This is a genomic window from Phycicoccus sp. Soil803, assembly GCF_001429685.1.
Classification (GTDB): domain Bacteria; phylum Actinomycetota; class Actinomycetes; order Actinomycetales; family Dermatophilaceae; genus Pedococcus.
The window spans coordinates 3704950-3762620 of the sequence record NZ_LMST01000001.1 but is presented as its reverse complement, the minus strand read 5'-3'; the positions used below and the strand labels follow the sequence as shown (position 1 = coordinate 3762620).

Annotated in this window: 46 protein-coding genes and 1 pseudogene (2 of these 47 only partly in view); 30 read left to right on the top strand and 17 right to left on the bottom strand. The window is 67.8% G+C overall.

The annotated features are described in order from the left end of the window. Together ASG95_RS17485 and ASG95_RS17480 are read left to right on the top strand one after the other, a co-directional pair. Positions 1–862: the 3' portion of a carboxylesterase family protein gene (locus tag ASG95_RS17485; protein ID WP_082592791.1), read on the top strand. Its footprint begins 419 nt before the window's first position; the window shows 862 of its 1281 coding nt (coding positions 420–1281); the start codon falls outside the window, past its left edge; the stop codon is at positions 860–862. 86 nt (positions 863–948) lie between these two features. Then, entirely contained in the window at positions 949–2424 is a 1476-nt protein-coding gene (locus tag ASG95_RS17480; RefSeq protein WP_157582208.1) for an NAD-dependent succinate-semialdehyde dehydrogenase, read from the top strand. Positions 2425–3035: 611 nt separating this feature from the next. On the opposite strand, the gene ASG95_RS17475 is transcribed toward ASG95_RS17480, so the two are convergent. Then, positions 3036–4313, bottom strand: a complete 1278-nt coding sequence (locus ASG95_RS17475) for an FAD-binding oxidoreductase (protein ID WP_057378265.1) — start codon at positions 4311–4313, stop codon at positions 3036–3038. A 185-nt stretch (positions 4314–4498) separates the two neighbouring features. On the opposite strand from ASG95_RS17475, the gene ASG95_RS17470 reads away from it, so the two are divergent. The 5 genes from ASG95_RS17470 (at position 4499) to ASG95_RS17450 (ending at position 8262) form a co-directional block, all read left to right on the top strand. Next, a complete protein-coding gene (locus tag ASG95_RS17470) occupies positions 4499–5179 on the top strand; it encodes a haloacid dehalogenase type II (RefSeq protein ID WP_057378264.1) in 681 nt (226 codons plus the stop codon). 3 nt (positions 5180–5182) lie between these two features. Continuing rightward, the gene (locus tag ASG95_RS17465) at positions 5183–5848 is read left to right on the top strand and encodes a GntR family transcriptional regulator (RefSeq protein ID WP_057378263.1); all 666 of its coding nucleotides are present in this window, start codon (positions 5183–5185) and stop codon (positions 5846–5848) included. Next, entirely contained in the window at positions 5845–6330 is a 486-nt protein-coding gene (locus ASG95_RS17460; protein ID WP_057378262.1) for a RidA family protein, read from the top strand. Before ASG95_RS17465 ends, ASG95_RS17460 begins: the two co-directional genes overlap by 4 nt. Then, complete coding sequence (locus tag ASG95_RS17455; protein ID WP_057378261.1) at positions 6327–7433, top strand: alanine racemase; 1107 nt, start codon at positions 6327–6329, stop codon at positions 7431–7433. The genes ASG95_RS17460 and ASG95_RS17455 overlap by 4 nt, the downstream gene beginning before the upstream one ends. Before the next feature lie 94 nt (positions 7434–7527). Further along, complete coding sequence (locus ASG95_RS17450) at positions 7528–8262, top strand: SDR family NAD(P)-dependent oxidoreductase (protein WP_057378260.1); 735 nt, start codon at positions 7528–7530, stop codon at positions 8260–8262. 327 nt (positions 8263–8589) lie between these two features. Here ASG95_RS17450 and ASG95_RS17445 read toward each other — a convergent pair whose 3' ends face one another. Then, positions 8590–9264: a haloacid dehalogenase type II gene (locus ASG95_RS17445; protein ID WP_057378259.1), complete on the bottom strand. Its 675-nt coding sequence runs from the start codon at positions 9262–9264 to the stop codon at positions 8590–8592. A 302-nt stretch (positions 9265–9566) separates the two neighbouring features. Between ASG95_RS17445 and ASG95_RS17440 the strand changes: the two genes are divergently transcribed. From ASG95_RS17440 to ASG95_RS22455, 3 genes and pseudogenes are all read left to right on the top strand, one after another. Beyond that, on the top strand, positions 9567–10649 hold the full coding sequence (locus ASG95_RS17440) for a tartrate dehydrogenase (protein ID WP_255358338.1): 1083 nt from the start codon (positions 9567–9569) through the stop codon (positions 10647–10649). Between the two features lie 20 nt (positions 10650–10669). Further along, the gene (locus ASG95_RS21475; protein ID WP_200961932.1) at positions 10670–10840 is read left to right on the top strand and encodes a hypothetical protein; all 171 of its coding nucleotides are present in this window, start codon (positions 10670–10672) and stop codon (positions 10838–10840) included. Then, a pseudogene (locus ASG95_RS22455) lies at positions 10837–10911 on the top strand (hypothetical protein); the annotation flags it as partial. The gene ASG95_RS21475 and the pseudogene ASG95_RS22455, both read left to right, overlap by 4 nt. A 71-nt stretch (positions 10912–10982) precedes the next feature. On the opposite strand, the gene ASG95_RS17435 reads toward ASG95_RS22455, so the two are convergent. From ASG95_RS17435 to ASG95_RS17425, 3 genes are read right to left on the bottom strand one after another with little or no spacing between them, the layout of a single operon-like run. Continuing rightward, positions 10983–12485 carry an aldehyde dehydrogenase family protein gene (locus ASG95_RS17435; RefSeq protein ID WP_082592787.1) on the bottom strand — a complete coding sequence of 501 codons (1503 nt, stop codon included), beginning with the start codon at positions 12483–12485 and terminating at the stop codon, positions 10983–10985. Between the two features lie 13 nt (positions 12486–12498). Beyond that, positions 12499–13776: an FAD-binding oxidoreductase gene (locus tag ASG95_RS17430; protein ID WP_057378257.1), complete on the bottom strand. Its 1278-nt coding sequence runs from the start codon at positions 13774–13776 to the stop codon at positions 12499–12501. Then, on the bottom strand, positions 13773–14057 hold the full coding sequence (locus ASG95_RS17425) for a hypothetical protein (protein ID WP_057378256.1): 285 nt from the start codon (positions 14055–14057) through the stop codon (positions 13773–13775). The genes ASG95_RS17430 and ASG95_RS17425 overlap by 4 nt, the downstream gene beginning before the upstream one ends. A 195-nt stretch (positions 14058–14252) precedes the next feature. On the opposite strand from ASG95_RS17425, the gene ASG95_RS17420 reads away from it, so the two are divergent. The 6 genes from ASG95_RS17420 to ASG95_RS17395 all read left to right on the top strand — a co-directional run bounded on the left by ASG95_RS17420 (position 14253) and on the right by ASG95_RS17395 (position 20917). After that, complete coding sequence (locus ASG95_RS17420; protein WP_157582205.1) at positions 14253–14963, top strand: GntR family transcriptional regulator; 711 nt, start codon at positions 14253–14255, stop codon at positions 14961–14963. A 201-nt stretch (positions 14964–15164) separates the two neighbouring features. Then, complete coding sequence (locus ASG95_RS17415) at positions 15165–16148, top strand: ABC transporter substrate-binding protein (RefSeq protein WP_235543991.1); 984 nt, start codon at positions 15165–15167, stop codon at positions 16146–16148. Between the two features lie 4 nt (positions 16149–16152). Next, positions 16153–17094: an amino acid ABC transporter permease gene (locus ASG95_RS17410; RefSeq protein WP_057378253.1), complete on the top strand. Its 942-nt coding sequence runs from the start codon at positions 16153–16155 to the stop codon at positions 17092–17094. A gap of 5 nt (positions 17095–17099) precedes the next feature. Continuing rightward, positions 17100–17909: an amino acid ABC transporter ATP-binding protein gene (locus ASG95_RS17405; protein WP_057378974.1), complete on the top strand. Its 810-nt coding sequence runs from the start codon at positions 17100–17102 to the stop codon at positions 17907–17909. A gap of 85 nt (positions 17910–17994) precedes the next feature. After that, a complete protein-coding gene (locus ASG95_RS17400; RefSeq protein WP_057378252.1) occupies positions 17995–19254 on the top strand; it encodes an aspartate aminotransferase family protein in 1260 nt (419 codons plus the stop codon). A gap of 163 nt (positions 19255–19417) precedes the next feature. Next, on the top strand, positions 19418–20917 hold the full coding sequence (locus ASG95_RS17395; protein WP_162259416.1) for an NAD-dependent succinate-semialdehyde dehydrogenase: 1500 nt from the start codon (positions 19418–19420) through the stop codon (positions 20915–20917). A 442-nt stretch (positions 20918–21359) separates the two neighbouring features. On the opposite strand, the gene ASG95_RS17390 is transcribed toward ASG95_RS17395, so the two are convergent. Both ASG95_RS17390 and ASG95_RS17385 read right to left on the bottom strand, forming a co-directional pair. Beyond that, positions 21360–23891 (bottom strand): glycoside hydrolase family 32 protein, encoded by a 2532-nt coding sequence (locus ASG95_RS17390; protein ID WP_082592785.1) that lies wholly within the window; start codon positions 23889–23891, stop codon positions 21360–21362. Positions 23892–24189: 298 nt separating this feature from the next. After that, positions 24190–24819, bottom strand: a complete 630-nt coding sequence (locus ASG95_RS17385; protein ID WP_162259415.1) for a TetR/AcrR family transcriptional regulator — start codon at positions 24817–24819, stop codon at positions 24190–24192. A gap of 104 nt (positions 24820–24923) precedes the next feature. Here ASG95_RS17385 and ASG95_RS17380 point away from each other — a divergent pair, with 104 nt between their 5' ends. Genes ASG95_RS17380 through ASG95_RS17370 form a run of 3 tightly spaced genes read left to right on the top strand, consistent with a single transcriptional unit; the run spans position 24924 to position 30982 of the window. Next, positions 24924–26411, top strand: coding sequence for an APC family permease (locus ASG95_RS17380; protein WP_057378249.1), 1488 nt, complete (start codon positions 24924–24926; stop codon positions 26409–26411). Then, complete coding sequence (locus ASG95_RS17375; RefSeq protein WP_057378248.1) at positions 26408–28021, top strand: amidohydrolase; 1614 nt, start codon at positions 26408–26410, stop codon at positions 28019–28021. The genes ASG95_RS17380 and ASG95_RS17375 overlap by 4 nt, the downstream gene beginning before the upstream one ends. A gap of 48 nt (positions 28022–28069) precedes the next feature. Further along, positions 28070–30982 (top strand): aminotransferase, encoded by a 2913-nt coding sequence (locus tag ASG95_RS17370; protein ID WP_057378247.1) that lies wholly within the window; start codon positions 28070–28072, stop codon positions 30980–30982. A gap of 421 nt (positions 30983–31403) precedes the next feature. Here ASG95_RS17370 and ASG95_RS17365 read toward each other — a convergent pair whose 3' ends face one another. Further along, complete coding sequence (locus ASG95_RS17365; RefSeq protein WP_057378246.1) at positions 31404–32483, bottom strand: LacI family DNA-binding transcriptional regulator; 1080 nt, start codon at positions 32481–32483, stop codon at positions 31404–31406. A gap of 220 nt (positions 32484–32703) precedes the next feature. Here ASG95_RS17365 and ASG95_RS17360 point away from each other — a divergent pair, with 220 nt between their 5' ends. From ASG95_RS17360 to ASG95_RS17335, 6 genes are all read left to right on the top strand, one after another. Beyond that, positions 32704–33798, top strand: coding sequence for a glycoside hydrolase family 68 protein (locus ASG95_RS17360; RefSeq protein ID WP_082592781.1), 1095 nt, complete (start codon positions 32704–32706; stop codon positions 33796–33798). A 151-nt stretch (positions 33799–33949) separates the two neighbouring features. Continuing rightward, entirely contained in the window at positions 33950–35281 is a 1332-nt protein-coding gene (locus ASG95_RS17355) for an ABC transporter substrate-binding protein (protein WP_057378245.1), read from the top strand. Between the two features lie 81 nt (positions 35282–35362). Then, positions 35363–36346 carry a carbohydrate ABC transporter permease gene (locus ASG95_RS17350; protein WP_057378244.1) on the top strand — a complete coding sequence of 328 codons (984 nt, stop codon included), beginning with the start codon at positions 35363–35365 and terminating at the stop codon, positions 36344–36346. Next, entirely contained in the window at positions 36343–37272 is a 930-nt protein-coding gene (locus tag ASG95_RS17345; protein ID WP_082592777.1) for a carbohydrate ABC transporter permease, read from the top strand. The genes ASG95_RS17350 and ASG95_RS17345 overlap by 4 nt, the downstream gene beginning before the upstream one ends. Before the next feature lie 113 nt (positions 37273–37385). Continuing rightward, a complete protein-coding gene (locus ASG95_RS17340) occupies positions 37386–38543 on the top strand; it encodes a LacI family DNA-binding transcriptional regulator (RefSeq protein ID WP_082592775.1) in 1158 nt (385 codons plus the stop codon). Positions 38544–38776: 233 nt separating this feature from the next. Further along, the gene (locus tag ASG95_RS17335) at positions 38777–39220 is read left to right on the top strand and encodes a hemerythrin domain-containing protein (protein WP_200961931.1); all 444 of its coding nucleotides are present in this window, start codon (positions 38777–38779) and stop codon (positions 39218–39220) included. Positions 39221–39282: 62 nt separating this feature from the next. On the opposite strand, the gene ASG95_RS17330 is transcribed toward ASG95_RS17335, so the two are convergent. From ASG95_RS17330 to ASG95_RS17295, 8 genes are all read right to left on the bottom strand, one after another. After that, positions 39283–39627, bottom strand: a complete 345-nt coding sequence (locus tag ASG95_RS17330; RefSeq protein WP_369820394.1) for a cupin domain-containing protein — start codon at positions 39625–39627, stop codon at positions 39283–39285. Between the two features lie 41 nt (positions 39628–39668). After that, on the bottom strand, positions 39669–40397 hold the full coding sequence (gene narI, locus ASG95_RS17325) for a respiratory nitrate reductase subunit gamma (protein WP_057378242.1): 729 nt from the start codon (positions 40395–40397) through the stop codon (positions 39669–39671). After that, a complete protein-coding gene (narJ, locus tag ASG95_RS17320; RefSeq protein ID WP_056924097.1) occupies positions 40394–41104 on the bottom strand; it encodes a nitrate reductase molybdenum cofactor assembly chaperone in 711 nt (236 codons plus the stop codon). Before narJ ends, narI begins: the two co-directional genes overlap by 4 nt. Then, complete coding sequence (gene narH, locus ASG95_RS17315; RefSeq protein WP_056924096.1) at positions 41101–42750, bottom strand: nitrate reductase subunit beta; 1650 nt, start codon at positions 42748–42750, stop codon at positions 41101–41103. Before narH ends, narJ begins: the two co-directional genes overlap by 4 nt. Then, positions 42750–46466 carry a nitrate reductase subunit alpha gene (locus ASG95_RS17310; RefSeq protein WP_057378971.1) on the bottom strand — a complete coding sequence of 1239 codons (3717 nt, stop codon included), beginning with the start codon at positions 46464–46466 and terminating at the stop codon, positions 42750–42752. Before ASG95_RS17310 ends, narH begins: the two co-directional genes overlap by 1 nt. A 35-nt stretch (positions 46467–46501) precedes the next feature. Beyond that, positions 46502–47668 carry an MFS transporter gene (locus ASG95_RS17305; protein WP_235543989.1) on the bottom strand — a complete coding sequence of 389 codons (1167 nt, stop codon included), beginning with the start codon at positions 47666–47668 and terminating at the stop codon, positions 46502–46504. Between the two features lie 595 nt (positions 47669–48263). Next, complete coding sequence (locus ASG95_RS17300; protein ID WP_057378240.1) at positions 48264–49496, bottom strand: FAD-binding protein; 1233 nt, start codon at positions 49494–49496, stop codon at positions 48264–48266. Positions 49497–49739: 243 nt separating this feature from the next. Continuing rightward, positions 49740–50972, bottom strand: a complete 1233-nt coding sequence (locus ASG95_RS17295) for an ROK family protein (protein ID WP_235543987.1) — start codon at positions 50970–50972, stop codon at positions 49740–49742. A 64-nt stretch (positions 50973–51036) separates the two neighbouring features. Between ASG95_RS17295 and xylA the strand changes: the two genes are divergently transcribed. Then, positions 51037–52215, top strand: coding sequence for a xylose isomerase (gene xylA, locus ASG95_RS17290; RefSeq protein WP_057378238.1), 1179 nt, complete (start codon positions 51037–51039; stop codon positions 52213–52215). A gap of 12 nt (positions 52216–52227) precedes the next feature. Beyond that, entirely contained in the window at positions 52228–53682 is a 1455-nt protein-coding gene (gene xylB / locus ASG95_RS17285) for a xylulokinase (protein ID WP_057378237.1), read from the top strand. A gap of 19 nt (positions 53683–53701) precedes the next feature. On the opposite strand, the gene ASG95_RS17280 is transcribed toward xylB, so the two are convergent. Next, positions 53702–54703 carry an aldo/keto reductase gene (locus tag ASG95_RS17280; protein WP_057378236.1) on the bottom strand — a complete coding sequence of 334 codons (1002 nt, stop codon included), beginning with the start codon at positions 54701–54703 and terminating at the stop codon, positions 53702–53704. 256 nt (positions 54704–54959) lie between these two features. On the opposite strand from ASG95_RS17280, the gene bioB reads away from it, so the two are divergent. The 3 genes from bioB to ASG95_RS17265 all read left to right on the top strand — a co-directional run. Further along, positions 54960–55976: a biotin synthase BioB gene (bioB, locus tag ASG95_RS17275; RefSeq protein ID WP_057378235.1), complete on the top strand. Its 1017-nt coding sequence runs from the start codon at positions 54960–54962 to the stop codon at positions 55974–55976. 215 nt (positions 55977–56191) lie between these two features. Next, positions 56192–57517 carry an adenosylmethionine--8-amino-7-oxononanoate transaminase gene (locus tag ASG95_RS17270; RefSeq protein ID WP_369820393.1) on the top strand — a complete coding sequence of 442 codons (1326 nt, stop codon included), beginning with the start codon at positions 56192–56194 and terminating at the stop codon, positions 57515–57517. A 12-nt stretch (positions 57518–57529) separates the two neighbouring features. After that, positions 57530–57671: the start of an 8-amino-7-oxononanoate synthase gene (locus ASG95_RS17265; protein ID WP_057378233.1), read on the top strand. 983 nt of this gene lie beyond the right edge of the window; the window shows 142 of its 1125 coding nt (coding positions 1–142); the start codon lies at positions 57530–57532; its stop codon lies beyond the right edge, outside the window.

Genomic DNA, 57671 nt, shown 5'->3' with positions numbered 1-57671 from the left:
TTACGAGGATGGGATGGAAGGGCCAAGTCCGGCCATGACCGATCAGATGGCTGCCATTGAATGGGTTCATCGGAACATTCGGGAGTTTGGGGGTGATCCGGAGAGCATCGTGCTGGCCGGGCAGTCGGCAGGCGCGATGTCGATTGAGGTGATGCTGCGCTGGGGCCTTGGTCCGCACGTGGTTGGTGCCATTCTCCAAAGTGGAAACCTTCGTGATCCCTCCGTCACATACAGCCCGACGACGGCTCGGGCTCACGCCAGAGCCTTCGATTCGGTGCTATCAGGGCGCAACGCTCACGACCTCACGGTCGACGAGCTGCTCCACGCGCAGGGCGTTTTCGCCGCAAGAATGAACGGTCCGACCTGGGGTCCCGTTCGACCTGAGATCGATCGTCCCGTGAACATGCCGATACTCGGCGGCTGGACCGCCGACGATGACCTCCCGTTCACCGCACTCAGTCATGGTTTCGATCGTCTGACGTGGGACGTCCGAATGCTGCTCGACGCGCAGGTACAGGCAGACACCTCCGTCATGTATCGCGACCCGACGATCGGCATTCTCCGGGAGGCACGCGCGCAAGGTTTCAAGGCATGGGCCTATTGCTTCACGTGGGCTGTTCCGGACTCCCCCTGGGGCTCTCCGCATTGCATGGAGTTGCCGTTTCTGCTGGGTGGCCGCGAAGCGTGGGCGTCGGCTCCCATGCTTGCTGGCGCGAACTGGGATGACATCGAGCAGTTGGGGCGGGGAGTCAGGCGGGCATGGGCGAACTTCATGCGCACTTCAAATCCTGGTTCGGGGTGGGCTGAGTGGTCACCGGATTCGATGAGGGTCAACCACATTCCACGGCCGACCGCCCGCTGACCGGCGATCGTCTTTCAAGCAGTTACCGCGTTCCAACGATCTCTCAAGGGAAGTGACCGATGAGCACGACCTCAGGATGTAGGGCGATGGTCCAGGCCGATCCGCAGATGCTGGCTGCTGCCGAGACGGTCGTCTCCAGTTTGAATCTGCCCAGGGGATCAAGCGAATTTGGCATCTACAACCCTGCCGATGGTCGATTGCTTGCAACGCTGCCCGATCTCACCCCGCAGGAGGCTCTCGACGCCGTAGGCCAGGCCGACGAGGCCGGACGACGATGGGCCTGCCGTACCGCCCGGGAACGTGCAGACGCGTTGCACGCTTGGTACGAGCTCATCACACACAGTGCAGAGCAGATTGCGCTGCTGATCACTCTCGAGATGGGCAAGCCCTTGAAGGAGTCGCGGGCCGAAGTGTCTTACGCGTCGGACTTCGTCCGGTGGTATGCCGAAGAAGCGCTGCGCCCCGCAGGCAGCTTCCGCGACGCGCCCGATGGTGCTCCAACGCTCATGGTGCGGCGTGCTCCCATCGGGCTTGCCGTGCTCATCACCCCGTGGAACTTTCCATTGGCGATGGCCACCAGAAAGATTGCACCGGCCCTGGCCGCTGGCTGCCCCGTGGTGATCAAACCCTCCGAGCTCACGCCCTTGACAACGTTTATGGCGGTGGGCCTCGCCCGGCAAGCTGGCGTGCCGGCTGAACTGATTCAGGTGATCAGCACGACAGACGCGGCCGGGTTCAGCGAAGCGCTTCTCACCGACAGCCGGGTGCGGAAAATCTCGTTCACGGGTTCAACTCGGGTGGGCAAGATTCTGCTGCGCCTCGCATCCGAGCAGGTGCTGCGCCCATCGATGGAACTCGGTGGCAATGCGCCCCTGATCGTCTTTGACGACGCCGACCTCGATCGCGCCATCGAAGGAACCTACGCGGCGAAGATGCGAAACGGGGGCCAGTCGTGCATTGCCGCCAACCGCATCTACGTCCAGGACGGCATTGCCGAGGCGTTCGTTGAGGGTCTGACCGAGAAGATGCGTGACGTGGTCATGGGTGATGGCCTGGGTCCCGGAGTTGGTCTGGCTCCGCTGATCAGCCATCAGGCTGTCAGCAGCGTGGGTCGTCTAGTTGAGGACGCGGTGCAACGGGGAGCATCGCTGCTTACGCGAGGCGAAGTCATCGACGGTGGGGAGGGAAGCTACTTTCCGGCGACGGTGCTCGATCACGTGCCGGCCGAGGCAGAACTGGCCTCGACGGAGATCTTCGGACCCGTGGCGGCAATTCAACGATTCACAGATGAGGCAGAAGTCGTCCAACGGGCGAACGCGACAGAGTTCGGTCTGGCGGGCTATGTGTTCACTGAGAACCTGGATCGGGCACTCAATGTGGCTGATTCACTGCAGACCGGCCTCGTCGGCATCAATCAGGGCGTGCCGTCCAACGCAGCAGCGCCGTTCGGGGGGCTCAAGCAGTCCGGCTTGGGGCGGGAGGGGGGCGGCGAAGGTTTGGAGGAGTACCAAGAGACGCGCTTCTACAACGTTGCGCGCCGAGAGACTGAGCGAGGGAACTGAGCCATATGTTGACCCCTTGGGGGTTAGGTGATGTGGTCGTGGGATGTCCGGCCGTGCGCTCAGTTCCGGCTTCGTGGTGCCGCTCGAACTCCAGATGTTGTTGTCCGGATGGCGTCCACTCGCTGCGGCTGACGTCCGGCATCTGCGGGGAAATCGCGGTGTAATTGGCCGGCGAGCCGAGATGCCACTGGTGCGCTGGCGGCATACCGCGGTCTGTAAATCCATCGCGAAAGCTTCGAAGGTTCGAATCCTTCACCTGCCACCATGTGCTCCAAGGGGCCCCTGACCTGCGGAAACGCTGGCAAGGGGCCCCTTGCCCATGCCCTGGTGGGGTAAGCGGGGCCGTAGGACTTACGGCAACTCTGGCAGGCCTGTGACCTGCGCGAACGCGAAGCCGTGTCACGGCGGCGGCGAAAACGCGGCGAAGTTGTTGTTTCCCCGGAGCGGATCGGGCATGGTTCCTGGGCTCGCACCCGGTGTGACCCGCCGCGGGGACTTGGTGCCGCTGGGAGCTGGGCCTCCGGATATGAGCCGGCTCGCCGAGGAGAGGAGAACTCCCATCAACTAGTGCTCGCCCGCGCGGCAACCTGAGACAACGGGCAGCTCATTGATCAGCTCACGTGATCCTTGAACTTGTAGTAGGTCCCGGCAATGGGCAGGAACCACGGAGGACCGAAGTGGCCGGGGATGCGTCGGAACTCGAAGTCGCGCCAGATGTTCGCCTCGGGAACACCGGACATGTACTCAGCCATCGCGCGCCCCATGTACGTGGCCATCTGTACTCCGTGTCCCGCATACCCCATGGAGTAGTAGACGCCGTCGTGCTGGCCGGCCTTGACCATCCGGTCGAGCGTCATGTCCACCACGCCGCCCCAGCAGTAGTCGATCCTGGTATCGGACAGCTGGGGGAACGTGTGCACCATGGCGTCGCGCAGCAGCTTGCCGCTCTTCTCGTCGGACTGGGGGTTGGACATTGCGAACCGTGCCCGGCCGCCGAAGAGCAGTCGGTTGTCAGGGGTGATCCGGAAGTAGTTCAGGAGGTTCTTGGAGTCCGAGGCGACCCGTCGCGTGGGCAGGAGGTCGTCGCACACGCTCTCGTCGAGTGGCTCGGTGGCGATGATGAAGCTGCCGACCGGTGCGATGCGGACCTGGTGCCAGCGAAACGGCCGACGGGTGTAGGCGCCTGTGGCGAGAAGCACCTGGTCTGCCTGCATGCGTCCTCGGGAGGTCTCGAGCTCATGGCCCGAGCCGAGCCTGGTCAGCTTCAGCACCGGCGCGTCCTCGTGGATCGTCACGCCCGCACGCTCAGCTGCTTCGCCGAGCCCGCGGATGTACTTGCCCACGTGGAGACTGGCGCTCTTCGACTCGGTCATCCCACCGTGGAAGACGTCCGATCCGATCTCGCGACGCAACTCGGTTCTCGGGACCACCTGCGTCTCCACGCCCAACCGAGTGTTCAGCAGGTCGGCGGTCTTTTCGAACCCGTGCAGGTGCGCCGCCTTGGAGGCAAGGATCAGCTTGCCCGGGCGCGCGAAGTCGCAGTCGATGCCTTCGTCCGTGACGAGCTTCTCGATCAAGTCGACCGCTTGGCCGTACGTGCGGTACAACGACGCCGCCCTCTCGAAGCCCAGCTTCTCCACCGCGTCCCGGATGCCGATTGACATGCCAGTGGTGGCCATACCCCCGTTGCGTCCTGAGGCGCCGAACCCGACGGTGTGCTGCTCGAACAGGTGCACCTTCGCCCCCTGTCGGGCGAGGTGTAACGCCGCGACGACGCCGGTCAGGCCGCCGCCGACGACGGCCACATCGGTGCGTCCTTCGACGGTGGTCTGCGACCGCTCTATGGAGCCCTTCGGGGCCGTGTCGAGCCAGTAGGACGTGAACTTCATGGGCACTCCTCGGATTGGGGCATTGTCGCAAGTCGGTGACTGGTCACTCGGACAGAGGCGGTTGGGCCGCATGGTCGGAGCGGCATCGTAACTGATGATTGTTGACAGTCGACTACTCTACACGTATTGTCGACAATCGACCAGACGTCCAGCCGGCAATTCTGAATCAGCTCCAGGAGGAAACCGTGGGATTCGAGATCAAGCCCAAGTTCGTGACGTTCGACATGAACGGAACGCTGATCCAGTTCGCCATCAACGACGCCATGCGCGAGGTCCTGGGCGGACGGCTGCCGGCCGAGGTCACCGATGAGTACCTGCGAATCTGCAAGGCGTACCGGATCGACGAGTGCATGGGCGCGTACAAGACCTTCCACCAGATCGTCGCCGACTCCATGGAGCGGGCCTCGCGCCAGGTCGGCATCGAGTTCCGCGAGGAGGACGCGCGGGCGGTCTACGAGATCGTCCCCACGTGGGGTCCGTACCCCGGTGTCACCGACGCACTGAACCGCCTGGCCGAGGTAGTGCCGCTGGTCATCATCACGAACAGCGACACCGCGCATGCCGAGCGTCTCGCGGAGAACCTCCAGGCCCCGTTCGAGGTCGTCATCAGCGCCGAGCAGATGGGCGTCTACAAGCCGCGGCTCGCTGCGTTCGAGTACATGTTCGACAAGCTCGGCGTGACGCCCGACGAGATCGTGCACGTCTCCGCGAGCCCGATGTACGACCACCGCCCCGCGGCGGTCATGGGCATCAAGAACAAGGTGTACGTCGACCGCGGCTTCGAGCACGACGAGCACTGGCTCGGCTACGAGCGAATCACCGACATCGCGGACCTGCCAGTCCTCTTCGGCCTGCCGCGTCCCTGACGGATGGACGTGAAGTTCGACGGGCTGGAGCGTACGACCACTCCCGAAGGCGTGTACCGCGTGCTCCGGGCAGCCATTCTCGACGGCACTGTGCCTCCCGGTGGACAGCTGCGCGAGAGAGACATCGCGACGGATCTCGGGATCAGTCGTTCCCCCCTCCGCGAAGCACTGACCAGGCTCGAGGAGGAGCGCCTGGTCGTGAGGGTCCCCTTTCGCGGGGCGTTCGTGGTGGAGGTGAGTGCCCAGGAGATCGCAGAGATCGCCTCGATCCGGTTGCTCGTCGAGCCGTATGCCGGGCAGCTGGCGCTCGCATCGCTGCGTGGGCCGGAGCGGGCCAGGCTGGACCGGACGATCGCTGACCTTCATCAAGCAACGGAGACCAACGACATCCCGGCCAGCATCGACGCGCATCTGCAGTTCCACAGGCTCTTCTACGACCTCTCGGGACACAGCGTCCTGCGCGGCCTCTGGAACGGTTGGGAGACCACGCTGCGCCTGTATCTCTCGGTCGACCATCGCTCTTACAGCGACCTGCACGACATCGCCGAGGAGCACGAGAGGTTGGCTGCGGCCGCGCTGCAGGGCGACACGGACGCGTTCCAGCGGCAGCTGGCACAGCATTTCGCGTCAGCGCTGGGACCGCACACGCGGGAGAGCCGAGAGAGATGACCGATATCGATGTCTCGAGCAGTTCTCCCACGGAGCGGCTTCACGCCCTCGGGCTGGAGCTACCGGCCGTCCGTGAGAGCACGAAGTACGAGAACCACCGAACGCTCGACTCCAGTGTGTATGTGGCGGGTCAGCTGCCGTACAGCGACGGCCGGCTCCTGGGCAAGGGCGTCCTGGGTCGCAACGTCGGCCTCGAGACCGGCCGCGGCCTCGCGCGTCACGCCGCGCTCAACGCCCTCGCCGTCGCCGCTGATGCGGTGGGCGGCCTGGACCGGGTCCGGATCGTTCAGATGCTGGTCTTCGTCGCGAGCACACCCGAGTTCGGTGACCAGTCGAAGGTCGCCGACGCTGCCAGTGCGCTGCTCGTCGACCTGCTCGGCGAGAACGGGCGGCACGCTCGCACGGCCATCGGTGTCTCCAGCTTGCCGCTGAACAGCCCGGTCGAGATCCAGATGGTCTGTACGTCGAGGACTGAAGCGTGAACCACCTCCAACGGGTACTCGACGCGCTGGTCGAGCGCATCGACACCCCCGCGCCGATCGTGGTGGCCGACGTGATGCAACAAAACATTGACCGTATGCAGGCCTTCGCCACCGAGCACGACATCCACGTCAGGCCTCACGTCAAGACACACAAGTGTGTGGAGATCGGCCGACGCCAGGTGAAGGCCGGGGCCGTGGGAATCACTGCCGGCAACGTGGGTGAGGCAGAGGTGTTCGCCAAAGCCGGCTTCGACGACATCTTCCTCGCCTACCCGATCTGGCCCGCGGGAACAAAGGGGAAGCGGATCCGCGAGCTCGCCGAGACGACCCGGCTGCGGGTCGGCGTCGACAACGTCGCGGCTATCGAAGCTCTCGCAGACTCGATGGGTGACGAACCGGACCGGCTCCAGGTCGTGGTCGAAGTCGACTGCGGCGCCCGCCGATCTGGAGCGCCACCCGCTCTCGCGGGCGACTTGGCGCGGGCCGCCCGCAAGCGTGGCCTGGTGCCGGTGGGCGTTTTCACCTACCCGGGCCATGGCGGCTCCAGTGGGGATGCAGGCGAGCGCGCCGCCCAGGACCAGCACGCCGCACTCGCGACCGCTGTGCGCAGCCTCGCCGAGGTCGGGATCGCCCCAGAGGTCGTCAGCGCCGGCTCCACACCCACTATCGAGTTCTCCACCAGCAGCCCGATCACTGAGATCCGTCCCGGCGAGTACGTCTTCTGCGACTTGAACAACACCAGGCTCGGCGCCTGCAACGAGGACCAGATCGCGCTGTTCGTCGCTGCCACGGTGGTGAGCGACTGGGTCCCCGACCAGGTCATCCTCGATGTTGGCACCAAGGCCCTGGGCCGTGAAGGGAGCCTCGAGCGCGGTTACGGCGGCGTCGCCGGGAGGAAGGCGGTCCTGTCCAAGCTCAACGAGTACCACGGGTTCCTGGCAGTACCCGCCGGCGAGTCGCGGCCCAGCGTCGGGAGTGTGGTCCCGGTGGTTCCCAACCATGTATGCCCGGTGGTGCTCAACTTCGAAGAGCTCATCGTCACCGACAGCGCGGGGACCTCGCTGGAACGGTGGCCGGTCGACGCCCGAGGCTTCATGTCCTGACTCGCCTCCCGGCAGCCCACACCTGACCCCACAGCCAGACGAGCCCGACCACCCCGACCCAACCCGACCCAGACCCGCGAAGGAAAGGACTGACATGCGACTCGAGAAGGTAACCGCGCTGGTGACCGGCGCCAGCAGCGGAATCGGGGAGGCGGTGGGCGCCCACTTCCGCCGTGAGGGGGCGCGGCTGATGTTGACTGGCCGCCGGGAGCGACTCAACACCGCCCGGCCCGACGACCTGTACGTTCCGGGAGACCTCAATGACGAGGCGTTCGTTGCGGCGCTGGCCAACCGGGCTGCCGAGTCCTTCGGCACCGTCGACGTGGTCGTCCTCAACCACGGCCTGCAGGTCAGCAGCCCGCTGATGGAGATGGCGTACGAGGACGCGAGGGACGTGCTGCACAGCAACCTGCTCAGTGCGTTCCTGGTGATGAAACACTTCGCGCCGTTGATGCCGACCGCGGGGGGTTCGTTCGTCTGCGTCGGCTCAAGGCTGGGCATGGTCGGCAAGCCCGGGGAGGTGCTGTACTCGGCCGCCAAGGGTGGTTTGATCATGCTCGCCAAAGGTGCGGCGATCGAGTGGGCCCCGCGCAACATCCGTGTCAACGTCGTCGCCCCCGGTCTGACCGCCACCCCGATCATCGAGGCGTCGTTCCAGCGCAGCACCGACCCCGAGGCCTACCGCCGCGAGCGCGAGGCGCAGATCCCGCTCCAGCGCCTCGCCACCCCCGAAGAGATCGCCGACGCGGTCCTGTTCCTCGCGTCTTCAGAGTCGTCGTACATCACCGGAGCGGTCCTTCCCGTCGACGGCGGGTACACGGCCTTCTGAGTGCTGCCGCATTCCTGTTCCGAATCCGTCCGCCTGCTGCGGCGAGGATCCCCTCCATGGAGCCAACGGTGACGACGTTGCTCATGCAGGTTCCAGAACGGTTGCCAAGGGTGATCCGCAACGGCACTCGGCGTCCCGACGGGACATGGGGCGTGCGGCGTTGCGCTGATTCGTGTGCGCCAGTGGTGCCCCGAGGCTGCTGTTCCGTGCACCGCGTGCACCGCCACACGGTGAGTTCTCAGCTGTCAAGGATGGTGAACGCGGGCAGGCGGCGGCGAGGTCTGACTCATGACGGCTCGCCTATGCATCGCCATCGAAAGGCGTCGGTCAGATGCCGAGCATGACGTTGAGCTCGTCCAGGGACTGCACGACCGTGAGACCGTAGCCCGGCGGCACCGGGTCGTAGCCACGGTCCAGCAGCACCAGGTTGCGAAAACCCATGTCGTGCATCGGCAGGGGGTCGTAGCGAGTGTGCGACGAGACGTGCACGAAGTCCTCCGGCTTGGCGTCGAGCTGGTCGAGCATGTACTCGAACGCGGCGTACCGGGGCTTGTAGTACCCGGCCTGCTCGGCGGTGAAGACGGCGTGGAAGTCCGCACCCAGCCGCGGGACGCTCTCCGCAAGGAAGGAGTCGTCGGCGTTGGACAGGATCACCAGCTTGTAGTGCTCGCCCATCCTCTTCAGGGGCGCCGGCACATCCGGGTGCGGTCCCCAGCTCTTGACGCCGTCGGCGAACAGCTTCCCCGCGCCGGGAACCGGCTCGATCCCCCACTTCCGGCAGACCCGGTCAAAGGCGTCCTGCAGGACCTGCTCGTACGGGTAGTAGTCCCCGCAAACCTGGTCATAGCGGTAGCCGCGGAACTCCGCGACGAACTGGTCCCACTGCTCCGGCGGAACCTGGTCGCCGACCAGCTCCTTGGTGATGGGTGTCATTGGCCAGCTGATCAAGGTGCCGTAGGCGTCGAACGAGACGTACTTCGGCCTGAAGGTCGGATTGCTCATCAAGGGTCCTCTCCGTCACCGGGTTTCCTGAGAAGAACGCTACGATCGGTAGCGACGATTGTCAACAGTCGATTGCATGTTGTTGACAATGTGCGAACCTGGTCGTAAATTTCCGGGCAGAACTCGGCACCAATGGCGCCGTGAAGCTGAACCCGCAGGCACAGCTCTGGCCGCGCGGTGGGTGAATGCGACGAACTCGCCGCGGCATGAAAGGACAGATGATGAGCTCACAGGCTGGGCGGACTCCGGTGCCCTCGGGAGCAACTGCCGTTCACGCACCTCTCGCTGCCCCGCTCCCACCCGTGACAGGTGGAACTGCACCCGCGATCCGTCTTGCGCTCATCCCCGGCGACGGGATCGGCGTCGAGGTGATGGAGTCCGCAAAGGAGGTTCTCCGGGCCGTGGAGAAGGCGTACGGCGCCGAGTTCGCGACGACCGAGCTTGACTGGTCGTGCGAGCGGTACCACCGCGAGGGCGACATGATGCCCTCCGACGGTCTGGAGGTGCTGAGCCGGCACGACGCCATCCTCCTCGGTGCCGTGGGATGGCCCGGCGTTCCGGACCATGTCTCGCTCTGGGGCCTGCTCATCCCGATCCGCAGAGCGTTCGGACAGTACGTCAACCTGCGACCCATGCGGGTCTTCGAAGGCGTGCCTACGCCGGTGCGCCCCGAGTTGACGGCCGGCGTCGACTTTCTCGTCGTCCGGGAGAACTCCGAAGGCGAGTACAGCCAGGTCGGCGGTCGCAGCGGTCGCGGCCTCACCGAGATCGCGCTGCAGGAGAGCATCTTCTCTCGGACCGGGGTGGAGCGGATCACCGAGTACGCGATGAAGCAGGCCGAGCGACGTCGGGGCAGCGTGCACTCTGCTACCAAGTCCAACGGCATCATCCACACGATGACGCTGTGGGACGAGGTGGTCGACGAGGTGGCTGCGCGCCATCCGGGTGTGACGCTGCAGCGTGAGCACATCGACGCCATGGCGGCTCGGATGGTGATGCGTCCATCGGACTTCGACGTCGTTGTGGCCTCGAACCTCTTCGGAGACATCCTGTCGGACCTCGCGGCCGCAGTCTGTGGCAGCATCGGGATCGCCCCCTCGGCCAACCTGGCTCCTGACGGCGGACCCTCGATGTTCGAGCCCGTGCACGGCTCCGCGCCGGACATCGCGGGCAGGGGACTCGCCAACCCCGTCGGCATGATTTGGTCCGTCGCGATGATGCTGGAGCACTTGGGGCTCACTGAGCCTGCGGCGGCGCTCATGGCCGCGATCGAGGCCTCGCTGCTCGAGCCTGGCACACGCACCGCAGACCTGGGCGGCACTGCATCGACCCGCGAGGTGACCGACTTCGTCAGCGCGCGGCTTTCCCGGGAGCAGACGAACTGACGAGCACGAGTGGAGCCGACGTGGCCGTGATCGGGCTGGGGGCGATCGGATCCATGACCCTGTGGCGCCCTGCGGAGCGCGGCGTGACCGTCCACGGCTACGAGCGCTTCGGCATGGGCTTCCCCACGAGGGGCTTCGCCATGAGTGGCGAAGTGCGCCCGGGCGGGTCGCCGATGGTCTCGGCTGCATGATCGTGGACGGGTCGATGCGCCCAGGCGAACGCATCAGGAGGCAGGCATCGTCTGCCACCTCGAGCCTCTCGCGGAACACGGTACGAGAGGCGCTGCCCCTACTCCAGAGCTCCGGACTGGTTCGGTACGGCACGGGTCCTGGTCATGAGACCAGGTTGAAGATCGTGTTCTTCGGCTCGGTCATGGCTTCGACGGCGAACTGCACGCCCTCGCGGCCGATCCCCGAGCCCTTGAACCCGCCGAACGGCATCGAGTCCACTCGCAGATCGCTCGTGCCGTTGACGACGACTGCTCCCGCGACCAGCTGGGAGGAGACGCTGAATGCCGTCTCCACCGACTGGGTGAACAATCCTGCCTGGAGGGCGTAGTCGCTCGCGTTCGCCGCAGCGATCGCGCTGGAGATGTCTTCGAAGGGGATGATCGTCACCACGGGGCCGAAGATCTCGTCCGTGAGGACTTGGCAGCCTTCGGGGACGTCGGTGAGGATTGTCGGTTCGTAGAAGGCGCCTCGCCGGGACCCGCCGGCGTGGACCGTCGCGCCCTCCGCCACGGCCTTCCCGACCCACTCCTCAACCCGCTGTGCGTCGGCCTCGCTGACGAGGGGGCCGATGTCCGTGATGGTGTCGCGCTTGCTGCCGACCCGAAGTCGGCTGGTGCGGTTGATGGTCTCGCTGAGGAACTCGTCATAGATCGAGGCGGCGACGTAGACCCGCTGAACCGACAGGCAGTTCTGACCGGCCACGCCGAACGCGCCGTCCACCACCGCGTCGACGGCGTGGGCCCGCACCGCGTCCGCGCACACGATCGTCGGGTTGTTGCCTCCGAGCTCCATCAGCATCTTCCGCGGGCCGGCGGCCGCGGTGATCTTGGCTGCCGTGGCTGGCCCGCCCGTGAACGACACCAGAGCGATGCGTGCGTCAGTCACCAGCGCCTGACCGGCTTGCGTGCGGCCGCACACGACGGCGATCCTGCGCTCGGGCACGCCGGCTGAGAGAAGGAGCTCGACGAAGGCCAGCGCCGTGAGGGGAGTGTGGTCCGAGGGTTTCAGGACGACGCCGTTGCCCCCGATCAGGGCAGGTCCGAGCTTGTGCGCGACGAGGTTGAGGGGGTCGTTGAAGGAGGTGAGTGCTGCGATGACGCCGACGGGCTCGCGGGTGAACCAGCCGACGCGATTCCCCCCTCGTTTGCTCGCAGCGAACGGGATGGTCTCTCCCTTGAGGAGGCCCCCGGCCTCGGCGGACAGGCGTAGCGTCTCCACGCAGCGGCCCACCTCGCGCTCTGCCTCGGCGAGGGTCTTGACGCCCTCGGACGAGATCAGGTGCGCGAAACGGACCGCCTCCTCCTGCAGCAGCCGTGCTGCCTTGTGGAGGGACTCGCTGCGGGCCCACAAGGGCCAGGACTCGGTCGAGACGGAGTTCAGGACGCCCGTCACCGCGTCTGCGACGTCGGCGGGGGTCGAGTCAGCGACGTAGCCGATGACGCGGCCGTCCTCTGGGTCGGTGACCGGCAACGTGAGGTCGTGGCACTGCCAGGTGCCGCCTACGAGCGCTCCTCCGGGCACCGACAGGTCGGGCACAGGGTCGGTGACGAGCACTTGGCTGCTGGCGCCGTCGTGGGTCGACACTCGCTGGTCTGATGCATACATGGCTGGCTCCTCGTCAGCTGAACCGGTCGACGACCTTGGCGTATCCGCCGATGATCGGGAGGAACCACGGGGGTCCGAAGTGACCTGGCACGGCTCGGTACGGCAGCTGTTCCCAGAGGTTCCGGGAGGGCCGGCCCACCATGGACAGGGCCATCTGCTTGCCCATGTACGTTGCCATCTGGACGCCGTGGCCGCTGTAGCCCAGCGAGTAGTGAATCCCCTTGCGCTGACCTGCATGCACCATCTGGTCCATGGTCAGGTCGACGAGACCGCCCCATGTGTAGTCGACGCGGGTCGAGGAGAGGTAGGGGAAGACGGTGCTCATGGCGTGCTTGAGGATCTCGGCGCTCTTGATGTCCGCCTCGGGGCTTGAGAGCGCGAACCTGGCCCGACCGCCGAAGAGGAGCCGGTTGTCCGGGGTGATGCGGAAGTAGTAGGTGAGCATCTTGTTGTCGGAGGCCTGCCGCTGGCGGGGGAGGATCCGTTGCGCGATCTCGAGCGGAAGCGGCTCCGTGACGATGACAAAGCTTCCGACCGGGATGGTTCGGCGCCTCAGCCAGGGCGTGAGCGAGCCGGTGTAGCCGCTGGTAGCGATGAGTACCTGGTCGGCCTGGAGCACGCCTCGGGTCGTGTGCACCACGTGGCCGCCGCTTGGGCGGGGGGCGAGCTGTGTCACCTGTGCGTCCTCGCACAGCGCGACCCCCACGCGGGTGGCGGCCCCGGCCAGGCCGTGCACGAACTTGCCGACGTGCACTCCTGCTCCCTGGGGATCCACCAGTCCGCCTGCGTAGAAGTCGCTGCCGATCTCGCTGTGGATGTCCTGTTTGTCGACGACAGTCACCGGGTAGTCGGCCAGCTCCGCGAGGGCCTGCTGGGTCTTGCGCATCTGGCCGACCTGCTTGGCGTTCATGGCCAGGGTGAGCTTGCCCGAGCGCTGGAAGTCGCAGTCGATGTCGTGCTCCTTCACGAGCTCCTCGATGGTGTCGATGGCGCGGTTGTACTCCGCGAACATCTCGGCCGCCTGCCGCCGCCCGTAGCGCTTGATCGCCTTGCCGAGACCGACCGCGAGGCCGGTGGTGGCCATCCCGCCGTTGCGGCCCGAGGCGCCCCATCCCACCGTGTGCTGGTCGAGCACGACGACGCTCGCGCCGTGCCTGGCCGCTTCCAGCGCAGCGGACAGGCCGGTGAAGCCAGCGCCGACGATGGCGATGTCTGCGCGCTCAGGCAGCGGATGCCCGCGATAGTCGCCCGACGGGGTCGCAGTGTCGAGCCAGTAGGGAGTGAGCTTCACTGTGTTCTCCTCGGTTCGCAGCAGGTCATAGCCCGACGCGCGTTGAGCTCGTCAAGGGGCTTGATGGCGGTGTACTTGTAGGCCGCGCTCTCGGGGTCGTAGCCCCGGTCGAGGAAGGCCTTGTTCGTGAAGCCGAGGTCGTCGGCCGGCATCAGGTCGTAGCGCGTGTTCGAGGAGACGTGCATGACCTCGTCAGGCCGGGCGCCGAGATGGTCGACGTCGTCGGGCGGACCCCAGGTGACGAACGAGATGTACCCCGGGCGGTCGTGCGTGGTGGGCATGCTCTGTCCTCATCGCGTGGAGTGCTGGGTGTGTGGCCATGGGTTCCAGGACGCCCAGGGATCGTAACCCAGTTCACTGCCGATTGTCGACCGTCTTCAATCCACAGTTGCAGGGTACTATGTGTCAACGAACATTCGGAGGGCTGAAGCCTGCGACCTACTTGCGGCGCCGGCCCTGGACGAGGGGAGCAGATCGTGGCGGTATCCGGACTGAGCAGCTTGAAGCTGCTGGAGCGAAGGTCGACGTCCGACCACATCAGCGACGAGCTGCGACAGATGATCATCGAGGGCACGCTGGGGCCCGGCGAACAGCTCGCCGAAGCACGGATCGCCGAACAACTGGGAGTGTCCCGCGCCCCGGTGCGGGAGGCGCTTCAGCAGCTCGTGCAGCAGAAGCTGCTCGTCGCAGCCCGCAACAAGGGCGTCACCGTGGTCAGCTTCACGGCGTCTGACATCTGGGAGATCTACGACGCCCGGTGCGCGATCGAGAGCCACGCGGCGGTCCGCATCGTGGAGGGCGGGCCGGGCGCACGAGCCCGCGCAGTCGATCGGCTGGGGGAAGTCCTGGGCAAGCTGCGGGTGGCCGTCAAGCGGGGCGACAGCCGGCAGATCTCGGCTGCTGACCTGGACTTCCACACCACCTTGGTGGCCGCGGCGGGCAACTCGCGCCTGGTCGACGCGTACTCGATTCTCTCCGCGCAGACCCTGACGTGCATCAACAGGCTCGAGCTCGCCCTGCCATCAGGTGACGAGGTGGTCGACGACCACGAGCTGCTCATCGACGCCATAGCCAGTGGCGACAAGGACGCAACCGTCAAGGCCATCAACGACCACCTGACGGTGGCGGCAAGCCACCTCACAGGCCCGCCGGCCAGTGGCACGGGCAACGGTCGTCGCCCCGACTGATTCCCCGGCCGCTCCCTGCAGTGAGCGCGACCGATACCAATGCCCACGGACGCCCGCCCAGCCGAGACTGACCAGCAGCCACTGGTCAACGGTTGGTGCGGGCGTCATGCTTTTTCGTGGTGGGGCGGCCCCAGGGCGAAACCGGCGGTGGAAAATTGCAGAAAGTTCTTGGCTGCAGATTGTCGACAATCGGCTGAAGACATGCTTCCATTGACCAACACGTCCACCAGCTTGAAGGGAACGATCATGAGAGTCGGAACGAAACTTGCCGCAGTCGCCTCGGGGGCGGCCCTGCTCGTGACGATCAGTGCATGTGGAGGGGGCGGCGGGGCAGACGCCAGCGCCGCGGCCGGGGCCGACGGCACGTCCGCAGACTCGTTGCCCCAGGTGCAGCCGGCCGCGGCTGCGGTGAAGCTGTTGCCGGCGGCGTTGAAGGAGCGTGGCACCCTAACGATGGCGGCGGACCTGCACTACCCGCCGACCTCGTTCCTGGACACGGACAACAAGACGCCCATCGGCTACAACGTGGACATTGCCACGCTGCTGGCGAAGTCGCTGGGGATGAAGCTGGAGATCAAGAACGTCTCGTTCGACGGGGTGGTCCCGGGCATCGCGGCGGGGCGCTACGACTTCACCGCGACGAACATGAGCCCGACGCCGGAGCGGCTGAAGGTGCTGGACATGGTCACGTACTGGGCGGCCGGCTCCTCGCTGGTGACATCCAAGGGCAACCCGTTGAAGCTGAGCATCTCGGAGCAGATGACGTTGTGCGGGCACAAGATCGCGGTGGTGACCGGGTCCACGCAGGCGGAGAAGTACCTGCCGCAGATCTCGGGCGACTGCTCCGCGCAGGGCAAGCCGCCCGTGGATACGGTGGTGCTGCCCAACGTGCAGGCGGCGTTGACGCAGCTGGCATCCAAGCGCATCGAGGGCGTCTTCAACGACACTTCCCAACTTGCCTGGGCAGCCAAGCAGCAACCGCAGGCCTTCGAGCTGTCCCCGCAGCAGTACAAGAAGAAGGTCGGCAACAGCATCGTCGCCCTCGGAGTGGCGAAGAACTCCCCGCTCGCGCCGGCGCTGCACGCCGCGATGCAGTCGCTGATGGCCGGGCCGGCGTACAAGGCCACGCTGGACAAGTGGGGCCTCGGTACCGGCGCCATCTCGACGTCTGAGCTGTTGAAGTAACGCCATGACGTCGACCATCAATCTTGCGCCGACGGAGGAGGTGGGTCGGGTGGAGGCAACCGAGAAACGACGGGTACACCGCCGAGGAGTCGTGGAGTACGCCGCCTGGATGGTCTGCGTGCTGGTCGGGGTCGGCGTGGCCTACACGCTGGTCACCAACGAGAACTACCAGTGGGGGGTCGTGGCGCAGTACTTCACCGCGCCCACGGTGCTCAAAGGCCTGGTCCTGACCCTGGTGCTGACCGCGATGACGATGTTCTTCGGCACCATCCTGGGCCTGGTCATCGCGATCCTGCGGGTCTCGAAGGTGCGGCCGGTGATGCTGCTCGCGTCGGGTTACATCACGTTCTTCCGCGGCACACCGGTCCTGGTCCAGCTGATCTTCTGGTTCAACATCGCCGCGCTCTACCCGAACATCCGCATCGGGATCCCGTTCACCGATGTCTCGCGGGCGCTCGACATCAACGCGTTGATGAGCGCCACCACGGCGGCCATCGTCGGCCTGTCGCTGAACGTGGCTGCCTACCTGGCCGAGATCATCCGCGGCGGGTTCGCCTCGGTGGACAAGGGCCAGCTCGAGGCAGCCGACTCCCTGGGGATGAGCGGACGGACGAAACTGTGGCGGATCATCATCCCGCAGTCGATGCCGAGCGTTGTCCCGGCGGTGGGCAACCAGGTAATCGGGATGTTCAAGGAGACCTCGCTGGTCAGCGTCCTGGGCGTGGCCGAGCTCCTCCAGAGCGTCCAGCTGATCTACGCCCGGACCTACCAGACCATCCCGCTACTGATCGTGGCCTGCCTGTGGTACCTGCTCATGACCGTGGCTCTGAGCTACCCGCAGTCGCTGATCGAGAAGAAGTACTCCCGCTCGAGGTCCCGCGTCGCCACGGGGGTCGGGCAGCCGCAGATCCCGTTGGACGCGACCCTGGGCAGTGAGGCGAGGTGACCGGCATGACGAACGACGTGACCGATGACGTGACCGATGACGTGACCACCGGGGTGGGCACCGTGTACGCGCGCAGCCTGCGGAAGAGCTTCGGCGACCGGGTCGTCCTGGACCGGGTCGACCTGGACGTGCGCTGTGGCGAGATCGTCTGCCTGATCGGGCCAAGTGGGTCGGGCAAGTCGACGCTGCTGCGGTGCATCGACGGGTTGGAGGAGATCGACCGCGGGGTGCTGCGGGTCAACGGCGAAGACCTCGGCTTCCGCGAGGAGGATGACGTCTACCAAGCGCTGACCAAGCAGGAGCTCGCCGCCCAACGGACCCGGATCGGGATGGTGTTCCAGCAGTTCAACCTGTTCCCGAACATGACCGCGCGAGAGAACGTGATGTCCGGGCCAGTACTAGTCAAGGGCACCCCGAAACGCGAGGCGCGCCAACGAGCCGAATCGCTGCTGGCGAGCGTCGGGCTCGAGGGGCACGGCGACCACTATCCGTGGCAGATGTCCGGAGGGCAGCAGCAGCGGGTAGCGATCGCCCGCGCGTTGGCGATGGACCCACAGGTGATGCTCTTCGACGAACCGACCAGCGCCCTCGACCCCGAGCGGGTGGGCGAGGTGCTGGCCGTCATGAAGGACCTCGCCGAGCGCGGGATGACCATGATGGTGGCCACCCACGAGATGGGGTTCGCCAAGGAGGTCGCCGACACGGTGATGTTCATGGACGGCGGCTTGGTCGTCGAACAAGGGCCCCCGAAGGACCTGCTCTGCAACCCCCGAGAGGCGCGCACCCAGAAGTTCTTGGAAAAGGTGCTGGTCTAGAAGTCAGGCGAACCGCCTCGCGAGCGGGCTCGCATCGATTGGTCGTGCCCAATTGTCCTACACCTTTGCACTGAGAGGAGAAGCCATGAACACCGTGGGCGACGCATACTGGAACCCGCAGGCACACATGCCCACCGCGCGTAGTCGACGGCTGGTCATCACGCGCGGCGAAGGCATCTGGCTCGAGACGTCGAGCGGGGAGAGGCTCATCGACGCGACGTCGAGTCTCTGGCACGCCAACATCGGGCACGGCCGCGAACGGCTCGCTCGCGCGGCATACGACCAGATGACGAAGCTGGAGACCTATCACACCTTCGGACGGACGGTGAACGAACCCGCCCTTCAGCTGGCGGACTGGCTCGCGGCCGAGGCGCCGATGGCGGGTGCCAAGGTGATGCTCACCAGTGGCGGCTCTGACTCGGTCGACCTGGCCTGCAAGCTGGCGCGGCGGCACTGGCAGCTGGAGGGGAGGCCGGGCAAGAAGCTGATCCTCAGCCGCCACAATGGCTACCACGGCCTGCACGCCTTCGGGACCAGCGTCGCTGGTCTCGGCTACAACCGGGAGGGTTACGGCGCCGACTCCCTGGTGCCCGAGACCGCCCGGATCTCCACGAACGACCTCGCCGAGGTCGGCCGCTCGGTCCTGCAGCTCGGGCCCGAAAACATCGCGGCCATCATCGCCGAGCCGGTCATCGGCACGGGGGGAGTGGTCGGGCCTGCTGAGGGCTATCTCGAAGGGCTCGAGGCATTGTGCCGGCAGCACGACATCCTGTTCATCGCCGATGAGGTGATCACGGGCTTCGGCCGGACGGGGCACATGTTCGCCTCCCAGCGCTGGGGCATCGTGCCGGACATCGTGACGATGGCGAAGGGCATCACTTCGGGCTACGCGCCGCTGGGAGGTGTCCTAGTCGCACCCCGGGTGGCGGACCGCTTCTTCACCGGGCCGGACGCGCCCATCTTCCGCCATGGACTGACCTACTCCGGGCACGCCACGGCGTGTGTCGTCGCCATGGCGAACCTCGAGGTGCTGGCCGAGGAGTCCCTCGTCGAGGAGGCCGGCCGACTGGAGGCTGTGCTGGAGCTGATGGTGAAGCCACTGCGCGACAGCGAGCTGGTCGTCGACGTGCGTGCTGGCGCGGGCTTCATGGCGGGTGTCCAGCTCCGTGAAGAAGTGGACGCCGACCGGATCATCGACGCCTGCCAGGCCTCCGGCGTCCTGATCAGGACCATCCACGACAACACCCTCCAGATCTGTCCGCCATTCATCTGCACCGACGATGACGTGGCCCAGATCGTCGATGCGATCGATGGTGCGCTGACGTCGTACGGCGGGCCACGGTGACCATCGAGAGCGCGCGCACTCCACATGCCGAGCACCGGCCGGACATCCCGGTGCTGGAGGGCGTGCGGACCAGGCATGCCGCGCCCGGACCGGTCGAGCCGCGTCAGGCGAGCAGTGTCGATAACCGCAAGAGCCCACCTCACCTGGATCTGGAGAGATTGTCATGAGCACACCCGCCGCAGCACCGCCCTTGTCCGCTTTGACCGACCGCGAGTGGCGTCTCATCGCCGCCGCCCCCCATCAGCTGCTCGTCGATGGGCGCTGGGTCGACTCCGAGAACGGCGCGACCTTCGACGTGCTCGACCCCGCGACCGGTGAGGTCTTGTGCGCTGTGGCGGATGCGACCCCCGCCGACGGGCGCCGCGCACTGGAGGCCGCGGTGACGGCGCAGTCGTCCTTCGCCCGGACCAGCCCACGAGAGCGGGCCGACATCCTGACCCGGGCCTTCGAGCTGCTGCACGAACGGATCGACGACCTGGCCCTGCTGATGACCCTGGAGATGGGCAAGCCGGTGGCCGAGGCGAAGGCGGAGATCGCCTATGCCGCGGAGTTCCTGCGTCACTTCGCCGGTGAGGCGCTACGGATCGACGGCGGCTACCAGACGGCGCCGGCGGGCGACGCGCGGTTCCTGATCACCCGGCAGCCGGTGGGTCCCTGTCTGCTCATCACGCCGTGGAACTTCCCGATGGCCATGGGAACGCGCAAGCTCGGCCCCGCCATCGCTGCGGGATGCACGAGCGTCATCAAGCCTGCCCCACAGACACCGTTGTCGATGCTCGCCCTGGGGGCCATCCTCGCCGAGGCAGGGCTGCCCGACGGCGTCGTGAACATCGTGCCGTGCACCGGGGCCAACGAGGTCATCGAGCCGCTCATCCGCTCGGGCCTGGCACGCAAGCTGTCGTTCACCGGTTCCACCAAGGTCGGCAAGATCCTGCTCGAGCAGTGCGCCGACAAGGTCCTGCGCACGTCCATGGAGCTCGGCGGCAACGCCCCGTTCATCGTGTTCGAGGATGCGGACCTCGAGGAGGCCGTGGCCGGTGCCATGACAGCCAAGATGCGGAACATGGGGGAGGCCTGCACTGCCGCTAACCGGATCTACGTCCATGAGTCCGTGATCGAGGAGTTTGGTTCCCGGCTCGCTGAGAAGATGGCGGCCCTGAGGGTCGGGCGCGGGACCGACGAGGGGGTCACCGTGGGGCCCCTGATCGACGAGGCGGCTCAGGCGAAGGTCACGGAGCTGGTGGACGACGCGGTGACCCGTGGGGCTACCGTCCTGACCGGTGGCACGGCGTGCGATCGCGTCGGCTACTTCTACACCCCCACCGTTCTCACCGGCGTCTCACCTCAGGCTCGAATGGCGACCGAGGAGATCTTCGGCCCCGTCGCACCGCTGACGCCGTTCAGCACCGAGGCCGAGGTCGTCGCTGCCGCGAACGACACGCCGTACGGGCTGGTCGCCTACGTCTACACCAACGACCTGCGTCGCGCGCTGCGGGTGGGCGAGGCGATGGAGTCCGGCATGGTGGGACTCAACCAAGGTGTCGTCTCCAATCCCGCGGCTCCCTTCGGCGGAGTCAAGGAGTCAGGGCTGGGCCGTGAGGGCGGCAGCATCGGGATCGACGAGTTCCTCGAGCTGAAGTACATCGGTATCGCCATGGGCTAGCGATCGTCGACGACCAGCCGTCCCGGGCCTTGCACGCGAACCTGATGGCCCCAACAAGCGCCCTTGCCCGTTTGCCGAACTGAACAGGTGCGGCGTTTCAGGATCCGGGTTCAGGACAGGGGGGTTCGATGCTGGCCCACGCGGCCGGTACGCGGCGGAAAGCCGCAGGCCACGGGCATGGCCCAACGGTCCGGCTGTGCCCGAAAGGCGCTGGACTGAAGGGCTTCGTGGGCATCTCGAAGCCACCCGCGGACCGTGAATTACGGGCGACGAAGTAGGCATGCGCAGGGTGCTCTGGATGTGTGGCCTGCGCCGCGAGGACGACGAACAGGTTGACGATTCCGGGCTGTGGCACGCGTTGCGCTCGCCCAGGCGCCCCGCGCGATTCACGGGTGGGGCGGCCAGTGCAGCTGCTGGGACTGCACTGGCCGCCCCGACCGGGTCAGGGGCGGATGGGGGTCACCTTGATGTCGACCGCGTTGGCAGTCCCGCCCACCGCGTAGGCAGCGACACCCGTCGCCGAGGTCGGCGGGTAGATGAGGTCGGTGACAGAGACCTGACCGTCCTCGGCCAGCACCTCGACCGAGCTGCGGTCCAGGTATGCCGTGAAGGTCACCTCCCCGTCGCGCACCGTCACGTGCGCCTCCTCGACGCTGGGGAAGAGGGGGTTGAACGCGACGTTGCCGCTGCGGGTCCGGTCGACGACCAGAGTTCCGTCGCGACGGACCCCGATCCTGGTGCCCACGGCGCCATCGGCGCTGCGCCGCAGCACGACGCCGGCCTCGGACGCCGAACCCAGGGCGACCCGGACCTCGACCCGTGCCACCGTCGCGGCGAGCCCGGTCGGCGTCACCCCGGCCACCGAACGCTGCTTGGCCTGCTGCTTGTCACGGTTCACGGTGACCGCATCGATTCCAGGGACCGGTGTCTGGCGGAGGCGTGGTCCCGCCTCGGTCGTGACCAGGGACAGCCTGCGGGGCATCGTCATCTGACCGCGCCACGGGTCGGTGGGCACGTCACCGGCATACTGCCAGTTGTTCATCCAGCTGATGGTGGTGCGCTGGTCGTCGGGCAGCCCGTTGAAGGTCACGCCGGCGTAGTTGTCGCGTCCGAAGTCGACCCAGCTGGCACGATCGGTCCCGCTCTTGGCCGGTGCCGACGCGAGCATGAACTGGTCGGCGAGGATGTGTCCCCACCCGCCGGAGCTGTGGTCGACCACCCTGATCTGCGCGGTCCTGCCCTGCAGGTCATTGAGGTCCCACGCGGCCCAGTCGAGGGCCTCGCTGTCCGATCCCGTGCTGGACCGCACGACCTCGCCGCCGACGACGAGGTTGACGGTCGTCTGGGTGTCGCGCGGGCCGGCAGCCGTGTCGGAGAACCGGATGTCGTCCACCATGAGGTGTCCCCAGTCGCCGCCGCTGTGGTCGTCCCGGACGACGATCCGGGCCTGCTTGCCCACCACTGCCCGGGCGTCGATGTGGCGCCAGTCCATCTCACCGGAGTTGTTGCCGGTCACCGATCCGACGACCTGTCCACCCGAGACGAGCTCGACGACGGTCGGGCCACTCGTCCCGGCCGGGTGTGTGCCGCCTGCGATGAGAAGATTGACGTAGCCCTTGGTCACGGTGAACTCGGGCGACACGAAGGTGCCCACGGCGAGGTCACACTTGTCGGGCACGACGCACGTGTCGAGCACCTTGTCACCCTGGTGGTAGGGCAGGCCCGAGCTGGTCGCGCCGTAGCCGACGAAGTCCCCTGTCGCACTCCAACCGGCGGGCAGGTGCGTCGCGGGGTCGAGGTTCTCGAAGTCGGTGAAGACCTCGCCGCCAGGGTCACCCTGCGTCGCGCCGGCAACTGCCTCGTGGTGGCCGCCGCCGATGAGGAAGTTGAGGTACCTCTGGTTGATCGTGAACTGCGGGGAGGTCAGCTCGCCCTGGGCGCCGTCGAAGTCGATGAAGCTGTTGACCAGGTGCTCGCCCACGTAACCGGTGACGGGCTGCTGGCCCGGCAGGGAACCGGATGCCGGCTCGGACCCGAAGGCGGTCCCGGTCGGGGTCCACCCGGCATACCCGTTCTCGAACCCCTGCAGGAGCGTGCCGGTGGGAGGCTGGTAGCTCGCGGGCCCGTCGGGCGTGAAGGTCGTGCCGTCGAAGTCACCGACGAAGTACTGGGTGCCCGAGCCGCCGGCGATCCCGCCCGGGTTGAGGCTGACGATCATGACCCACTTGACGTTCTCCGGGTCGCCGTCGACCGCCAGGCGGAAGAGGTCCGGGCACTCCCACGCGCCGCCGATGGCGTCGCGAGGGCCGAACTCGGACAGGCGCGTCCACTGCTTGAGGTTGGCGGAGCGCCAGATGAGGACCTTGTGCTCGTTGGCGATCACCGACACCATCCGCCACTCCTGGGCGGGCTCGTACCAGAAGACCTTGGGGTCGCGGAACTCGCGCGATCCGATGTCGATGACCGGGTTGCCCGAGTACTTGGTCCACGTCTGACCGTCGTCGGTCGAGTACGCCAGCGACTGTGCCTGAATGCCATCGCGGCCGCTGGCGGCCGTGTAGGCGCTGGTGTACATCGCCACGAGTGGGGGGTTCGTCACCGTGCCGAAGCCGGAGCTGTTGGTCTTGTCGATGACGACCGAGCCGGAGAACACTCCCTCGTTGGCGTCGAACGGGATGGCGACCGGTTGCTCCTCCCAGTGGACGAGGTCGGTGCTCGTCGCGTGGCCCCAGGACATGTTGCCCCAGCCGTTGCCGAGCGGGTTGTGCTGGAAGAAGAGGTGGTAGACACCCTTGGAGAAGACGAGCCCATTGGGGTCGTTGATCCAGTTCTTCGCGGGGCTGAAGTGGTAGGCGGGTCGGTGTTGCGGTGTGTCCGCCGCCGCGGGCGCCACCCCGAGCGCGGCAAGGACCGCGAGGACCAGCAAGACGACGGCGAGCGGCCGGCGCAAAGGTGAACGAGTGCTGACAGACATGGACGAACCTCCGGTATGACAACGTTGTCATGGGGGAGTTTGAAGGGGACCGTCCGGTAGGTCAAGAATTGGGCGCCGCATCGTGGGACGGTCGCGAGGCCGCACGGGTGGAGCCATCCGTGCGGGGTCGAGTGCCCTACCGGGTGAAGGGCAGTCCGCAGTGTTCCGAGTGGGTGCCCCCTCTGGGCGGAGTGCCGCATGCCAGGAGCGTTTTCGTCGGCCCGCGTCGTGTCCGGCTGGCAGCGTGATGGTGCTGACGGACATGGCGACGATTTCGAACGCTGGGCCAGGCCAAGGGCTAGGCCCCATCGGCCAAGCGGGCGATGCCCGCGATGAGGATGTCCAGGGCGAGATCGAAGGCCCGATCAGATCGTTGCCGTCCGGAGCCGGCCTGCTGGATCGCCGCGATCAACGCGGGGCTGCGGGCCTGGTCCACCGCCCAGACCTCATCGGGCGCTGCGAGGTCGAGGGCAGCGCCGAAGACAACGCTGTCACACATCGTGATCACGTCCAGCAGCTGCCCGTCCGGCACGTCCGCGGCCCTCAGGGTCTCGGCGAGCTCGTCGTACATGCCCATGACTTCCGGAGACGACACGGTGTACGCGGTCACCAGCGGAATGAGGCGCTGGTGCCGGGCGAAACACTCGCGGTACCGGCGGAGCATCGCGCGCACCGTCTGCTCCCACGGGCCAGAGTCGCCGGCCGCGAGGCCGCCCTCGCGGGACACGCCGCCCTCGCGGAACACCAAGGAGCGCATCGCCTCGACGATCTCGCCCTTGCTGGAGACGTGGTTGTAGAGCGACGAGGGTCGCACTCTGAGGGCGTCGGCGACCTGGGCGATGGTGAACTCGCCCGTGCCATCGACCAGACGGAGCGCTGCCATCGCGATGGCGTCCTTGGACAACAACGGCGTACGGGGCCTACCCACGGTTTCCTCTCTAGCCAGACAGATTCTCGACGGATCCCTTGACATGTGAGACAGGTCGCCATCACTCTAAACGAACATCATTCGTTTACAGCATCGAGGTCGCCATGTCTGCACTCCCTGCCAGCTCCACCTCCTCGGTCTCGGCACCATCTTCGCCCAGGTCGGGCTCGACGGAGCTCCGCCCGGACTCCATCGGCACCGTCGGCGTGATGGCGACCGTCATCTCTGCGGCCGCCCCCCTCACGGTCATGGCCGGCGTCGCCCCGGTGGCACTGGCCATCGGCGGCGTCGGCGTGCCCGGTGCCTATCTGCTGGCCGGTGCGGTGCTGGCGATCTTCGCGATCGGGTTCACCGCGATGGCGGCAGAGATCAGACGAACCGGCGGCTTCTTCGTCTACATCGGGCACGCGTTCGGCGGCACTGCCGGTTTCGCCGCCGCGGTGCTGGCCATCGTGTCCTACAACTTCCTCCAGATCGGGGTCTACGGTCTCCTCGGGATCCAGACTCGCGCGGCGCTCGACGACCTCTTCGGCGTGACCGCTCCGTGGTGGGTGATCTCGGCGATCGCTGTGGTGGCCGTGTTCATCCTCGGAGCGCTCGGGATCGATGTCGGCGCAAGGGTGCTCGTGGTGCTGATCACCCTGGAGTCGGCGATCCTGGCGATCATGGGCATCGCCATCGTCGTTCAGGGTGGCGCGAACGGGCTCGGGGTCGCCTCGTTCGACCCCCACAACATCTTCACCAGCGGGGTGCTCGCGGTCCTCGGGATCTGCTTCGCCGCGTTCATGGGGTTCGAGTCGACGGCGTTGTACCGTGCGGAGGCGCGTGATCCCGCCCGCACGATCCCGCGGGCGACGTACGCCGCGGTCGGGTTCATGGCGCTGTTCTACTGCTTCATCGCCTGGACGGTGGTGCAGGCGATCGGACAGGCCGACGTCCAGGCCCGGGCCGGCGAGCAGGGGCCGGCGCTGTTCTTCGCCACCATCCATCAGTACGTCGGCGGCTGGGCCGAGCACGCGATGTACGCCCTCATCGTGACCAGCGTCTACGCCTCGCAGCTCGCCTTCCACAACGCGATCAACCGCTACACCTTCGGGATGGCGCAGAGCGGTGCGCTGCCGCGCGTGTTCGCCCGCACCAACCGTGCTGGAAGCCCGGCGTTCGCGGGTGCGGTGCAGAGCCTGCTGGCGCTCACCGTTGTGCTCGTCTTCGGGCTGGCGGGACTCGACCCGTTCCAGGACCTGCTCATCAAGGTCAACACTCCCGGCGTCATCGGCATCATCGTGTTGCAGGCGCTCGCGGCAGCCGCGGCGGTCGCGTTCTTCCTGCGCCGTCGGGACATGCCGCGACGGATGTTCCTCATCTCCAGCTCGGTGGTCGCGGTTGGGCTGATGGCGTGGGTCATCTACATGGTGGTCAAGCACCTCGACGTGCTCACCGGCGCGCCCAAGGCGACCAACGACGTGCTGCTCGCGGTTGTCCCAGCCGTGCTCCTGCTCGGTGTCGTCGGCGGCCTCGTGCTGCGAAGCATCCGACCCGACACGATCGCTCTGCTCGCCCGCGACGACGCCGGCGTGGAGCTGCCGGAATGATCGACCTCATCGTCACCGCCGACCGGATCAGAACCATGGCCGGCGCAGAACTGGGCGTGACCGCTGTGGCGATCCGCGACGGCCGGATCGCCGCCCTCGGCAGTCGTGAGGACGTCACCGCGTGGCGGGGAGCGGCGACCCGGGTCGTCGACCTGGGCGGGGCGACGGTCACGCCCGGTCTCATCGACGCGCACGTCCACCCGGTGCTGGGAGCCAAGCTCACGCGCGGCGTCGCGTTGCTCGGCCTCGACCTCGACGGCGTCTGCCGCGCGCTGACCGACCATGCCGCCACCCTCGAGCCCGGCACCTGGGTGCTCGGTTGGGGCCTGGACCCGAACGTGGTGCACGGAAGGAGGCTGACCGCAGCGGACATCGACGACGTGGTCGGCAGACGGCCGGCGCTGATCAGGCTCTTCGACGGCCACTCGGCGCTCGCCTCCACCGAGGCGCTGCGGGTCGCCGGCGTCGACGGCCCGCGCGCCTTCGACCAGCGGTCGGAGGTCGTGTGCGACGCCCACGGGCGGCCGACCGGGCTGCTGCTCGAGGCGGCCGCGATCGCCCTGGTGGACACCGCGGCGCCCGAGGCATCCGTCGAGGAGATCGCCGCACGCGCCCACGAGGCGCTGTCGGGAATGGCTGCGCTCGGGATCACCGCGGCCCACGCGCTCGAGCACGCGCCCGAGGCGCCTGCGGTCTACGGGCTGATCGAGGCCGAGGGCGAGCTGCCGGTCCGGTTGCGATGCTCCCCTTGGGTGCAGCCAGGCACGCACGAAGCGGACTGGGCGAGGGTCGCGCAACTGCAAGGCACGGGCGGTCGTCGCTGGTACGTGCGCGGCGCGAAGCTGTTCATCGACGGCACCGTGGACAACGGCACGGCGTGGCTCGCCGAGCCCGACACGCTGGGCGAGTCGACGTCGCCGTACTGGCCCGATCCGGCGGAATTCTCCCGCGCCATCGGCTGGTTCGACGCCCACGACGTGCCGACCACCACGCACGCGATCGGTGACCAGGGCGTCCGGCATGCGCTCCAGGCGGTGGCTCGAGCCGGTGGCCGGGTGCGGCACCGGATCGAGCACGTCGAGACCATCCCGGACGACCTGGTCGAGGTGTTCGCGAGGCTGCCGATCACCGCCAGCATGCAGCCCACGCACTGCACGGAGTACACCGCACCAGATCACAGCGACAACTGGTCGACGCGGCTGGGCCCGGCGCGGACCAGCCGCGGCTGGCGGATCCGCGACCTGCGAGACGCGGGCGTGCGCGTCGCGCTCGGCTCGGACTGGCCGATCGCGGACTTCGACCCTCGAGGCATCCTGGCCGCCGCGCAGCTGCGCCGGCGCGGCGGCGCCCCGGACCGTACGCCGATCGGGCCGGAGCAGGCGATCACTGCCCGGATGGCGCTCGAGGGCTACACCGTGCACGCGGCGTGGTCGGTCGGCGAGGACGACGTCGCGGGCACCCTCGAGGTCGGCAAGCGCGCGGACCTGACCGCGTTCGCGGTGGATCCCCTGGTTGCGCCGCCGGACGAGCTGGTCGACGCTCCGATCATCCTGACGGTGGCGGACGGTGCGATCACCCACGAGGCGTTGGTCGGTGCTGCATGGACCTGACCGCATCACCCAGAAGCAAGCCAGGAACGAGCGGGCGGGGGCAGTGAGATGACGACCGGGATGGACTTCGACGCCGTCACCCTTCCCGCGCCACGCGTCGACGAGGCGTGGGCTCGAAGGGTCGTCCGGGAATCGTTCGGTATCGACGCCGTTGCGCACCAGCTGGGTAGCAACCAGGACGCCAACTTCCTCATCCGGACTCCCGACGGCCGACCAGTGGCGGTGCTCAAGGTGTCGAATCCCGCCTTCGGCGCAGCCGAGGTCACAGTCCAGGACGATGCTGCCGACCGAATAGCCGCTTCGTGTCCGGAGCTGAGGGTCGCCCAGGTGCTGCGGGGTGATGACGGAGTCGCCCAGCGAATCACGGTCGCCACTCCGGACGGCCCAGCGGTAGCGCGGCTGATCCGGTTCCTGGACGGCGGCACGCTCTTCGACAGGGGCTACCTGGATCCGCGAAGCGTGGCCCGGCTGGGCGAGGTCGCAGCCAAGGTCGACCTGGCGCTGGCTGACATCACCGATGGCAACGGACTCGACCGGGTCCTGCAGTGGGACCTGCAATACGCAGTCAGGACGGTGGCCACGCTCGGCTCGTCGCTACCCGCAGCTCGGCGTGCCGAGATCGCAACAGCTGCGGCCAGGGCCTGGCACCTGCTCGCACCCCTCGTCCCCGACCTCCCTGTGCAGGTCGTGCACCTCGACCTCACCGACGACAACACCGTGCTCGGCGCAGACGGTCTCGTCGACGGGGTGATCGACTTCAGCGATCTGACCAGGACCTGGACGGTCTGCGAGCTCGCGATCGCGATCTCTTCGATCCTGCACCACCCCGGCGCGGAGCCGGCCAGCGTTCTACCTGCGGTGCGGGCGTACCACTCCCTGCGTCCGCTGTCCGAGGCCGAGGTCATGGCGATCTGGCCACTCGTGGTTCTGCGTGCCGGGGTCCTGGTGGCCAGCGGCTGCCACCAGGTGGCAGTCGACGGTGACAACGCCTATGCGGAGACGCGCCTGATCAGGGAGTGGCGCATCGCGGAACAGGCGCTCTCGGTCCCGCCCGAGGTGATGACCGCCATGATCGGCGACGCCCTGGGCCTGGGCGCAATCCGTGGCGCTGCAGCGGCGCCCGTGCCGGACGGAGTGCTGCTAGCCCTCCCGGACGCGGCGGTGCTAGACCTGTCCCCGCAGTCGTCGTGGCTGGACGGCGGGGCGTGGGAGAACGCCGAGATTCCGGAGGTGCTTGCCGCGGATCTCTTGGCGGCTGGGCATCGCGCCGTGGTGACGAGGTTCGGCGAGGCACGCCTTGCCGGCAGTGGCGTGCTCGTGCACGCGCAGCCTGCGACTGTCGCGACCGGGATAGACCTCTGGACGGCCGGATCCGAGGAGCTCAGGGCACCGTGGGACTGCGAGGTGTCCTCCGACGAGTCTGGCATCGTGCTGCTCGCCGACGGCTTCGAGCTGGTGGCGCACGGTGTCGTCGCTTCTGCAACGGGAGCCGTGGGCGCAGGCACGGTGGTCGCCACGACGGTGCCGAGCGGTCGAACCCGGATCACGGCGGGCCTCCGGGCCGGAGGGGTACCCGAGGGGGTAGCCGCGCAGTACGCACGGGGATGGCTGGCGACGCTGGCCGACCCCGCTCCTCTGCTCGGGCTGCCCATGACGGACGCAGGTGACGTCGGCAGCGCAGCGGAGTCCGTGCTCCAACAACGCGAACGTGCCCTGGCCGAAGTCCAGGAGCACTACTACCGCGAGCCGCCCCGGATCGAACGCGGCTGGCGCCACTTCCTCATCACCGAAGAGGGTCGCCCGCTGCTGGACATGATCAACAACATCGCGGTGGTCGGCCACTCTCACCCGCGTCTCGCGAGAACTGCCGAACGCCAGCTACGGCTGTTGAACACGAACTCCCGATTCAACTACGAGGCGATCGCCGAGTTCAGCGCCCGGCTCGCCGACCTCGCGCCTGATCCGCTGGACACCGTCTTCCTGGTGAACTCCGGCTCGGAGGCGACCGACCTGGCCATCCGGCTCGCGCTCGTGGCCACCGGCCGGTCCGACATGGTCGCGATGAGCGAGGCATACCACGGCTGGACCTACGCGTCGGACGCGGTCTCCACGTCTGTCGCCGACAACCCCAATGCCCTGCACACCCGACCCAGCTGGGTGCACACCGTCCCGGCGCCGAACCCGTACCGGGGTCAGCACCGCGGGGCCGACGCCACCCGGTACGGACCCGAAGCGGCCGCCGCCATCGACGAGCTCGCCGCATCCGGACAAGCGCCGGCCGGCTTCATCGGCGAGGCCTACTACGGCAACGCCGGCGGAATGCCCTTGCCCGAGGGATACCTCGCCGCCGTGTACTCCGCGGTACGCCGCCACGGCGGCCTGACGATCGCCGACGAGATCCAGGTCGGCTACGGCCGGCTCGGTCACTGGTTCTGGGGATTCGAGCAGCAAGGCGTCGTTCCCGACATCATCGCCGTGGCGAAGGCAGTGGGAAACGGCGTCCCGGTGGCAGCCGTCATCACCAGCCGCGCTGTGGCCGACAAGTACCGCGACGCTGGCTACTTCTTCTCCTCCACCGGCGGCAGCCCGCTGTCCTCACGCATCGGTCTGTGCGTGCTCGACATCATCCGTGACGAGGACCTGCAGGGAAACGCTCGAACGGTGGGCGGCCATCTCAAGGCCCGTCTCGAAGCGCTGGGGCAACGGCACGACATCATCGGAGCCGTGCACGGATACGGCCTCTACCTGGGCGTGGAACTGGTGCGCGACCGGACGACGCTCGAACCGGCGTCGAGTGAGACAGCGGCCATCTGCGACCGGATGCTCGACCTCGGTGTGGTGATTCAGCCGACGAGTGACCGGATGAACGTGCTCAAGGTGAAGCCGCCACTGTGCTTGGACCAGGCCGCTGCCGACTTCTTTGTCGACACCCTCGACCGGGTGCTGTCGGAGGGCTGGTGACCGAGCGCGCGACTCACGCCGAGTGTGGCACCTCCGGTGCATCGCTCGCAGGCGTTCAAACTTTCGACGACGAGCGGTAAGCGGTCAGGCTTGGCCAACGACGTCAGGTACGGCCCGGCGTCCAGCGTGTGGACCACAGATCACGGGGCCTGCGCGGTCACCGACCACGGTCGCGCCCGTATCTCCGGGGGGCGCCACGTGAGCCCTGTGCGCGGCATACCTGGTCTCGGGGTCCGGACGCCGACCGGTCGGTATGCCGGCGGGCTGGCACCCGCGCCCGGATGCCGAAGGCTTCGAAGGCGGCAACCATGATCGCCTCGCGCCGCGCGATTCCTGGTGCGTAGTGCCGCGGCCGTCCGCTGCCCACCCCGGTGCTGACCGGGTCCCGGTCACGCCGCCTGACCGCGGGCCCCTGAGGGGCTCAACCTGACCAGGACGTGGCGCGCCGCAGGTCGCGAACGGAGTCGCGGACCTGGAGCGGCATCGGCACCAAGTTCTCGCCGTTCCCCGTGTCCGGCGCCAGAGCGATCGCCATCGCGAGTCTGCCCATCTCGTAGTAGGGAAGTCTCGCCGTGGTCAGAGGCGGTCGCATGTAGGCCGCCAGCTCGTCGTCGTCGAAGGAGACGAGGGAGACGTCGTCGGGAACGCGCAGCCCGTGCTCGGTCAGCGCCTGCTGGGCGCCAAACGCGATGCGGTCGTTGAGACAGATCAGCCCCGTGAACCCATGGCCTGACTCCAGGAGGGTCCGCGTGCCCCGATATCCATCCGAGGGCTCCCAGTCGTCGAGGTCTGCGACTGCGACAGGGACGACCCCCGCCTCATCGAGAGCTCGTTGGATGCCGCCGAAGCGCCGCGGGATCATCATCGACCCCCGGGGGTCCCACTCGGTGTCGAGGGCGTTGCCGATGATGGCGAGACTGTCGCCGTGCCCCGCCTCGAGGAGCTGCCTGGTCACCGCGTAACCGGCCGCTTCCTCAGCTGGATAGACGGATCCGGAGACATCGTCGCAGGAACAGTTCACGGTGACGGTGGGGATGTGTCCCGGGAGCGCGGGAACATCGATCAGCCGAGCGTAGAGAGAGCCGAAGATGAGCGCGTCGACCTGCCGGTCCATCATCGAGTCCAACGCGCGCTCGAGCTGCTTGGGGTGACCCCCGGTCTCAGCGATCAGCACGCCGCGTTCCTCCTCGTCAGCCACATCGAGGATCCCGCGGATCATCGCCGAGGCGAACCGGGTGACGGTGACCTCGTTGGAGATGAAGCCGACCGTCCCGGTCTTGCCCAACCTCAGTGAGCGGGCGGCGGGGTTCGGGCGGTAGTTGAGGTCGCGGGCCGCGGCGTGGATGCGCTCGACCGCATCCTGTGACAGCCGGGAGCCCGGTCGGTTGTTGAGGGCCAGGCTGACGGCGGACTTGGACATCCCGACTCGCGCCGCGACGTCGGCCAGCGTCGGGCGAGAGCCACGACCTCCGTGCTCGGGGGAGTCGCGGGGGGTGGACATGTCGGCACTCTACGCCGACGCCCCCGCATGGCCATGAAGAACCAGCCGGTGAAATCGATTTTGCAAACCCTTGTGCTTCGTTTGCGAGGCGAGTAGTTTCCCCTGCTGTAACGGTTTAGCAATGGAGCTGACCCTGACGTTCGGAAGACTGGATGAAGCGCACATCAGCCCACCGCGTCGCCGCCGGGACAACCCAGGCGCCCGCCGGAATGAGGCACTGATGGCCTTTGAGCTCCCGGACTCCTGGGTGTGGGACTTCTGGGTGGCAGACGACGGTGAGCAGTACCACCTGTTCTTCCTCTACGCCTCGCGGGCGCTGCGCGACCCCGAGCTGCGGCACCACAGGGCCTCGATCGGCCATGCCGTCTCCGCGGACCTGAGGTCGTGGCGCCGCGTCGCAGATGCGCTGGTGCGCAGCGACCCCCCGGCCTTCGACGACCTCGCGACCTGGACCGGATCTGTGGTTCGGCATCCTGATGGGCGGTGGTTGATGTTCTACACCGGCTCCAGCCTGAACACAGACGGTGTCAACGTCCAGACCATCGGCTGCGCCTCCTCGGTGGACCTGATGACGTGGACCAAGTTCCCGGAACCGGTCCTGCGGGCCGATTCGAGGTGGTACGAGGTCTATGCGCAGGATGGGAACTGGCACGACGAGGCGTTTCGTGACCCGTGGGTCTTCGCTGACCCGGCCGGGAACGGATGGCACATGCTCATCACGGCACGGTCGGCACACGGGCCGACGTCGGCGCCGCAGGACACCATCGACCGCGGCGTGGTGGGCCACGCCTGGTCGGCAGATCTGGAGCACTGGGAGCTGCGCGAGCCGCTTTCAGCGCCGGGAAGCGGGTTCGGCCAGCTCGAGGTGCCGCACGTGGCGGAAGTCGACGGTCGCCAGGTCCTCATCTTCAACTGTCTGACGCAGGACATGTCCCCGGCACGCCGGGCGGGAACGCCCGGCGGCATCTGGGCTGTGCCGATCGACTCCGCCACCGGCCCCTACGACGTCGCAAGGGCACACCTTGTCGCCGATCCGCAGCTCTACGTGGGCAAGGTGATCGCAAACCGCGCCACTGGGCGCAGCGAGTTCCTCGCCTTCCGCCACGTCGAGGACGGGGAGTTCGTCGGCGCACTTGCCGACCCGCAGCGCGTCGGATGGCGCGGTGACCGGCTCGTCATCGGCGAGTCCGCACCCGCGGCGATCGAGCCGCCCAATGAGGCGCCCCACGACCCCCGGTCCCGAAGCTCGGGGAACCCACAGGCACCTGACCCCGGGGCCTCCCGTCAGCGGCGGGCATCAAGTCCGCCCGGCTGAGTACCCGTTGAGCGGTGGACGTCCCGTGAGATCCACGGTGCCCCGTTCCCGTCCTCCCGGCGAAGACGTCGGAAATTTCGAAGCCGGGCTGCACACGCGCGACCGGTCAGCTTGGGGCCAATGCAGCCCCCACCGCCAAGGAGAAGAAGCGATGATCAATCGAAGGGCAACCATCACAGCCATCACGGGGCTCGGCGTCGCCGGGCTCGCCTCGGGCTGTCTGTCCGCGGGAAGTACGAATAACTCGAACAGCGACGGCTCCGCTGCGACCGGCCCCGGCAAGAAGACCGTCTCGGTGATGTACGGCCTCGGTCCCGACACCGAGCCGGGCTTCAAGGCCGACGTCAAGAAGTGGGCGGCGGCCAACGGCATCACCGTCGACTTCATCAAGGCCGCGGCGTGGGACACCGAGATCCGCACCAAGGTCCAGGGCGGCAACCCCCCTGACGTGGGCCTGTTCCCCCAGCCCGGTCTCATGTGTGACCTGGCCAAGCAGGGCAAGCTCGTCGCGTTCGACGCCGCCACCGTCGCAACGAACAAGGAGACGCTCGTGCCAGGGATCGTCGACGCCGGCACGTGTGCCGACGGCAAGGTCTACGGCCTGCCCAACGAGGTGAGCGTCAAGAGCGTCCTGTGGACCGACGCGCCAGCGTTCAAGGCGGCCGGCTACACGGCACCCAAGACCCTCGACGAGCTGCTCACCCTCACCGAGAAGATCAAGGCCGACGGCAAGGCCCCGTGGTGCATCGCCGCCGAGTCCGGCGCCGCCACCGGCTGGCCGATCACCGACTGGCTGGAGGACCTTGTCCTGCGCTTCGCCGGCCCCGAGAACTACGACAAGTGGGTCAAGGGCGAGCTGAAGTTCAATAGCCCCGAGATCAAGCCGGCATGGGAGTACTTCGAGAAGATCGCCTTCGGCAAGGACAACGTGCGCGGTGGCACGAAGTCCATCGTCGCGACGAACTTCCAGACCGGCGGCAACGCGATGTTCGCCCAGCCCCCGGGCTGCTACCTGTTCAAGCAGGCCACCTTCGTCGCCAACAAGGGCGGTTTCCCGGACTCCGTCATCGCCAAGCTCGACACCACGACGGGTCCCCTGCCCTTCCCGGCCAAGACCGAGGGCGACAACCCCGTCCTCATCGGTGGTGACATCGCGGCCGCCTTCAACAACGACCCCAACACGCTCAAGCTGCGCAACTTCATCGCGAGCAAGGAGAACGGCGTCGAGCAGGCCAAGAATGGCGCGTTCTCACCGCACAAGACGGCGGACGTGTCGCTGCTGCCGAACAAGACGCTCCAGACGATCGCCAGCGACGTGCTCTACAAGGCCACCGCCGCACGCTTCGACGGCTCGGACCTGATGCCCGCCAAGGTAGGCGCAGGCACCTTCTGGACCGAGCCCGTCAAGTGGATCTCGGGCCAGCAGGACCTCAACACGACGCTCACCAACATCGACGACAGCTTCCCCAAGACCGGCAGCTGACATCCGCCCGGCCTTGGGGGTGACCCATTCGGTCACCCCCAAGGCTGCCAGCGCTCTGTCCCACTTCAGAGAGGAAGTGTCATGGCCATCAAGCTCGTGAACGCAGTGACCGCGATCGTCGGCGGCATCGGCGGCGCCGTCATCATCTTCTGGATCCTCAACAAGCTGGCCGAGTCCCTCAAGGGCCGCTGGGAGGACCGCGTCAAACCGTGGATGTTCGCAGGGCCCGCGATCCTCGCGATCGCCGTCTACCTCATCTACCCGGCCATCGTCACCATCCAGTACAGCTTCGCCAACGAGGACTCGACGACGTACGTCGGCCTCAAGAACTACACCGACCTGGTCACCGACAAGACGTTCCTGTCCGTGATCACCAACAACCTCCTCTGGATCATCATCGTCCCGGCCCTGACCGTGGTGCTGGGCCTGGGCGTCGCCGTGCTCACCGACCGCCTACGGCCCCAAGGCGAGAAGGTGACGAAGACATTCATCTTCCTACCGATGGCCATCAGCATGGTCGGAGCAGCGACCATCTGGCGCACCATCTACGACTACCAGCCCGAGGGCGCGCCGCAGACCGGTCTGCTCAACGCGGTCCTGGGCTTCTTCGACCGAGCCCCGGTGTTCTGGTACGGCACGAGCACCCTGCACCTCAACAGCCTGATGCTCATGATCATCCTGATCTGGACCCAGGTCGGGTTCTCCATGGTGCTGCTGTCGTCGGCGGTCAAGAGCGTCCCCGAAGACACCGTCGAGGCCGGGCGCATCGACGGCGCGGGGGAGCGGCGGATCTTCTTCAACATCATCGTCCCGCAGATCTGGCCGACGGTGATCACCGTCTTCATCACCGTGCTCATCGGCGTCATGAAGGTGTTCGACGTCGTGTACGTCACGACCAACGGCGCCTACAACACCGACGTCATCGGACGCCGCTTCTACGACGAGCTCTACACCCAGGGCAACAACGGGTACGCGTCGGCGATCGTCGTCATCCTCCTGATCGCGATCATCCCGGTCCTGATCTACCAAGTCCGTCACTTCCGCCAAGAGGAGGCTGCACGATGACCACGACACTCCAGCCCGGAGTCGGAACGCCTGCCGACGAACCGCAGAAGCTGCGCCAGAGCAAGCCCGGCAGCGGTGCTGGCAGCGCGACCTGGCCAGTGCGTATCGGCCTGCTCATCCTGTGCATCGCCTGGGTGGTCCCTGCGCTTGGGATGCTCGTCAACTCGTTCCGTCCGCGTGACGACCAGTTCTCCTCCGGGTGGTGGACGGCGTTCTTCAACCCGTTCAGTTCCTCGTGGACCCTCCAGAACTACGCCCAGGCACTCACCTCGGACGCCGCGGGCATTCCCATGGGCCAAGCGTTCCTCAACAGCTTCATCGTGGCGCTCCCAGCGACGGTGATACCGATCCTGATCGCCGCCTTCGCCGCGTACGCGTTCACCTTCATGAAGTGGCGCGGCCGGGACCTCATGTTCATCGTCATCGTGGGCCTGCTGGTCGTGCCCAGCCAGGTAGCGTTCGTGCCGCTCGTGAAGCTGTACGGCAGCTTTGGCCTCAACGGGACATTCCTTGCCGTGTGGCTCGCTCACATCGGGTTCGGGATGCCTCTCGCCATCTACATCCTGCGCACCTACATGTCAGGATTGCCCACCGCCATCATCGAGTCAGCCAAGATCGACGGCGCCAGCCACTTCACCACGTTCTGGCGCCTCATCATGCCGATGTCGACCCCCGCGCTGGCTTCATTCGCGATCTTCCAGTTCCTCTGGGTCTGGAACGACCTGCTCGTCGCGCTGATCTTCCTGGGACGAGGCGACAACACGGTCGCGACCGTGGCGCTCCAAGGTCTGCAGGGTCAAACCGGGGCAGGACGCGAACTGATCCCCGCAGCAGGGTTCATCACGATCATCGTGCCGATCCTCGTGTTCCTGGCACTCCAGCGGTACTTCATCCGAGGCATGACCTCGGGTGCCGTGAAGGGTTGACCACCCGCACAGGGCCGGGCGCATTGTCGCCAAGCTGACTTCGTCCCATCCCCGACGGCCGCTCCGATGGCCTGGGGACGGACGAGGGTCGGGGGTACCAGACAGGCTTTCGCATGAGCACCATCAAAGACGTGGCCCAGGCAGCGGGTGTGTCCGTAGCCACCGTATCCCGAGCCCTTCGGGGGGTGGATCGCGTGCGCCCACAGACGCGCGAGAGGATCCAGCGGCTTGCGGCGGAAATGGACTTCGTGGCTTCTCCCACAGCCGCATCGCTTGCCTCGGGTCGGACTCGAGTCATCGCCGTGGTCGCACCATCGCGGACTCGTTGGTATTTCGCGACCTTGGTCAGCGGCATTGACCGCAGGTTGCGCCAGCACGATCACATGGTCTTCCTCCTGGATCTCGAGGAAGAGGGGGACAACCCCCGTCGAAGGCTCTCCCAGGCGATGTTGCTCAAGCGGGTCGACGGGGTCATCGCTCTGAACGTCCCCGTCGACCCGGGAGAGTTGGAGGTGCTCGACCGCTTGGACCTTCCTCTCGTGGCTGTTGGGTCCCCAGTTCCGGGCCGCTCGCTGGTGAGGATCGACGACGTCCTGACAGCACGCGTGGCGACCGAACACCTCATCGGGCTGGGCCACACCCGTATTGCCTTCGTGGGCCCTATGCCGGACGACATCGCCCAAACCCAGGCTCCTCTGCAACGCCTGCGCGGCTTCAGGGAGACCGTGGCAAACCATGGCCTTTCCGTCCCGCCGGGCTTCATCATCGACGCGGGGTGGACGGCCCTCTCGGCTTCCAGAGCCGTCACCGGGCTGCTCCATGCACCGGACCGTCCCACCGCGGTGATGGCAGCCTCTGACGAAATGGCCATGGGCGTCCTTCAGGCCGCGCGACGACTTGGACTGAGGATTCCCAACGACCTGTCGGTGATAGGCATCGACGACCACGTCCTGTCGGAGGTCATGGACCTCTCGACCATGCGACAAGACTTGCAAGCGCAGGGTGAGCTGGCTGCCGAGATGCTCATCCGGCGCATGGGGGATCCGACCCTTCCGGCTGAGATCGTGACAGCCCCGACGGAGCTTGTGCTGCGCGGCACCACGGGGAGTCCGGGCCCCGACCGGACCGACGTTGAGGATGCTTGGCCGACACGGGATCCACCGAAGCGCGGTGAGATCACTGATGACCAGATCCCCATACAGGCTGACATCCCAAGCGCCAGCGCGCTGCGGAGTCACAACCCGAGACCGTTGGGCGGCGGTACCGCGTGACACCGCAGATCAGCGCGCCCTTCTGCGGGCGCACGGACCGGCCCGGGAGTGAGGCCGCCGGGTGTGAGGCCTTCCTGGCCGGGTGGGCCTTCCTTGCTGGGCCGTCTTCCCGGCCTCGAGAACTGGCTGGTCCCATGCCCGTCGTCTACGGGTCGACGTCGCCTAGGGTCGGAGGAACGGGTCCGACCCCGTAGAGGGATGGAGCCATGTGCCACTACTGCGGGTGTCGAGAGATGCCTCTGATCCGGGACTACATCGCCGAGCACGAGCGGGCGACCAACCTCGGTGGCGACGCGGTGCGCGCCATCGACCGCGGTGAGCTGGCCGAGGCGAGTGAGCTTCTGCGCCTGATGGGTGCCGAGCTGCGGTCCCACTGGCAGGGCGAGGAGAACGGCCTGTTCGCCGTGATGGGTCGCGACCCTCTGGTGGCGGAGCACATCGGTCCATTGGTGCGGGAGCACCGCGAGCTCGAGGACCTGCTTGTCGCCGTGGACCTGGCTGACCCGGCCGACCAGGAACGTATCCGGACTGCGGTCTCCGAGCTGCACGAACACATCGCGAAGGAGGAGGACGGCCTCTTCCCTGCGTCACTCATCGCGCTGGGAGGCGCCGAGTGGGACGCCTCGATGCTGGCGTGGCAGGAGGCTCACCCGGGTCAGAGCATGATCGGGCAGTGATGCCCGCTTGGTGCAGGGCAAGCCGCCCGACCTTGGTCAGTGCGCGGGCTGGCAGCCAGGTGTCAGCCGTTCTTCTTGCCGACGCTCAAGAGGATCGCGGAGTCTTCGTCGGCCTCGAGGGCGTGTCTGGCATCGGGCACGACCAGCAGGTCCCCCGTTGACCCGCTCCACGAAGTGTCCCCTGAGACGAGCCTGACGTGTCCGTGCAGGACCTGGACCGTCGCTTCGCCCGGATTCTCGTGCTCGTCGAGGGCGCTGCCGGCGCGGAGTGCGATGAGGGTCTGGCGAAGGACATGGTCGTGACCTCCGAACACGGTCTGTGCACTCCGTCCGCTGGTCGCCGTCCGGGCGAGCTCGAGGTGGTGTCGCGTCAGATCGTTGAGGGACTCGTTCTGCATCGTGCTCATCTCCAGGGTTGTGGTTCAGGTCTGGCCGGGGCGGAGGGCCCTCAGCCGACGCGGTCCCAGCCGCGACGGGGCCGGTGGCTGCCGAGCTTGGTGTCGTCGCGACTGCGGTAGACGATGTAGGGGCGGGTCAGGTAGCCGACCGGCGCGCTGAACACGTGCACCAGCCTGGTGAAGGGCCACAGGGCGAACAGCCCGAAGGCGACCAGCGCGTGCAGCTGGAATCCCAGCGGCGCGTCCGCCATCAGGGAGGCGTCGGGGTGGAACGCGAGGAACGAGCGGTACCAGACGGATACGCCCTCGCGGTAGTTGTACTCGCCGCCGATCGTCATGATCGAGCCGGCGATGGTGTTCCACATGCCCAGCACGATCACGACGGCGAGGAAGGCGTACATGACCTTGTCCATGCGCGTGGTGGCGGAGAAGACGGGGCCGACGGTGCGTCTGCGGTAGATCAGGATCGCCATGCCGACCACGGCCATCACGCCGGCCAGCAGGCCTCCCGTGACGGCCACCAGGTGGTAGGCGTGCTCGCTGACCCTGGCCCAGTCCGTCCAGGACTGCGGCACCAGCAGGCCGATGATGTGGCCGCCGACGACGCCGAGCATCCCGAAGTGGAAGAGCGGGCTCCCGATGCGCAGCAGGCGGTTCTCGTAGAGCTGGGACGATCGCGTGGTCCACCCGAACTTGTCGTAGCGGTAGCGCCACAGGTGACCGACCACGAAGGTCGTCAGGCACAGGTAGGGGAGGATGACGAAGAGGAACTCGTTCATGTGCGGGCTCCCGGGAACGACGGCATGGGCAGCGCGATGGATGCCGTGGCAGCACGGGTGTCCGCGCCGGGGCTGAACTGCGGGTTGGCGAACGGCGCGAGCCCGACCTCTTCCTCGGGTGGCCCCTCGGCAGCGAGACGCCGGACGGCATCGCGCTCGTCGCCACGCAGCGGCGGCAACGTGGCGGTGACTGCATCGATCAGGTGCGCCCACGGCGAGCCCATGTCCCGCAGCGAGAGTCGCAGCAGCTCGAGGCCGGCCCGGTGGTCGAGCATCAGGTCGCGGCCGATGTCCTGGTCGACGGTGGCGGCGAACTCGAGCACCACACAGAGGTGGTCGGGCAGCTCCCCGTCGTCGAGCTCGAACCCGGCGCGCAGGTACGACTGCTTGAACCGGAGCAGTGCCATCCCGCGCTTGCGGGTGTCCCCATGGGCGAAGTAGGTCAGGAACAGGTTGCAGCGGCGCCGAGTGTCGAACGTCTCGACGTAGTCCGCCTGGAGCTCCGGCAGCGGAGTGGACTGGAGGTGGTCAAGGAAGGCCCGGATGGAGCCCCCAACCGCCGGCGTCAGCCGCTGCGAGGCGGACCTCAGCAGGTCGGCGCGGGCGAGGAGGAACTCGTCCGGGTAGTCCAGGAGCAGGGAGACCGACTGCCACACGATGGTGAGCTGGTCGGGGGGCAGGGTCGGTCTGGGACGGCGGCTGCTCATGAGTCGGAGCCCGTTGGTGGGAACATCCCCGGCGGGGAGCCCTTGCCATCCCAGTTGAGGAGGTTGACCCGGCCCTTTGTGTGGCTCGGTCCGGCCAGCGAGTCGGAGGTCTGCCGGTCCTGGAGCATCTGGAAGTTCTCGACCGCGATCGGCGTCGGGATTCCGGACCCCTCGCCGAACAGGTCCTGCTGTCCGCCGCCGTACTCCGACACGGAGCACTCCGTGGACAGCTCCTCCAGGGAGTGGGCCTGCTCGGCGTGCGCGGCCGGGATGACGTAGCGCTCGTCGTACTTCGCGATCGCGAGGAGGCGGTACATGTCGTACAACTCCTCCTCGCTCATCCCCACTGCGGCGGGGATCGAGGGGTCGGGGTCGCGGCCCATGTTGATGTCGCGCATGTAGCAGCGCATCGCGGCGAGCTTCTTGAGGACGGCGTCCACGGGTTCGACCTCGCCGGCCGTGAAGAGCTCGGCGAGGTACTCGATGGGGATCCGGAGGGCGTCGATCGCGGCGAAGAGGTTGCCCTTGTCCTCGGCGTCCTCCCCGGTCTCTGCGACGACGTCGACGACGGGGGACAGGGGCGGGATGTACCAGACCATGGGCATGGTGCGGTACTCCGGGTGGAGCGGCAGTGCGACCTTGAAGGTGTTGATCAGGGCGTAGATCGGTGAGCGCTGTGCCGCGTCGATCCAGTCGCGGGCGATGCCGGCGTACTCCGCCGCACGCATCACCTCGGGGTCGAACGGGTCGAGGAACACGTCGCGCTGGGCCTCGTAGAGCCCCTGGTCGTCAGTGGTCGAGGCGGCCGCGAGGACCTTGTCGGCGTCGTAGAGCATCAACCCGATGTAGCGCAGCCGACCCACACAGGTCTCGGCGCACACGGTTGGCAGGCCGACCTCGATACGCGGGAAGCAGAACGTGCACTTCTCGGCCTTGCCGGTGCGGTGGTTGAAGTAGATCTTCTTGTAGGGGCAGCCCGAGACGCACTTGCGCCAGCCCCGGCACTTGTCCTGGTCAACCAGGACGATGCCGTCCTCCTCGCGCTTGTAGATCGCGCCGCTGGGGCAGGACGCGGCGCACGACGGGTTGAGGCAGTGCTCGCAGATCCGGGGCAGGTAGAACATGAAGGTCTGCTCGAACTCGAACTTCACCTTGTCGGCGATCTTCTTGAGCATGGGGTCGCGGTGCGCGGTCTCGGTGGAGCCGCCGAGGTCGTCGTCCCAGTTGGCCGACCACTCGATCTTCATGTTCTTGCCGCTGATCAGCGACTTGGGTCGTGCGACCGGAGTGTGCTCCTGGGCGGGCGCGTCGGTGAGGGTGGAGTAGTCGTACGTCCACGGTTCGTAGTACTCGCCGATCGAGGGCAGGATCGGGTTGGAGAAGATCGTCATCAGGTTCTTGAGGCGTCCGCCTGCCTTGAGCTTCATGCGGCCGCTCTTGGTGAGCTCCCAGCCGCCCTTCCACTTCTCCTGGTCCTCGTAGGTGCGCGGGTAGCCGAGCCCTGGCCGAGTCTCGACGTTGTTGAACCAGATGTACTCGGTGCCCGAGCGGTTGGTCCATGCCTGCTTGCAGGTCACCGAGCAGGTGTGGCACCCGATGCACTTGTCGAGGTTCATCACCATCGCCATCTGGGCCATGACCTTCATCAGTACGTCACGTCCTGGCTGCGCTTGCGGATGATGGTGACCTCGTCACGTTGGTTGCCGGTGGGGCCGAGATAGTTGAACGCAAAGGTCAGCTGGGCGTACCCCCCGATCAGGTGGGACGGCTTCACGAGCAGCCGGGTCAGTGAGTTGTGGATTCCTCCGCGCTTGCCGGACGTCTCCGCCAGCGGTACGTCGATCAGCCGGTCCTGGGCGTGGTACATGTACACCGTTCCCTCCGGCATCCGGTGCGAGACGATCGCCCGGGCCACGACGACGCCGTTGCGGTTGACCGCCTCGATCCAGTCGTTGTCCTTGATGCCGACCTTGGCCGCGTCGCGGTCGCTCATCCAGATGTTCTGGCCGCCGCGCGAGAGGGAGAGCATGAACAGGTTGTCCTGGTACTCCGAGTGGATCGACCACTTGTTGTGTGGGGTCAGGTACCGCACGGTCAGCCCCTCGACCTGGCCGGCCGAACCGTCCGACACGGTGCCCAGCGCGGGCTCCGCGAACAGCGCCGCCATGTTGAGCGGGGGCCGGTAGACGGGAAGACCCTCGCCGAGCTCGGTCATCCAGTCGTGGTCGAGGTAGAAGTGCATCCGCCCGGTCAGGGTGTGCCAGGGCTTCTTGCGCTCCACGTTGATCGTGAAGGGTGAGTAGCGCCGCCCCCCGGTCTCCGAACCCGACCACTCCGGCGAGGTGATCACCGGCACGGGCGGCCCCTGGGTGTCGGCGAAGGTGATCTGCTTGCCCTCGTGCTCCTCGGCCAGATCGGCCAGTCGCACTCCGGTGCGCTTCTCGAGGGTCTTGAAGCCCTGGGTGGCCAGGTGCCCGTTGGTGGTCCCGGACATCGCGAGGATCGCCTCGCACACGTTGACGTCCTTCTTCAGCGACGGCCGACCGTCGGCCACGCCGCCTCGGACCGCCCCGTTCTTGGCCCGGAGGTAGTCGACCTGCTTACTGAGCTCGAACGTGACGCCCTTGGTGGTCGCGCCGAGCGTGTCCACCAGTGGGCCGAGTGCGTTCATCTTCTCGGCGACTGCGCCGTAGTCACGCTCCACCTCGACGAGCTTGGGCATCGTGACACCGGGGATCGGCTCGCACTCGCCCTTCTTCCAGTCGCGCACGACGCCGTGCGGGTTGGCCATCGCGTCGGGGGTGTCGTGGGTGAGCGGCACGGCGACCACGTCCTTGCGGACACCGAGGTGCGTGGCGGCGAGCTCGCTGAACTTCTCGGCGATCGTCTGCCACGCGTCCCAGTCGGTGCGGGTCTGCCACGGCGGGGCGATGGCTGGGTTGAAGGAGTGTACGAAGGGGTGCATGTCGGTGGTGTTGAGGTCGTGCTTCTCGTACCAGGTGGCGGCGGGGAGGACGACGTCGGAGAAGATCGTGGTGCTGGTCTGGCGGAAGTCGATCGTCATGAGCAGGTCGAGCTTTCCCTCCGGTGCCTTGTCCCTCCACTTCACATCGACGGGTCGTTGCCCCTCAGGTGTCTCGGTGGCTCGCACCGAGGAGTCGGTGCCGAGCAGGTGCTTGAGGAAGTACTCGTTGCCCTTGCCCGACGAGCCGAGGAGGTTGGCCCGCCAGATCGACAGGATCCTCGGGTAGTTGCTGGGCGCGTCAGGGTCCTCGCCGGCGAAGTCCAGCTCGCCGGACTTGAGCTGTTCGACGACGTACTCGCCGATCGGCTTCCCCGCGGCAGCCGCGTCGTCGCTGAGGTCGAGCGGGTTGCGGTCGAAGGTGGGATAGGACGGCATCCAGCCCATCCGCGCGCTCTGGGCGATGACGTCGGCAGTGGACTTGCCCGCGAGCTGGCCCTTGCCAGTGGTCGCTGAGAGGGTATCGGCGCCGAACTGGTCGTAGCGGAACTGGTTGGTGTGCAGGTACCAGTACGCCGTTTGGATCATGTTGCGCGGCGGCCGGTTCCAGTCGAGTGCGTTGGCGATCTGGGTGTAGCCGGTGATCGGGCGGACCTTCTCCTGACCGACGTAGTGGGCCCAGCCGCCGCCGTTGACGCCTTGGCAGCCGGTGAGGTTGGTGAGGGTGAGGAAGGCGCGGTAGATCGTGTCGGAGTGGAACCAGTGGTTGGTGCCGGCGCCCATGACGATCATGGACCGGCCCTTGGACTCCTCGGCGTTCTGGGCGAACTCGCGCCCGATCCGAGCGGCGGTGGCGGCCGGCACTCCCGTGATGGCCTCCTGCCAGGCGGGCGTGTACGGCGACTGTGCGTCGTCGTAACCCCTGTTGTCACCGGTCGGCCAGACTCCCGGAAGGGCCTGACCCTGGTGCGACCGGCCAACCCCGTACTGCGCGAGGAGCAGGTCGTAGACGGTGGTGACCAGGTGACCGTCGACGCGGCGGACTGGTATGCCCCGAGGAAGGTCGGCGGCCGCGCCATCAGGGGTGTCGAAACGCGGCATACGGACGACGACGGACTCGGTCGCGGTGTCCAGGAGGGAGAGAACCGGGTCGACGTCGCCGAGCTCGAGGTTCCAGCTGCCCACCCCTGCCTCGCCGTACCGATGGCCCAGCGACCCGTTCGGGATGACGGGCTTGCCGGTGGCGGAGTCGATGAGCACGGTCTTGAAGGCGGCGTTCTCGTCGCCGATGTGGTCGGGGAGGTCGGCGGCGGTGAGGAACTTGCCGGCGGTGTACTCACCGTCAGCCGCTTCCTCGAGGCGGACCAGGTGGGGCAGGTCGGTGTAGGTCTTCACGTACTCGGTGAAGTAGGGCGTCTGGCGGTCGACGAAGAACTCCTTCAGCACGACGTGGCCCATCGCCATCGCGAGGGCGGCGTCCGTGCCGGGCTTGGCAGCCAGCCACTCGTCGGCGAACTTCACGTTGTCGGCGTAGTCCGGGGCGACGGCGATGACCTTCTGGCCGCGGTATCGGGCCTCGGTCATCCAGTGGGCGTCCGGCGTGCGGGTGACGGGGAGGTTGGAGCCCCACATGATCAGGTAGCCCGCGTTCCACCAGTCACCGGACTCGGGGACGTCGGTCTGGTCGCCGAAGACCTGCGGGGAGGCGACGGGGAGGTCGGCGTACCAGTCGTAGAAGCTCAGCATGGAGCCGCCGATGAGGTTCACGAACCTGGCGCCGGAGGCATGCGAGACCATCGACATCGCGGGGATGGGCGAGAATCCGGCGACGCGGTCGGGCCCGTACTTCTTGATCGTGTGGACGTGCGCAGCGGCGACGATCTCGCTGGCTTCCTCCCAGGTGGCGCGGACCAGGCCGCCCTTACCGCGCGCCGACTTGTAGGCCTTGGCCCGCAACGGGTTCTCGACGATGTGCTCCCAGGCTTTCACCGGGTCCCCGTCGTGCTGGGACTTGGCCTCGCGGAACATCTGGAGCAGGACGCCGCGCACATACGGGTAGCGCACTCGAGTGGGGGAGTAGGTGTACCAGGAGAACGCCGCGCCACGGGGGCAGCCGCGGGGCTCGTACTCGGGGGAGTCCGGGCCGACCGAGGGATAGTCGGTCTGCTGGGTCTCCCAGGTGATGATCCCGTCCTTGACGTAGACCTTCCACGAGCAGGAGCCGGTGCAGTTGACCCCGTGGGTGGACCGTACGACCTTGTCGTGGCTCCAGCGGTCGCGGTAGAAGTCGTCGGCCTCGCGCCCTCCGACCTGTGAGATGGTCCGGAGGTCGTCCGAGACGGTTCCCTTGGTGAAGAACCTCCGGCTGCGGACCAGGGCCTCCGTGAGGGAGCCGTCCATCCCGATGTCGGACGTGGACTTCTTGTGCGAGGGGGTCAACGAGCTTCCTGTCCTTGGGCGGCGGTTCGTCGGACGATCGTGACGGTGAGGAGCAGTGCCAGTGCGGCGGTGACGCTGAGCATCCACAGCCCGATGGCGTACGAGTCGGTGCGGCCGTAGACGTAGCCCATGATCAGTGGCGGCACGAAACCGCCCAGACCTCCGGCTGCGCCGACGAGTCCGGTCACGCCCCCGACCCGAGAAGGCTCAGTGACCTTGGCGATGAGGGCGAACGTGGCGCCGCTTCCGGAGCCGAGCGCGGCGGCCATCGCGAGGAACGCGAGGGTGCCGATGCCGTGCAGTGGTGGGGTGCCAGCGGAGATGGCGGCGCACACGACGACGACGCCGAACCCGGTGGCCAGCACAGGGATCGAACCCACCTTGTCGGCGAGCCAGCCGCCGACGGGGCGCAGGAGGACCGCGATGAGGACGAAGCCGGCCATCCGGTTGGCCGCGCTGTCCGGGGTGAGGTGGTGGGCGGTTTTGAGGTATGCCGGGAGGTAGACGGAGAAGGCGACGTACCCACCGAAGGCCACCGCGTAGAGAAGGCACGCCTGCCAAGTGATCGGGAGCCGGGCATTGGCCGAGATCCGCGAGGCCAGTGAGGTGGTGGGCACCACTCGGTCGGGTGCGTCCCGAAGGATCAGCCAGGCGGCGAGGGAGTAGCCGGCCAGCACCACCGCGGTGATGAGGAAGGGTGCCTTTGCGCCCAGGTGGCCGGTGAGCTTGACGGTGGTCAGCGCGCTGATCGCGGTACCGCCCATGCCGGCGCCGAAGATGCCGACCGCGAGACCGCGCTTCTCTGGCGGGAACCAGGCGTTCACGAATGGGACGCCCACGGCGAAGGCGGTGCCGGCGATGCCGAGGAGGAAGCCGCCGAGGATGAGCAGGGCGTAGGAGTCGAGGGCGAAGAAGGCGATGAAGAGGGTCGGGATGATGGTCACGCCCGAGACGATCGGGAACATGACCCGTCCGCCGTACCGGTCGGTCAGCCCGCCCACGATGATGCGGCCGAGGGAGCCCACCACGACGGGGACAGCGACGAGGAGGGCGACGTCGGACTCGGTCAGGGTGCCGAGGGACCCGGTGGCCCGAAATAGTGGTCCGAGCGGGCTGATCAGCGCCCAGGCCCAGAAGTTCACCGCGAAGCCGAGGGTGGCCATCGCCAGCATTAGCCAGGGCGATCTGGTTGCCGCTCGGGGCTGTTGGTCCGAGGTCAACGGGGTGGTGGTCATCGGAGTGGTCACGGTCGTGCTCTGACGACGGAGCTATCGACGACGGGCGTTGCGGCGGCCTGTTCGGCCATGGCTGGTCTCCTTATCGGCCCACCGGCGGTGGTGGGGCGGCGCGGAAACAAGCACAGTGGCTTCGGTGCATGCGTGCCAGTGCCAAACGTCCTGCCCATCGGAGATGCCCGGTCGGCTCTTCGAGCCTGTCGGGACGCTGGTCGCGGGCGGTGCCACACGATGTCTCCTCTGCCAAGCGGTGCAGCAGCTGAAGTCACCGGGTCCAGGGCGACGACGAGTTGGACCTGTCCCGACCAACATAGCCCTTGCCGAGCCGACTGGCGCCGACTCGTGCGGTGCCGGATCCACGCCTGAGCTCGGCTCGGACCCAACTGGTCAGTCCGGTCATGCTGGGTCCCGACGGACTGGCCCTACGACGTCATGCGGGGCGGAGTGCCGTGCGCATCGATCAGGGCTTCTGGTGATCCGGGGTGCTCGAACGGCGTCGCGCGGCGGCGTCGGAGCGTGGTCCTCAGCCCAGGACGCGCTCGAGGAATGCGTTGCCGAACTTGCCCCCAGGGTCGACCTTGGTCCGCAGGGCGACGAAGTCCGTGAGCCTGGGGTACGCGGCCAGCAGCTGGTCCCGCGAGGCGGTGAAGCACTTGCCCCAGTGCGGCCGGGCGTCGAGCGGACGGAGCTCGGCCTCGATGGCGGGCAGGACGGCATACACGGCCTCCGGGTCGCGGACCCACGTGAAGTGGAGGCCGACGACATCCTCCTGGTAGGCACCGCTGAGCCAAAGCTCGTCCCGGGCGACGGTGCGGATCTCACCCACCTGGAGGAGCGGCGCCATGCGGGGGCCGAGCCGCCGCATGGCGGCGAAGGCCGCCTGGGCGTGCCGGCGGGGTACGAAGTACTCGGTCTGCAGCTCCTCGCCCCGGCTGGGCGTGAAGGCCATCCGGAAGTGCGGGAGCCTTTCGTGCCAAGGACCCGTGACGCCACCTTGCTCGGTGACCGACTCGGTCGCTCCACCGCGGAGCATGTGGAGCGTGGCGGTCGCCGGCACGGCACCGAGGAGGTCCCCTGGCGAGTCGGTGCCCCGGCTCTTCATCCAGACCTGCTGCACCGAGTCGGCAGTCCAGTCCGTGAAGAGGCTGACGCTGTATGCGCGGCCGGTGATGTCGTCGAAGCTCTGCTCGACCACCGGCCAGGGCAGGTCCGTGAAGACGTCCTGGCGCACGTCGAAGCTGGGCTCGATGTCGAGGGTCAGGGCGGTGACGATCCCCAGGGCCCCGAGCGCCACGACGCTGCCTGCGAAGTCGGCGTCACCACGCTGCAGCCGGTAGATCTCGCCTGAGGGCCCCACCGCCTCTACTGCACTGACAGCCGCCGCGAGGCTTCCGTTGCGGTCGCCGGACCCATGCGTGCCAGTGGCCACGGCGCCCGCGACCGAGATGTGCGGCAAGGACGCCATGTTCGCCATGGCCCAACCACGCTGCTGGAGCGACTCTGCCACGTGGCCATAGAGAACCCCACCGCCGACCGTGACGCTGCGGCCGGGCTCGAAAATGTCCACGTCGTCGGGCAGGTTCGCGAGCGACACGAGCACGCCGTCGGTGTCGGCGATGTCCGTGAAGGAGTGCCGCGAGCCCAGTGCCCGCACGCGCTCGTGCGAGGCCACGAGCTCCTGGAGCTCTGCCACGGATCCGGGCTCCTCGAGGCGAGCGGCCCGGTACACGTGGTTCCCGGCCCAGTTGGTCTGCATGTCGTGCGGCTCCTTCGCCGAAGGTGTGCCCGGGGGCGCGGACGTTGTCGATTCGAACTGCCGTGACGGCGAAGCCTGGTCTGCCAGCGACCCAGCGGCCCGCGTGGATGGGCGGGCTCGCTAGTTTGGTGCGTGGCAAAACTAAAGCCGTGGGGACGGTAACACCGCACTCAGGATCGCCACAAGAGGCCAGGAATCGTCCCGGCCGCCCGCCGCCCCATCCATCGGGCGAGGGCGGCCGGCTCAGTCGACCCACTTCGCCGGGTTCGCGAGGACGGCGGTCAGCTCGAGCTGGGCCGCCCCCGTCGCGCCCGGGGCAGGGTCGCCGTCCGCCGGCTCGATGGTCAGGGCAACCCAGCGGGCGGACAGCACTCGCCGGCGCAGCTGCTGCTCGAGGTCCGGCCGGAGAAGCTCGGTGATCTGGCCCAGGTGACCGCCCAGGACGATGGCCGGGATGTCGAGGACGTTCACGACACCCGCCAGGGCGATGCCCAGGGCCCACGCGGCGCTCGCGACGGCGGTCTTCGCGCGGGAGTCGCCTGACCGCAACCGTTCCGCGAGCTCGGCGGGGGTCGCGTCAGGAGCGAGTCCGGCGGCGGCAACGAGCGCCTGCCGACCGGCATACTGCTCGAGGCACCCGGTGGACCCGCAGCGGCAGGGTGGGCCGTCGGGGTCCACGCAGACGTGTCCCACTTCCCCCGCCCAGCCGTGCCGGCCCGACATGACCTGCCCGTCGACGACCGCGGCGCCGCCGATGCCGATCTCGCCGGAGAGGTAGATGAAGTCCGCCAGCCGGCCAGGACGGCCCGGTGCGACCCGCGCCACCGTCCGGGCGGCCAGGTCCGCCTCGTTGCCGATCCGCAAAGGTGTGCCGCCCACGGCCTCGTCGTCCAGGAACGCGGCAGGCTCGAGATCGGACCAGCCCAGGTTGGGTGCGAGCAGCAGCCGGCCGGATCCCGAGGAGACGATCCCGGGCAGAGCAAGGCCGGCGCCCACCAGTCGGGCGCCCTGTGCCTGGCCGAGCACCTGCTTGCTCAGGGCCCCCAGGCGGCCGAGCGTCGAGCGTGGATCGCAGCCGACGAGGTCGTCGTACTCGACGTGTTCGGCCACCACGCGACCGCGCAGGTCAACGAGCCGGGCGGCGAGGTAGCTGGCGTTGACCTGCAGGCCGAGCGCCACCAGCCCGCTGCTCGGGACGAGCGGGATGGCTGGTCGGCCCGGTCCGGTCACCGCGGGCGGCTCGAGCTCCGCCAGCACCCCTCCTGCGACGAGATCGTCGACCAGCCGCGAAACGGTCGAACGAGTCATCGAGGTGCGGGCAGCCACGCCGGCGCGCGACAGCGGAGCTGGGGACGCGCACACCGTCCGGGCCACCAGGGACAGGTTGCTCTCCCGCAGGGTGGACTGTCTCGCGCCCAGCGGCTCCACGGCTGGCGGATCCGGCCGCGCGGCGCTGGCAGCGGAGGGTGTCGGCACCCCTTGACCCTACCTTCTGGCCTCTATATGTTGTACGCGAAAACAAATTACCTGAGGAGTAGCCGTGGTTCGTCAGCCCACCCCGGAAGACAAGTTCTCGTTCGGTCTCTGGACCGTCGGCTGGACGGGCACCGACCCGTTCGGCGGGCCCAGCCGGCCCGCCCTCGATCCGTGGGAGTACTCCGAGAAGCTTGCCGGGCTCGGCGCCTGGGGCGTGACCTTCCACGACAACGACGTGTTCCCGTTCGACGCCGACGACGCCACGAAGCAGCGCATCCTCGGGCGGTTCAAGGAGGCCACCGACCAGGCCGGCCTGGTCATCGAGATGGTCACCACCAACACGTTCACGCACCCGGTCTTCAAGGACGGCGGCCTGACCGCGAACGACCGGTCGGTGCGCCGCTTCGGCCTGCGCAAGGTCCTGCGCGCCGTCGACCTGGCCGCGGAGGTGGGCGCCAGCACGTTCGTGATGTGGGGTGGCCGCGAAGGCAGCGAGTACGACGGCTCCAAGGACGTCTTCAGCGCCATGGAGCGCTACAAGGAAGGTCTGGACACCGTCGCGGGCCACATCAAGGCCCAGGGCTACGACCTCAAGATCGCCCTCGAGCCCAAGCCGAACGAGCCGCGGGGTGACATCTTCCTCCCGACCGCTGGCCACGCCCTCGCGCTGATCGCCGAGCTCGAGCACGGTGACATCGTCGGGCTCAACCCCGAGACCGGGCACGAGCAGATGGCCAACCTGAACTACACCCACGCCTTGGGTCAGGCGCTGTGGAGCGGCAAGCTCTTCCACATCGACCTCAACGGGCAGCGCGGCCTGAAGTACGACCAGGACCTCGTCTTCGGCCACGGTGACCTGATCTCCGCGTTCTTCACCGTCGACCTGATCGAGAACGGCTTTCCCGGCCACCCGGACGGCCCGCGCTACGACGGGCCGCGGCACTTCGACTACAAGCCGTCCCGCACGGAGGGCATGGAGGGCGTCTGGGAGTCGGCACGGGCCTGCATGTCCATGTACATCATGCTTGCGGACAAGGCCAAGGCGTACCGCGCCGACGCGCGGGTCCAGGAAGCGATGGAGTATGCCGGGGTGCTCGACCTTGCCCGGCCCACCTTGGAACCGGGCGAGACCGTGGCCGACCTCCTGGCGACGGACGACGGCTTCGACCCGGAGAAGGCCGCGGAGCGCGACTACGGCTTCGTGAAGCTCCAGCAGCTCGCGCTCGAGCACCTGATCGGCTGACCGGACCGTCTGATGACCCTCGTCGCGGGTATCGACTCCTCCACCCAGTCCTGCAAGGTCGTCATCCGCGACGCGGAGACGGGCCGCCTCGTCCGAGAGGGCTCGGCCCAGCATCCCGACGGCACGGAGGTGGACCCGGAGCGCTGGTGGCGCGCCCTCGACGAGGCCTTGGCCCGGGCAGGTGGCCTCGACGACGTCGAGGCCGCCTCGGTCGGCGGTCAGCAGCACGGCATGGTCGCCCTCGACGCCCTCGGCCAGGTCGTCCGGCCCGCCCTGCTCTGGAACGACACCAGATCGGCGCAGGCCGCCACGGACCTGGTCCTCGAGCTCGGGGACGGGGACGCCGACACAGGATCCCGCCGTTGGGCCGAGGCCGTCGGCACCGTCCCGGTGGCTGCCATCACCGCAACCAAGCTGCGGTGGCTGACCGACCACGAGCCGGAGCTTGCGGACAGGGTGGCCGCTGTGGCGCTCCCACACGACTGGCTGACCTGGCGGTTGTCGGGGGCCACCTCGCTCGAGGCGCTCGTGACGGACCGCTCGGACGCCTCGGGCACGGGCTACTTCTCGGCCGCATCCGGCGACTACCGCCGTGACCTCCTCGCTCTCGCGCTGCGCCGCGACGAGCGGGACGTGAGCTCGATCGTCCTGCCTCGGGTCCTCGGCCCGAGCGAGGCGGCCGGGCACGGGGACCACACCGCCGGCCGAGGCCACCTGCAGCTGGGACCCGGCTGTGGCGACAACGCCGGCGCTGCTCTGGGCCTCGGGCTACGGCCCGGCGAGACCTCCGTCTCCCTCGGGACCTCGGGCGTGGTGGCAGCGGTGTCGCACACCACCACCTCCGATCCCAGCGGGCTCGTGGCGGGCTTCGCCGACGCCACCGGGCAGTTCCTCCCCCTCGCGTGCACCCTCAACGCCGCGCGGGTCCTCGACGCCACCGCTCGCCTCCTCGGTGTGGATCATGACGGGTTGACCGAGCTCGCCCTTGCCGCGGGTCCCGGCGCGGGCGGTCTCGTCCACGTGCCCTACCTCGAGGGCGAGCGCACGCCCAACCTGCCGCGAGCAACCGGCTCCCTGTGGGGCATGACGCTCGAGTCGATGAGCCGGGAGAACCTGGCTCGCGCGGCGGTCGAGGGTCTGCTCTGCCTCATGGCCGATGGCATGGAGGCGGTGCGCCGCCAAGGCGTGCCCATCGAGAGGGTCACGCTCGTCGGTGGGGGAGCTCGGTCCCGGGCCGTGCGCGAGATCGCGCCTGCGATCCTCGGTGTGCCGGTCGAAGTGCCGTCGCCCGGGGAGTACGTCGCGGACGGGGCAGCGCGCCAGGCCGCTTGGGTCCTCTCCGGCGCGGCAGAACCGCCGAAGTGGCAGCCCGGGCAGGTCGCGACCTTCGAGGCCGAGGCCACGCCCACGGTCCTCGAGCGCTACCGCGAGGCGGCGCGAGAGGTCGCAGGGTCCCAGCTGCGGTGACGCGCGACGGCCCCGGAGCTCACCAGCGGGAGTGGACGGCTTCCCGGAAGCGGGAGTCGTAGATCGCCATGACCTCTTTGGTGAAGGAAGGCCCGAGCGCTGGCACGGAGCCTGCCGCCGCGTTGGCCCGGGCTTGCTGCACGGTGCGCGCGCCCGGGATGACGGTGGACACCTCGGGTTGTTGGCAGAGCCACGCGATGGCCGCCTGAGCGCTGGTCGTGCCGGCTGGCGCTTCCTGACGGACCAGCTCCGCGAAGGTCCTCGAAGCCTCCACCCCCGTGGTGAAGTCGACTCCGGAGAAGGTCTCGCCGACATCGAAGGCGCTGCCGTCCCGGTTGTAGGTCCGGTGGTCGTCCGCCGCGAAGGTGGTCTGCTCGTCGTACTTCCCAGAAAGCAGGCCGGAGGCGAGCGGGACCCGCAGGATCACGCCGACACCCGCTCGGGCAGCGGCAGGCAGGACCTGCTCGATCGGCTTGACTCGGAAGGCGTTCGCAATGATCTGCACCGTTGCAACCCGCGGTCGACTGATCGCGGCGAGGGCCTCGTCGACCCGCTCGACGCTCACGCCGTAATGGGCCAGGACCCCGTCGTCAACGAGGGTGTCCAAGGCGTCGAAGACGGCGTCCTGGGAGTAGACATCGCTCGGCGGACAGTGCAGCTGCACGAGATCGAGCTGGTCCACGCCCAGGTTGCGCCGCGATCGGTCGGCCCACAGGCGGAAGTTCTTCAGGGTGTAGTTCTCCGGCACCTGCTCGGCTCGACGTCCGATCTTGGTCGCCACGGTGATGTCGCGATCCGGGTCGGACTCGCGTAGGAAGCGGCCGATCAGCTGCTCACTGCGCCCGTCGCCATAGACGTCGGCCGTGTCGAAGAACGTCACCCCTTCAGCGGCCGCGGCCTCGAGGATCCCCAAGGCCTGGCCGTCACCGACGTCGTCGCCCCAGTCGCCGCCGAGCTGCCAGGTCCCCAGCCCGACCACCGACACGTGCCTGCCAGTACGCCCTAGTACCCGTTGCTCCACCGACGCTCGCCCCTTTCAGGCCGTGGTCTGTCCGCTCGAGAGTTTGTTCCTCGCCTGACACAGGCGTTGGCCTGCGTCGCTGGTATCCGAGCCGAACCAGGTAACGACTGGACCACATCGCGACTGGACCGCATCGCGAGAAGGCTACCGCCCGACACGGAGCGGGGAGCCGACGACTCGGGCGCCGCCGGCCGCCTGGACGTTCGGGGTTTGAGATCGGTCCGCAACCCACCCACGGCTGCGCCAGACTCGCTCCATGACCGCCGAGGCAACCGTCAGCGCAGACATCCTCTCGATCGCCCGTGAGCAGGTGCTTGGGCGGGGTGAGCCGTTGGGCTACGACCAGATCCTCGCCGTGCTGCAGACCTCCGACGACCAGCTCGAGGAGCTGCTCGCCCTGGCCCACGAGGTGCGGCTGCAGTTCAACGGGCCAGAGGTCGAGGTCGAGGGCATCGTCTCGATCAAGACCGGCGGTTGCCCCGAGGACTGCCACTTCTGCAGCCAGTCGGGCCAGTTCAGCTCCCCGGTGCGCTCGGTCTGGCTGGACATCCCCGAGCTCGTCCGCGCGGCCAGGCAGACGCGTGAGACCGGGGCCAGCGAGTTCTGCATCGTCGCTGCGGTGCGGGGTCCCGACGCCCGCCTGATGACCCAGATGCGCGAGGGTGTGGCGGCCATCAAGGCGGAGGTCGACATCCAGGTGGCGGCCTCCTTGGGCATGCTCAGCCAGGAGCAGGTCGACGACCTGGTCGACATGGGCGTGCACCGTTACAACCACAACCTCGAGGCGGGGCGGTCGTTCTTCCCGCAGGTGGTGACCACGCACTCGTTCGAGGAGCGCTGGGACACCTGCCTCATGGTCAAGGAGTCCGGCATGGAGCTCTGCTGCGGCGGGCTCGTCGGCATGGGTGAGACGCTCGAGCAGCGCGCCGAGCTGGCCGCGCAGCTGGGTGAGCTGGCCCCCCACGAGGTGCCGCTGAACTTCCTCAACCCGCGCCCGGGGACGCCGTTCGGTGACCTGCCGGTGATGGACTCGCGGGACGCCCTGCGCACGATCGCGGCGTTCCGGCTCGCGCTCCCGCGGACGATCCTGCGGTACGCCGGTGGGCGCGAGCTCACCCTGGGCGACCTCGGCACCCGTGAGGGGCTGCTCGGCGGGATCAACGCCGTGATCGTCGGCAACTACCTGACCACCCTGGGTCGCGACCCGAAGGAAGACCTCAGCCTGCTCTCCGAGCTGGAGATGCCGATCAAGGCCTTGAGCGAGACGTTCTGAGAGCGTGACCGGTATGCCGAGCGAGGGCCCGTGGTGCGGACGCTGCGGCCAGGCGCGGGAAGACGCCGACCATGCGGCGTGCGACCGGGCGCTCACCCTGGAGCCGCCGCGGTTCTGCGAGCGGTGCCGTCGCCGGATGAAGGTGCAGGTGCTCCCGCGCGGCTGGTCCGCGCGGTGCGCCGTCCACGGAGAGACCCGCAGTGATGGTTGACGGCGTGGCTGGCTTCGACCGCTTGATGGCCTTCGACCGCGACCACGTCTGGCACCCCTACTCGTCGGCGGGATCTGCTGCCGCGTCCTACCTCGTGGAGTCCGCCGCGGGCGTCCGCCTGTCCTTGCGTATGCCGGGTGGCTCGGCTGTGGAGGCCATCGACGCCATGTCGTCGTGGTGGTGTGCCATCCACGGCTACGCCGTGCCCGAGCTCGACGACGCGGTGCGGGCCCAGCTCTCGCGGATGAGCCACGTGATGTTCGGCGGCCTGACCCATGAGCCCGCCATCGCCTTGGCCGAGCGGCTCGTGGCGCTGACCCCAGCGGCTCTGCAGCGGGTGTTCTTCGCCGACTCGGGCTCGGTGTCCGTGGAGGTGGCGATGAAGATGGCGCTGCAGTTCCAGGTCGGGGTCGGGGGCGGAGCCGGCGCCCGGCGCACCCGGTTCTTCACGATCCGCGGTGGCTACCACGGCGACACGTTCTCTCCGATGTCGGTGACCGACCCGGTCGGGGGGATGCACTCGTTGTTCACCGGCATCCTGCCCGAGCACGTCTTCGCGCCCGTCCCGCCGGCGGGGATCGACGTCGCGGCGGACGACCCGGCCATGCTGGCGTGGGAGCGCCAGACCCGTGAGCTCTTCGCGGCGCACGCGCACGAGGTCGCCGCGGTCATCCTGGAGCCAGTGCTCCAGGGGGCCGGAGGGATGCGGTTCCACAGCCCGCACGTGGTGCAGGTCCTGGCCGAGCTGGCCCGCGAACACGGTGCTCTCGTGATCTTCGACGAGATCGCCACCGGGTTCGGCCGCACCGGGACCCTGTTCGCGATGGAGCGCGCCGGGGTCGTGCCCGACATCGTGTGCGTCGGCAAGGCACTCACGGGCGGCTACGTCACGCTGGCGGCGGTCCTGTGCACCGACGAGGTGGCCATCGGGGTGAACACCGAGCGGGCCGGGGGAGCGTTGATGCACGGGCCCACCTTCATGGCCAACCCGTTGGCCTGTGCAGTGGCGCTGGCGAGTCTCGACCTGGTGCAGGACAACGACTTCAGTGCCCAGGTGCGGGGTCTGGAGGCTGGTCTGACCACCGGCCTGAAGCCCGCCGCCGACCTCCCTGCCGTGGCTGATGTCCGTGTCCTCGGGGGAGTCGGCGTGATCCAGCTGCGGGAGCCGGCGCGGGTTGCCGAGCTCACGGCTGCAGCGCTGGAGCGTGGCGTGTGGATCCGGCCGTTCCGCGACCTCGTCTACGCGATGCCGCCCTACGTCACGTCCGCCGAGGACCTGGCCACCGTCTGCGACGCCATGGTGCAGTCCGTCGCCACGGTGCACGGCTGAGAGGATGCCCGCGTGAGTGCGTTCCTGGACTGGCTGGCCGACCGCGCCGACGAGCGTGACCGCCGCGGGCTGCGCCGCGAGGTCAGGCCGTTCAAGACCGGTGAGCTGGTCGACCTGGCGGGCAACGACTACCTGGGCCTGCGCCGGCACCCGG

Bases quoted from the DNA above. Each gene is read 5' to 3' on its own strand.
- ASG95_RS17410 (WP_057378253.1), top strand. From the start codon at position 16,153: ATGACGTCGACCATCAATCTTGCGCCGACGGAGGAGGTGGGTCGGGTG.
- ASG95_RS17405 (WP_057378974.1), top strand. From the start codon at position 17,100: ATGACGAACGACGTGACCGATGACGTGACCGATGACGTGACCACCGGG.
- ASG95_RS17425 (WP_057378256.1), bottom strand. From the start codon at position 14,057: ATGCCCACCACGCACGACCGCCCGGGGTACATCTCGTTCGTCACCTGG.
- ASG95_RS17355 (WP_057378245.1), top strand. From the start codon at position 33,950: ATGATCAATCGAAGGGCAACCATCACAGCCATCACGGGGCTCGGCGTC.
- ASG95_RS17360 (WP_082592781.1), top strand. From the start codon at position 32,704: ATGGCCTTTGAGCTCCCGGACTCCTGGGTGTGGGACTTCTGGGTGGCA.
- ASG95_RS17435 (WP_082592787.1), bottom strand. From the start codon at position 12,485: ATGTATGCATCAGACCAGCGAGTGTCGACCCACGACGGCGCCAGCAGC.
- ASG95_RS17460 (WP_057378262.1), top strand. From the start codon at position 5,845: ATGACCGATATCGATGTCTCGAGCAGTTCTCCCACGGAGCGGCTTCAC.
- ASG95_RS17330 (WP_369820394.1), bottom strand. From the start codon at position 39,627: ATGAGCACGATGCAGAACGAGTCCCTCAACGATCTGACGCGACACCAC.
- ASG95_RS17415 (WP_235543991.1), top strand. From the start codon at position 15,165: ATGCTTCCATTGACCAACACGTCCACCAGCTTGAAGGGAACGATCATG.
- ASG95_RS17370 (WP_057378247.1), top strand. From the start codon at position 28,070: ATGACGACCGGGATGGACTTCGACGCCGTCACCCTTCCCGCGCCACGC.
- ASG95_RS17375 (WP_057378248.1), top strand. From the start codon at position 26,408: ATGATCGACCTCATCGTCACCGCCGACCGGATCAGAACCATGGCCGGC.
- narH (WP_056924096.1), bottom strand. From the start codon at position 42,750: ATGAAGGTCATGGCCCAGATGGCGATGGTGATGAACCTCGACAAGTGC.
- ASG95_RS17445 (WP_057378259.1), bottom strand. From the start codon at position 9,264: ATGAGCAATCCGACCTTCAGGCCGAAGTACGTCTCGTTCGACGCCTAC.
- ASG95_RS17400 (WP_057378252.1), top strand. From the start codon at position 17,995: ATGAACACCGTGGGCGACGCATACTGGAACCCGCAGGCACACATGCCC.
- ASG95_RS17345 (WP_082592777.1), top strand. From the start codon at position 36,343: ATGACCACGACACTCCAGCCCGGAGTCGGAACGCCTGCCGACGAACCG.
- ASG95_RS17450 (WP_057378260.1), top strand. From the start codon at position 7,528: ATGCGACTCGAGAAGGTAACCGCGCTGGTGACCGGCGCCAGCAGCGGA.
- bioB (WP_057378235.1), top strand. From the start codon at position 54,960: ATGACCGCCGAGGCAACCGTCAGCGCAGACATCCTCTCGATCGCCCGT.
- ASG95_RS17395 (WP_162259416.1), top strand. From the start codon at position 19,418: ATGAGCACACCCGCCGCAGCACCGCCCTTGTCCGCTTTGACCGACCGC.
- ASG95_RS17480 (WP_157582208.1), top strand. From the start codon at position 949: ATGGTCCAGGCCGATCCGCAGATGCTGGCTGCTGCCGAGACGGTCGTC.
- ASG95_RS17340 (WP_082592775.1), top strand. From the start codon at position 37,386: ATGAGCACCATCAAAGACGTGGCCCAGGCAGCGGGTGTGTCCGTAGCC.
- ASG95_RS17310 (WP_057378971.1), bottom strand. From the start codon at position 46,466: ATGGACGGCTCCCTCACGGAGGCCCTGGTCCGCAGCCGGAGGTTCTTC.
- ASG95_RS17335 (WP_200961931.1), top strand. From the start codon at position 38,777: ATGCCTCTGATCCGGGACTACATCGCCGAGCACGAGCGGGCGACCAAC.
- ASG95_RS17465 (WP_057378263.1), top strand. From the start codon at position 5,183: ATGGACGTGAAGTTCGACGGGCTGGAGCGTACGACCACTCCCGAAGGC.
- ASG95_RS17300 (WP_057378240.1), bottom strand. From the start codon at position 49,496: ATGCAGACCAACTGGGCCGGGAACCACGTGTACCGGGCCGCTCGCCTC.
- ASG95_RS17475 (WP_057378265.1), bottom strand. From the start codon at position 4,313: ATGAAGTTCACGTCCTACTGGCTCGACACGGCCCCGAAGGGCTCCATA.
- ASG95_RS17380 (WP_057378249.1), top strand. From the start codon at position 24,924: ATGTCTGCACTCCCTGCCAGCTCCACCTCCTCGGTCTCGGCACCATCT.
- ASG95_RS17365 (WP_057378246.1), bottom strand. From the start codon at position 32,483: ATGTCCACCCCCCGCGACTCCCCCGAGCACGGAGGTCGTGGCTCTCGC.
- narJ (WP_056924097.1), bottom strand. From the start codon at position 41,104: ATGAGCAGCCGCCGTCCCAGACCGACCCTGCCCCCCGACCAGCTCACC.
- narI (WP_057378242.1), bottom strand. From the start codon at position 40,397: ATGAACGAGTTCCTCTTCGTCATCCTCCCCTACCTGTGCCTGACGACC.
- ASG95_RS17350 (WP_057378244.1), top strand. From the start codon at position 35,363: ATGGCCATCAAGCTCGTGAACGCAGTGACCGCGATCGTCGGCGGCATC.
- xylB (WP_057378237.1), top strand. From the start codon at position 52,228: ATGACCCTCGTCGCGGGTATCGACTCCTCCACCCAGTCCTGCAAGGTC.
- ASG95_RS17390 (WP_082592785.1), bottom strand. From the start codon at position 23,891: ATGTCTGTCAGCACTCGTTCACCTTTGCGCCGGCCGCTCGCCGTCGTC.
- ASG95_RS17305 (WP_235543989.1), bottom strand. From the start codon at position 47,668: ATGGCCACCCTCGGCTTCGCGGTGAACTTCTGGGCCTGGGCGCTGATC.